At 68.2% G+C, this 55,267-nt stretch carries 56 protein-coding genes (2 of these 56 only partly in view); 33 read left to right on the forward strand and 23 right to left on the reverse strand.

Annotated elements, in window-relative coordinates; genetic code table 11:
- The 9 genes from TSH64_RS21440 to TSH64_RS21480 all read right to left on the reverse strand — a co-directional run.
- Window positions 1–1,332 carry the 5' portion of an adenylate/guanylate cyclase domain-containing protein gene (locus TSH64_RS21440; protein WP_109448072.1) on the reverse strand. 588 nt of this gene lie to the left of the window's left edge, so the window shows 1,332 of its 1,920 coding nt (coding positions 1–1,332); its start codon is at window positions 1,330–1,332; its stop codon lies beyond the left edge, outside the window.
- A gap of 7 nt (window positions 1,333–1,339) precedes the next feature.
- Window positions 1,340–2,461, reverse strand: coding sequence for a DUF4384 domain-containing protein (locus tag TSH64_RS21445; RefSeq protein WP_109448074.1), 1,122 nt, complete (start codon window positions 2,459–2,461; stop codon window positions 1,340–1,342).
- 27 nt (window positions 2,462–2,488) lie between these two features.
- Window positions 2,489–2,866 (reverse strand): hypothetical protein, encoded by a 378-nt coding sequence (locus tag TSH64_RS21450; protein WP_109448076.1) that lies wholly within the window; start codon window positions 2,864–2,866, stop codon window positions 2,489–2,491.
- 26 nt (window positions 2,867–2,892) lie between these two features.
- The gene (locus TSH64_RS21455) at window positions 2,893–3,699 is read right to left on the reverse strand and encodes an OmpA family protein (RefSeq protein ID WP_158285403.1); all 807 of its coding nucleotides are present in this window, start codon (window positions 3,697–3,699) and stop codon (window positions 2,893–2,895) included.
- A 116-nt stretch (window positions 3,700–3,815) separates the two neighbouring features.
- Window positions 3,816–5,387, reverse strand: coding sequence for a DUF4384 domain-containing protein (locus TSH64_RS21460; protein WP_109448080.1), 1,572 nt, complete (start codon window positions 5,385–5,387; stop codon window positions 3,816–3,818).
- 67 nt (window positions 5,388–5,454) lie between these two features.
- Window positions 5,455–6,048: a DUF4399 domain-containing protein gene (locus tag TSH64_RS21465; protein WP_109448082.1), complete on the reverse strand. Its 594-nt coding sequence runs from the start codon at window positions 6,046–6,048 to the stop codon at window positions 5,455–5,457.
- A 38-nt stretch (window positions 6,049–6,086) separates the two neighbouring features.
- Complete coding sequence (locus tag TSH64_RS21470) at window positions 6,087–6,521, reverse strand: DUF4399 domain-containing protein (RefSeq protein WP_109448084.1); 435 nt, start codon at window positions 6,519–6,521, stop codon at window positions 6,087–6,089.
- A gap of 215 nt (window positions 6,522–6,736) precedes the next feature.
- Entirely contained in the window at window positions 6,737–7,072 is a 336-nt protein-coding gene (locus tag TSH64_RS21475) for a hypothetical protein (RefSeq protein WP_109448086.1), read from the reverse strand.
- 127 nt (window positions 7,073–7,199) lie between these two features.
- Complete coding sequence (locus TSH64_RS21480) at window positions 7,200–7,598, reverse strand: RidA family protein (protein WP_109448088.1); 399 nt, start codon at window positions 7,596–7,598, stop codon at window positions 7,200–7,202.
- Window positions 7,599–7,751: 153 nt separating this feature from the next.
- Here TSH64_RS21480 and TSH64_RS21485 point away from each other — a divergent pair, with 153 nt between their 5' ends.
- Window positions 7,752–8,348: a TetR/AcrR family transcriptional regulator gene (locus tag TSH64_RS21485; protein WP_199237626.1), complete on the forward strand. Its 597-nt coding sequence runs from the start codon at window positions 7,752–7,754 to the stop codon at window positions 8,346–8,348.
- Between the two features lie 68 nt (window positions 8,349–8,416).
- On the opposite strand, the gene TSH64_RS21490 is transcribed toward TSH64_RS21485, so the two are convergent.
- The gene (locus tag TSH64_RS21490) at window positions 8,417–8,794 is read right to left on the reverse strand and encodes a cytochrome c family protein (protein WP_109448092.1); all 378 of its coding nucleotides are present in this window, start codon (window positions 8,792–8,794) and stop codon (window positions 8,417–8,419) included.
- 311 nt (window positions 8,795–9,105) lie between these two features.
- Here TSH64_RS21490 and TSH64_RS21495 point away from each other — a divergent pair, with 311 nt between their 5' ends.
- Both TSH64_RS21495 and TSH64_RS21500 read left to right on the forward strand, forming a co-directional pair.
- Window positions 9,106–9,957: a LysR family transcriptional regulator gene (locus TSH64_RS21495; protein ID WP_158285404.1), complete on the forward strand. Its 852-nt coding sequence runs from the start codon at window positions 9,106–9,108 to the stop codon at window positions 9,955–9,957.
- 98 nt (window positions 9,958–10,055) lie between these two features.
- Window positions 10,056–10,277: a hypothetical protein gene (locus TSH64_RS21500; protein ID WP_146208056.1), complete on the forward strand. Its 222-nt coding sequence runs from the start codon at window positions 10,056–10,058 to the stop codon at window positions 10,275–10,277.
- A 16-nt stretch (window positions 10,278–10,293) separates the two neighbouring features.
- Here TSH64_RS21500 and TSH64_RS21505 read toward each other — a convergent pair whose 3' ends face one another.
- Genes TSH64_RS21505 through TSH64_RS21515 form a run of 3 tightly spaced genes read right to left on the reverse strand, consistent with a single transcriptional unit; the run spans window position 10,294 to window position 12,501 of the window.
- Window positions 10,294–10,602, reverse strand: coding sequence for a DUF3325 family protein (locus TSH64_RS21505; RefSeq protein WP_109448098.1), 309 nt, complete (start codon window positions 10,600–10,602; stop codon window positions 10,294–10,296).
- On the reverse strand, window positions 10,595–12,166 hold the full coding sequence (locus TSH64_RS21510; RefSeq protein ID WP_109448100.1) for a PepSY-associated TM helix domain-containing protein: 1,572 nt from the start codon (window positions 12,164–12,166) through the stop codon (window positions 10,595–10,597). Before TSH64_RS21510 ends, TSH64_RS21505 begins: the two co-directional genes overlap by 8 nt.
- Window positions 12,163–12,501, reverse strand: coding sequence for an iron uptake protein (locus tag TSH64_RS21515; RefSeq protein WP_109448102.1), 339 nt, complete (start codon window positions 12,499–12,501; stop codon window positions 12,163–12,165). Before TSH64_RS21515 ends, TSH64_RS21510 begins: the two co-directional genes overlap by 4 nt.
- A gap of 265 nt (window positions 12,502–12,766) precedes the next feature.
- On the opposite strand from TSH64_RS21515, the gene TSH64_RS21520 reads away from it, so the two are divergent.
- The 10 genes from TSH64_RS21520 (at window position 12,767) to TSH64_RS21565 (ending at window position 25,787) form a co-directional block, all read left to right on the forward strand.
- The gene (locus tag TSH64_RS21520) at window positions 12,767–13,363 is read left to right on the forward strand and encodes a gamma carbonic anhydrase family protein (protein WP_109448104.1); all 597 of its coding nucleotides are present in this window, start codon (window positions 12,767–12,769) and stop codon (window positions 13,361–13,363) included.
- Window positions 13,364–13,563: 200 nt separating this feature from the next.
- Complete coding sequence (locus TSH64_RS21525; protein ID WP_109448106.1) at window positions 13,564–13,773, forward strand: hypothetical protein; 210 nt, start codon at window positions 13,564–13,566, stop codon at window positions 13,771–13,773.
- Between the two features lie 271 nt (window positions 13,774–14,044).
- Complete coding sequence (locus tag TSH64_RS21530; protein ID WP_109448108.1) at window positions 14,045–14,134, forward strand: K(+)-transporting ATPase subunit F; 90 nt, start codon at window positions 14,045–14,047, stop codon at window positions 14,132–14,134.
- Window positions 14,135–14,147: 13 nt separating this feature from the next.
- Window positions 14,148–15,857 (forward strand): potassium-transporting ATPase subunit KdpA, encoded by a 1,710-nt coding sequence (gene kdpA / locus TSH64_RS21535; RefSeq protein WP_109448110.1) that lies wholly within the window; start codon window positions 14,148–14,150, stop codon window positions 15,855–15,857.
- Window positions 15,858–15,871: 14 nt separating this feature from the next.
- A complete protein-coding gene (kdpB, locus tag TSH64_RS21540; protein ID WP_109448112.1) occupies window positions 15,872–17,980 on the forward strand; it encodes a potassium-transporting ATPase subunit KdpB in 2,109 nt (702 codons plus the stop codon).
- Window positions 17,981–17,990: 10 nt separating this feature from the next.
- The gene (locus TSH64_RS21545; RefSeq protein WP_109448114.1) at window positions 17,991–18,611 is read left to right on the forward strand and encodes a K(+)-transporting ATPase subunit C; all 621 of its coding nucleotides are present in this window, start codon (window positions 17,991–17,993) and stop codon (window positions 18,609–18,611) included.
- 115 nt (window positions 18,612–18,726) lie between these two features.
- Entirely contained in the window at window positions 18,727–21,492 is a 2,766-nt protein-coding gene (locus TSH64_RS21550) for a sensor histidine kinase KdpD (RefSeq protein WP_109448116.1), read from the forward strand.
- The gene (locus TSH64_RS21555; protein ID WP_109448118.1) at window positions 21,489–22,187 is read left to right on the forward strand and encodes a response regulator; all 699 of its coding nucleotides are present in this window, start codon (window positions 21,489–21,491) and stop codon (window positions 22,185–22,187) included. The genes TSH64_RS21550 and TSH64_RS21555 overlap by 4 nt, the downstream gene beginning before the upstream one ends.
- Window positions 22,188–22,705: 518 nt before the next feature.
- Window positions 22,706–24,466: an ABC transporter permease subunit gene (locus tag TSH64_RS21560; protein WP_109448120.1), complete on the forward strand. Its 1,761-nt coding sequence runs from the start codon at window positions 22,706–22,708 to the stop codon at window positions 24,464–24,466.
- 13 nt (window positions 24,467–24,479) lie between these two features.
- A complete protein-coding gene (locus tag TSH64_RS21565) occupies window positions 24,480–25,787 on the forward strand; it encodes a nitrate/sulfonate/bicarbonate ABC transporter ATP-binding protein (protein ID WP_109448122.1) in 1,308 nt (435 codons plus the stop codon).
- A 133-nt stretch (window positions 25,788–25,920) separates the two neighbouring features.
- Here TSH64_RS21565 and TSH64_RS21570 read toward each other — a convergent pair whose 3' ends face one another.
- A complete protein-coding gene (locus TSH64_RS21570; RefSeq protein ID WP_109448124.1) occupies window positions 25,921–26,286 on the reverse strand; it encodes a hypothetical protein in 366 nt (121 codons plus the stop codon).
- 280 nt (window positions 26,287–26,566) lie between these two features.
- On the opposite strand from TSH64_RS21570, the gene TSH64_RS21575 reads away from it, so the two are divergent.
- The 10 genes from TSH64_RS21575 to rbsK all read left to right on the forward strand — a co-directional run bounded on the left by TSH64_RS21575 (window position 26,567) and on the right by rbsK (window position 35,951).
- Window positions 26,567–27,052 carry a DUF2946 family protein gene (locus TSH64_RS21575; RefSeq protein ID WP_109448126.1) on the forward strand — a complete coding sequence of 162 codons (486 nt, stop codon included), beginning with the start codon at window positions 26,567–26,569 and terminating at the stop codon, window positions 27,050–27,052.
- Between the two features lie 62 nt (window positions 27,053–27,114).
- The gene (locus TSH64_RS21580; RefSeq protein WP_109448128.1) at window positions 27,115–27,648 is read left to right on the forward strand and encodes a YcnI family protein; all 534 of its coding nucleotides are present in this window, start codon (window positions 27,115–27,117) and stop codon (window positions 27,646–27,648) included.
- Between the two features lie 124 nt (window positions 27,649–27,772).
- Window positions 27,773–29,458, forward strand: coding sequence for a copper resistance protein CopC (locus TSH64_RS21585; RefSeq protein ID WP_109448130.1), 1,686 nt, complete (start codon window positions 27,773–27,775; stop codon window positions 29,456–29,458).
- A 113-nt stretch (window positions 29,459–29,571) separates the two neighbouring features.
- Window positions 29,572–29,871, forward strand: a complete 300-nt coding sequence (locus TSH64_RS21590) for a hypothetical protein (protein WP_109448132.1) — start codon at window positions 29,572–29,574, stop codon at window positions 29,869–29,871.
- Window positions 29,872–30,072: 201 nt separating this feature from the next.
- The gene (gene rbsD, locus TSH64_RS21595; RefSeq protein WP_109448134.1) at window positions 30,073–30,492 is read left to right on the forward strand and encodes a D-ribose pyranase; all 420 of its coding nucleotides are present in this window, start codon (window positions 30,073–30,075) and stop codon (window positions 30,490–30,492) included.
- Window positions 30,493–30,506: 14 nt separating this feature from the next.
- Window positions 30,507–32,003 carry a sugar ABC transporter ATP-binding protein gene (locus tag TSH64_RS21600; protein WP_109448136.1) on the forward strand — a complete coding sequence of 499 codons (1,497 nt, stop codon included), beginning with the start codon at window positions 30,507–30,509 and terminating at the stop codon, window positions 32,001–32,003.
- A 21-nt stretch (window positions 32,004–32,024) separates the two neighbouring features.
- Complete coding sequence (gene rbsC / locus TSH64_RS21605) at window positions 32,025–32,966, forward strand: ribose ABC transporter permease (protein ID WP_109448138.1); 942 nt, start codon at window positions 32,025–32,027, stop codon at window positions 32,964–32,966.
- Between the two features lie 85 nt (window positions 32,967–33,051).
- A complete protein-coding gene (gene rbsB, locus TSH64_RS21610) occupies window positions 33,052–33,933 on the forward strand; it encodes a ribose ABC transporter substrate-binding protein RbsB (RefSeq protein WP_098736467.1) in 882 nt (293 codons plus the stop codon).
- A gap of 78 nt (window positions 33,934–34,011) precedes the next feature.
- Window positions 34,012–35,028, forward strand: coding sequence for a LacI family DNA-binding transcriptional regulator (locus tag TSH64_RS21615; RefSeq protein ID WP_109448140.1), 1,017 nt, complete (start codon window positions 34,012–34,014; stop codon window positions 35,026–35,028).
- Window positions 35,025–35,951: a ribokinase gene (rbsK, locus tag TSH64_RS21620; protein WP_109448142.1), complete on the forward strand. Its 927-nt coding sequence runs from the start codon at window positions 35,025–35,027 to the stop codon at window positions 35,949–35,951. Before TSH64_RS21615 ends, rbsK begins: the two co-directional genes overlap by 4 nt.
- Before the next feature lie 19 nt (window positions 35,952–35,970).
- Here rbsK and TSH64_RS21625 read toward each other — a convergent pair whose 3' ends face one another.
- Together TSH64_RS21625 and TSH64_RS21630 are read right to left on the reverse strand one after the other, a co-directional pair.
- Entirely contained in the window at window positions 35,971–37,710 is a 1,740-nt protein-coding gene (locus TSH64_RS21625; RefSeq protein ID WP_109448144.1) for a SulP family inorganic anion transporter, read from the reverse strand.
- Between the two features lie 92 nt (window positions 37,711–37,802).
- Complete coding sequence (locus TSH64_RS21630; protein ID WP_109448146.1) at window positions 37,803–38,063, reverse strand: helix-turn-helix domain-containing protein; 261 nt, start codon at window positions 38,061–38,063, stop codon at window positions 37,803–37,805.
- Window positions 38,064–38,294: 231 nt separating this feature from the next.
- On the opposite strand from TSH64_RS21630, the gene TSH64_RS21635 reads away from it, so the two are divergent.
- The 9 genes from TSH64_RS21635 to TSH64_RS21675 all read left to right on the forward strand — a co-directional run bounded on the left by TSH64_RS21635 (window position 38,295) and on the right by TSH64_RS21675 (window position 46,779).
- Complete coding sequence (locus TSH64_RS21635) at window positions 38,295–39,464, forward strand: M20 aminoacylase family protein (RefSeq protein WP_109452909.1); 1,170 nt, start codon at window positions 38,295–38,297, stop codon at window positions 39,462–39,464.
- 187 nt (window positions 39,465–39,651) lie between these two features.
- On the forward strand, window positions 39,652–40,995 hold the full coding sequence (locus tag TSH64_RS21640; protein WP_247873078.1) for an FAD-binding oxidoreductase: 1,344 nt from the start codon (window positions 39,652–39,654) through the stop codon (window positions 40,993–40,995).
- A 17-nt stretch (window positions 40,996–41,012) separates the two neighbouring features.
- Window positions 41,013–41,510 carry an L-2-amino-thiazoline-4-carboxylic acid hydrolase gene (locus tag TSH64_RS21645; protein WP_109448148.1) on the forward strand — a complete coding sequence of 166 codons (498 nt, stop codon included), beginning with the start codon at window positions 41,013–41,015 and terminating at the stop codon, window positions 41,508–41,510.
- Window positions 41,511–41,563: 53 nt separating this feature from the next.
- A complete protein-coding gene (locus TSH64_RS21650; RefSeq protein ID WP_109448150.1) occupies window positions 41,564–42,673 on the forward strand; it encodes an ABC transporter substrate-binding protein in 1,110 nt (369 codons plus the stop codon).
- A gap of 165 nt (window positions 42,674–42,838) precedes the next feature.
- Complete coding sequence (locus tag TSH64_RS21655; RefSeq protein WP_109448152.1) at window positions 42,839–43,753, forward strand: branched-chain amino acid ABC transporter permease; 915 nt, start codon at window positions 42,839–42,841, stop codon at window positions 43,751–43,753.
- Between the two features lie 7 nt (window positions 43,754–43,760).
- Complete coding sequence (locus TSH64_RS21660) at window positions 43,761–44,780, forward strand: branched-chain amino acid ABC transporter permease (RefSeq protein WP_247873079.1); 1,020 nt, start codon at window positions 43,761–43,763, stop codon at window positions 44,778–44,780.
- Complete coding sequence (locus TSH64_RS21665) at window positions 44,777–45,547, forward strand: ABC transporter ATP-binding protein (RefSeq protein WP_109448154.1); 771 nt, start codon at window positions 44,777–44,779, stop codon at window positions 45,545–45,547. Before TSH64_RS21660 ends, TSH64_RS21665 begins: the two co-directional genes overlap by 4 nt.
- Window positions 45,544–46,254, forward strand: coding sequence for an ABC transporter ATP-binding protein (locus TSH64_RS21670; RefSeq protein WP_109448156.1), 711 nt, complete (start codon window positions 45,544–45,546; stop codon window positions 46,252–46,254). Before TSH64_RS21665 ends, TSH64_RS21670 begins: the two co-directional genes overlap by 4 nt.
- Before the next feature lie 48 nt (window positions 46,255–46,302).
- A complete protein-coding gene (locus TSH64_RS21675) occupies window positions 46,303–46,779 on the forward strand; it encodes an L-2-amino-thiazoline-4-carboxylic acid hydrolase (protein ID WP_109050967.1) in 477 nt (158 codons plus the stop codon).
- On the opposite strand, the gene TSH64_RS21680 is transcribed toward TSH64_RS21675, so the two are convergent.
- Entirely contained in the window at window positions 46,766–49,513 is a 2,748-nt protein-coding gene (locus TSH64_RS21680; protein WP_109448158.1) for an HAD-IC family P-type ATPase, read from the reverse strand. The genes TSH64_RS21675 and TSH64_RS21680 overlap by 14 nt on opposite strands.
- A gap of 158 nt (window positions 49,514–49,671) precedes the next feature.
- Window positions 49,672–50,436, reverse strand: a complete 765-nt coding sequence (locus TSH64_RS21685; protein ID WP_109448160.1) for an SDR family oxidoreductase — start codon at window positions 50,434–50,436, stop codon at window positions 49,672–49,674.
- 103 nt (window positions 50,437–50,539) lie between these two features.
- On the opposite strand from TSH64_RS21685, the gene TSH64_RS21690 reads away from it, so the two are divergent.
- On the forward strand, window positions 50,540–51,478 hold the full coding sequence (locus TSH64_RS21690) for a LysR family transcriptional regulator (protein WP_109448162.1): 939 nt from the start codon (window positions 50,540–50,542) through the stop codon (window positions 51,476–51,478).
- Between the two features lie 12 nt (window positions 51,479–51,490).
- On the opposite strand, the gene TSH64_RS21695 is transcribed toward TSH64_RS21690, so the two are convergent.
- The 5 genes in view from TSH64_RS21695 to TSH64_RS21715 are tightly spaced (at most 17 nt apart) and all read right to left on the reverse strand, a layout consistent with a single transcriptional unit that may run on beyond the window.
- The gene (locus TSH64_RS21695) at window positions 51,491–52,204 is read right to left on the reverse strand and encodes a histidine phosphatase family protein (protein ID WP_109448164.1); all 714 of its coding nucleotides are present in this window, start codon (window positions 52,202–52,204) and stop codon (window positions 51,491–51,493) included.
- Window positions 52,201–52,584 (reverse strand): DUF6285 domain-containing protein, encoded by a 384-nt coding sequence (locus TSH64_RS21700; protein ID WP_109448166.1) that lies wholly within the window; start codon window positions 52,582–52,584, stop codon window positions 52,201–52,203. The genes TSH64_RS21695 and TSH64_RS21700 overlap by 4 nt, the downstream gene beginning before the upstream one ends.
- A gap of 13 nt (window positions 52,585–52,597) precedes the next feature.
- Window positions 52,598–53,638: a phosphotransferase family protein gene (locus tag TSH64_RS21705; RefSeq protein ID WP_109448168.1), complete on the reverse strand. Its 1,041-nt coding sequence runs from the start codon at window positions 53,636–53,638 to the stop codon at window positions 52,598–52,600.
- Window positions 53,635–54,831 carry an acyl-CoA dehydrogenase family protein gene (locus TSH64_RS21710; RefSeq protein ID WP_109448170.1) on the reverse strand — a complete coding sequence of 399 codons (1,197 nt, stop codon included), beginning with the start codon at window positions 54,829–54,831 and terminating at the stop codon, window positions 53,635–53,637. Before TSH64_RS21710 ends, TSH64_RS21705 begins: the two co-directional genes overlap by 4 nt.
- A gap of 17 nt (window positions 54,832–54,848) precedes the next feature.
- Window positions 54,849–55,267, reverse strand: the 3' portion of a protein-coding gene (locus tag TSH64_RS21715) for a glucose 1-dehydrogenase (protein ID WP_109448171.1). It continues 349 nt past the right edge of the window; 419 of the gene's 768 nt are visible here — the last part of the coding sequence; the start codon falls outside the window, past its right edge; the stop codon is at window positions 54,849–54,851.

Below are 55,267 nucleotides of genomic sequence, written 5' to 3' on the forward strand. Positions count from 1 at the left end.
CTCGCAAATGGTGGTGAATCCCTCGATATCGGAGAACAGCACGGTGGCAGTCAATTGCTGCGGGCGCGGGCGGTTGCCGGTCATGAAGGTCGCGCGTTCGCGCCAGATCTCCTCCGCCACCGGTTGGGAGACATGGTTGGCGAACAGCTGCATCATCACGCGCCGGTCCGCCCGTTCGCGCAGCGACATCTGCACGGTCATGGCGGCGAGACCGGCTCCCCAGGCCAACGACGGCGCCACCAGCGGCACCAGCGGACCACCCGCCGCGAACAGCACATTGGCACCGGTCCAGGCGGCCGCCGGCACAAGCAGCCCGGCCGCCGCCACCAGCCACAAGGGCAATCCGGCCAGCGCCACCGCCACCCCGGCCGCCGCCATCAGCAGCGCCAGCGCCGCTTCTCCCGCGAATGGCAGGCGCGGGTTCTGCCGCCCGTCGAGAAGCTGGGCCAGCACATGCGCCTCGATCTCCACCCCCGGCGTCGATGCACCGGCCGACGACAGCGGCGTCCGATGCTGATCGATGCCGGCCAGTGCCGTGCCCACCAGCACCGTCCGCCCGGCCAGCCAGCTTTTCGGCAGAACGGCGACAGTTTCCGCGGGATAGACCGGGAACGGGCTGGTCGAGCCGTCCGGCCGGCCATGCCAGTCGATGCGGAACGGTTCGCCCGGCACAACCGACACACCGCCCAAACGGGCAAGCTGAACCGGCAGGCTCGGCGTGCCGTCGCCGCCGAAGGGGACATGCCAGCGCACCGCGGCATCCAGCCGATCCTTCGCCAGATTGGCATGACCGCGCGGCATCCCGTCGGTGAAGCCGTCGAGGAAACGGCGCTGCCGCTCGGTCAGCGGCGTCTGCTCCAGGGCGGTGATCGCCACCACCGGGACCGGTGCGCCCAGCATGGCGCGGCGCAACTGCTCGTCCAGGACCGGAAGGCTGGGTTGGTCGAACAGCACGTCGATGCCGATGGCGCGGACCCCGGCCGCCGCCAGCACGCCGACGATGTCGGCCAGCATGCCGCGATCCACCGGCGACCGGCAGGCAAGACCGGCGAAGCTGTCCTCGCCGAACAGCACCAGCGCGATGGCGGGATGTTGTGGCTGCGCCGGAGCGGCAGCGGCGATCAGCCGGTCGGCCAGGCTTTCATCCGCGGTGCGCAGCGGCGGCACCAGCCGCGTGGCGGCAAGCGCCAACGCCGCACCCGCCAGCATGACGGCCACCGGCAGCCACCGGCGCGACCAGCCGCGACGGTCCGGCGGCCGGTCGCGCACCGCCGGTTTCGCAACGGCGGGAGCCTCCGGCCCTTCCCTGGGATTCGCCGGCGGGCCGTCCATCCGCTCCTCACCGAACCTTCAGGATCAGTTGGGCGGAGGCCACCTCCGTCTCGCGCAGGCGGGACACCGCGCGGTCGAGCTGGCCGGCGGCATCCTCGGCCAAGGGGCGGAAGGCGGCATCGCGGCCGGGAAACTCGCCGTCGAGATTGCGGCTGGTGGCGATGCAGCGCACCTCCAGATCGGCAGGTGCGTCCCCGGCGCGCAGCGGCATGCGGTCGCCGGACAGGCTGATCGGAACATTGCCCATCACCCGGGCGCTCATTGTGGCACCGGACGGAAAGATCGGGATCAGCTGGCCGCGCGCGTTGCGCAGATAGCAATAAAGATGGGCATCACGGTCGGTCTGCACCCGCAGGCGGATGTCCTCGCCCGGCCGGTAGGCGGCATTGCCGGCCGGATCTGCGGAGAGAAAGACGTCGAGCGGCACCATCGCGTCGCGCAGGGACGCCATCGCCGCCCCGATCTGCCCGGCGCAGCCGGCCGATGCCAGGCCGACCGCCAGCGCCGCCCCGCCCGCGGCCTCCACCATGCGGACATGCAGGGTGCCGACCGGTGTCCCATCCGCCCGCAGCATGCCGATGTCCATCCCGTCCGCGAGCGGCAGGCTCCGCGGCCAGGGGGCCGGGCTGCCGTTCATCCATTCGACCGCCGCGCGTTCCCCACCGGCCTGCAACGTCAGCCGGTCCAGTCCCGGTTCCGCCGGGCGACGCAGCACGGGGGAACTGCCGGCCTTGACGCATTGCGTGCCGAATGCCGACGGGTCGATGGCCAGCGCCTTCTCCAGCGCCGCATCCAGCGGATTTCCCAGCGCACGCGCGGCGCCGAGGTCGCTCTGCATGAACCGGTCGTCGCCGGGACCGGCACGGGCCGACACGGCACCGTCCGCCGCTTGGCCGGGAACCCCGTCATAGGGACCGCGCAGGCGCAGCAGGCGGCCGTTGGCGAACAACAGCGTCGCATTCGCCCCGTCGGGAAGCCTGACCGCCTGCCCGTCGGTAACGAGCTGGCCCTGGACATAGCCGGGCGCACTGGACGCCACGACCACAGCCTCCGCCGCGGCCTCCTGCCCGAAGCCCAGGGCGAGGACGGTGGCGGCGCCCAGCAAAGAAGAAAAGCGTCTCTTCGGCATGATCGTCACCTCCTGGATTTGAAGGGATCAGTCGCGGTTCCGGCCCTTGCCGCTGGCGGCTCCGTCATCGGGAGCCAGCAGGCAGGCGGTGCGGGACTGCGTCACCACCGACACCGCTCCGTCCGTCCCGCCGTTGCGGCGGAAGCGCAGCCCGTTCATCTGGCTGGCGATGCTGAGCGAGACGACGGCAAGATCCTCTTCGTCGATGATCTTATGCCCGTCCTGCCAGCATTGGACCCGGACCCGCTTGCCGGCGGGGGCAACGTCCACGCCGCCCGCAACACCGCCGCTGGTGGCACCCGACGTGTCGGCCCCCTTCTTGCGGACAACCGTGGCATCAGCGGCACCGGCGAGCCATAGGGCGGCAAGACCGAGGCAGGCCGCGAGGAGCAGAGCGTGTTTCATGGCATCCTCCTCCGTTCGGGCCGCACTCAATGGGTCGGCTTGAATTCGACGCGCCGGTTGCGGCCGTCATAGGGGTTGGCGGCGATCGGCGCCGTCGGGCCCTTGCCGTCCACCGTGATCCTCTTGGGGTCGATCCGATGGACGCGGACCAGATACTCGCCGACCGACACCGCGCGGCGCTGCGACAGCAGCATGTTGTGGGAAAGGCTGCCGCTGGCGTCGGTGTGGCCCTCCACCGTCAGTCCCAGGGTCGGATCCTCCTTCATCAGCGCCCCGACGGCGTCGATGTAGGAGGCGGACTCGGCCGGGATGTCGGCGGAATTGAGCGCGAAATTGATGCGGAAGCCGAAGGCCTGCGGTGCGGCGTCCTGCTGCTGGGCGACAGGAGCGGCGGGCGGCTCGGCGGTGGCCGTCTGGGCGGCCGGGGCCTCGGTGCGCACCTCCTGCCGGCGCTGCTTGTGGGCGGGGCGGCTGGGTGCGGCCTGCGCAGCGGGTTGGGGTGCCGGTTGGGCCACGGGCTGCATTTCGGACTGGGGCGCCGGCTGCGCTGCGGGCGGGATCGGCGCCGTGCCATAGTTGATTTCGTCGATGGGCCGGGGCCGCTTGGCGGCAGCACCGGCCGCACCGCCGATGATCTCGATGCTGCGGGTGCGGATTTTGGGTTCCGGCGCCACCACCTCGCGCAGTTCCTCCACGCTGGGCGGCCGGTCGAACATCATCACCTTCGATGAGCCCGACCCTTCCACCGTCTGGGCGGATACGGAACCGGCCCAGGCGGCGGCCAGCATCGGCAGGGTGGCAAGCAGCGTATGAGACAGAATGGACTTGGTCATATCGGGCTCCATGGGCAGGAGAAGGAACGGCGTTGCCCCGGTTCTACCGCCACCACCCTGCCCCGCGCTGTGAGCCGGCCAACAGTCGGCTCCCGATTGCGGCGGTTCGCCCGAGGTTACTCCCCCTGTGCCAGCGTGCCGGGCAGCACCTTCACCGTCAGCCGCTTGGCGCGGGCATCGCTGCCCTTGGCGGTCGCGAAGGCATTGATCACGTCATCCAGGGCGGCGCCGGGTATGGGCTGCAGATCCTCGCTCTTGAACGCCTCGGGGATCCGCACGCCGATCTCGTCGTGCGACAGGACGCAGGCGACCGTCTCCTCGGCATTGGGCCGGTCCATGCGCAAATTGAAGGGCTTCTGCACACCGGGCGGAATTTCCACCTGCCGGCTGGCCTCGACGAAGGCGTCGGGCTGGAAGCGGTTGGGGAAGATGCGGGACACCGTGCCGGCGGCATCGCGGTAGTAGCAATAGACGAAGCCGTCCGCCGTCGGCTGCATCCGCACCACCAAGGCTTCGCCGGCGCGGTAGCGCGGTGCCGGCCCGCGGTCCGACGACAGCAGCAGGTCGAGCCGGGACGGCGACGGCTGGGCGCGGGGCAACCCTTCGCCCCCGGCATTGCTGACGCTCTGCAGCCTAGCCGGCGGCGCCCCGCCGCCCTGGCTGCCTTGGCCGGGCGGCTTGGCGAGCAGGCGCTGGTAGAGGTCGAAATCGATGCGGCCGGTGGCGATCAGGTCGCTGTCCGCCTGGAAACGGCCGACCGCCTCGGCTGTCCGCTGGTCGAGCTGCCCGTTGACCGGCCCGTCGTAATAGCCCTGTGCCGACAGCGCGCGCTGGGTGAAGGTCACGCGCTCCGACGGGGCCATGCCGTCGAACCATCCGCGCGCCTCCGCCATGAAGGCGGGGTTGGTCTGATCGATGCCCAGGCATTGCCAATAAGGCACGCGGGTCAGCTTGCCGAGCACCTCGATGGTGCTGAGTTCGACCAGCGTGCGCACCCCCTGGTGCAGCCCTTCCGACCGGTTGAGCGAGATGTTGAAAGACAGGCCGGCCTTGCCGATCACCCCGCCGGTGTCGGCCCCACGCCCCGAAGATACCACCGCCAGCGTGTTGGACGCCGACATGCCGGGGATGATCTGGCGCGTCACCAGTTCCCCGACATTGAGGTCGACCGAGACCATCGACACCACCTGATCGGCGGACACGCCGATGTCCAGCTTGGGCAGCGACAAACCGGCCCCCGCCGCCTCGCTGACCACATTGTCGTCCAACTGGGTGATGGCGCCGCGGATGTAGTAGGACGGCGCACGGAAGTTCGGCTGCACCCCGATCATCCAGTACAGCGCGTTGACATCGTCCAGCGCCGGCTCGAAATCCACGAAACGAAAGGCGTTGGAGGTCTCCGACATCCGCGAGACGGCGGTGATCAGCATCTCCTTCGTGCCGCCGGCGACCCGGCCGGTGGCGTCGGGCAGGCCGTTGGCGGTGATGTAGATATCACGCTTGCCATGGGTCCACAGCAGCGTGTCCATGCAGCGCAGCGCCTCGCTGAAGCTGCTGATGGTGCGGACGGCCGGGGTCTTCGGCTGCTGCACCACGCGAGCCATCTCGCCGGAGGTGAAACAGCCGCCCAGCGCCAGCGTCAGGCCGACGGATACCACGGCGGAACCAAGGAACCGGACCATGCTCATCGGCGCTGTCTCCTGTGGGTTTGTGGTCCGGCTTGCTGCCTGCGCCGTCAGGCCGGCTGAGGACCGGTCACCGCGCCGACAGTTGCGGGCTGCGGTCGGCGCGGACCGTGATGGTGATCTTCTTCGACATGATCGGCGGGTCGTGCGGCACATGGTCGGCATCGGCCAGGACCAGTTGCAGCGTGTGGCGGCCGGGCGGCAGTTCCAGGATCGTTTCGGTCTGGCCCTTGCCGAAATGCAGGTGCTGCTTGTCGCTGGGGATCGGCTCGTTGAAAGTCTTGAGGTCGGTGTCGATCAGCAGATGATGGTGCCCGGTGCCGTCCTTGCGCACGCCGGCCGGCGCGACGCCGAAGTTGCGCAGCCCGAACCACACCTTGAAGCGCGTCCCCACCACCTGCCCGTTGTTGGGCCAGCCGATGTAGAGCCATGCGTCCTTTCGGCCGGGCGTCCGCTGCCCGGCCGCAGCGTCGCTCTGCCCGGCCTTCTGGCTGTCCTTCTGATCGGCCTTCTGTTGGGCGGACGCATCCGCCGCAGCCGCGGGCGTCGCCGCGACCGTCAGCGGCGCGAGCGACAGCACTGCCCAAAGCGCCGCGCAGGATACGGCGCCCAGTACCGGTTGCAGGCGGCGAACGGTCGTAAGCGCGCACGAATTCGTTGTCATGCTGCCCTCCCTGGCAGGGACGAAGCCAACGGCTCCGGTCAGCGGACGGTGATGGTCACCTTTTCCGACATCACCGGCGGGTTGTGCGGAATATGGTCGGCATCGCCCAGGACCATCTGCAGCGTGTGGGTTCCGGGCGGAAGCTCCAGACGCGCTTCGGTCTGGCCGGCGCCGAAATGCAGGTGCTGCTTGTCATTGGGGATCGGCTCGTCCGGGTTCGTCAGATCGGTGTCGATCAGCAGGTGATGGTGCCCGGTGTCGGCGTGGCTGATGCCCGCCGGTGCGATCCCCATGTTCTGGAGCCCCATGCGCACCCAGAATTTTCCGCCAGTGATGACCGTCCCGTTGGGAGGCCACAGGATGTAGGCACGCGCGTCGTCAGGCGCTTTCGCCCGGTCGGCCATTCCCTGCCCAGCCAGAAACAGCGGCAGAAGCAGCAGGGCGCCGACTGCGATAACGGCAGTCCGCAGCATGATTTCCCCCTGTTTTCTTCATTGCCCTTTGTCCAATGACATCGATCTTAGTCTTCGACCGCGAAGCAGGGTTCCCCCGAATTCTTGGGTAATCCCATCCCGTTGAAAAACAACCCGCTCCTGCGCCACACCCTTCCGAATTGGCGGACAATCGCCGTCCCCATCCCCACCATTGCGGGGGAGGACGGCGCAGGGAAGACAGACAGGCGACCTTTTCAGCGCTTGATCCCAAACAGTTGCTCGTTCATCACCGCCCGGTCCGCAGTTGCGACACCGCCGGCCCGCCGCGGCAACTGCAATCCGCCGCCCATCGCTCCGTTGGCCAGGGCCGGGCCATTCGTCCGGCCGTTCCCCATCCAGGGCGGAAAAGCACCGCTGGGACCGGCCGCATTGGGCGGCACGTTGCCGATCCGGTTCCCCAGCAGGGAAACGGCCGCAGCCGAAAGCGGCACGCCACCGGACTGCACCTCGAACGCCGCGGCCGGCCGGACAATGGTCGTCATCGTGACGAGAACGGGCAGGCAAAAGGCAACGGCGGCAAGGCTGCGCATCGGGGTTTTCCTCCGCGGAACAGGACCAGGGCAACAGGGCCAGGGACGGCATGGACCCATCCTGCCGCAGGTCATCCGCCCGCCGCTGTGAGCGGGACCACAGCGGCAGGCGGAAAGCCGAAAAGCATCATCCCTGCTCGGGAATACGGGCGATGACCTTGATTTCAAAATCGAATCCCGCCAGCCAGTTCACCCCGACCGCGGTCCAGTTGGGATAGGGCGCATCGCCGATCACCGTCTCGCGCACCGTCATGATGGCATCGAACTGGTTGGCCGGATCGGTGTGGAAGGTGGTGACGTCGACGACATCGTCGAAGGTGCAGCCGGCTGCCTTCAACACGTTTGCGAGATTGTCGAAGGCCAACCGCACCTGCCGCTCGAAGTCGGGTTCCGGCGATCCGTCCGCGCGGCTGCCGACCTGCCCCGATACGAACAGGAGATCGCCAGAACGTATCGCCGCCGAATAGCGGTGCTTTTCATAGAGCGCGTGCCGGTTGGCCGGAGTGATCGCGTCGCGTTTGGCCATGGTGGTGGTCCTCCTTGACTGCCGGAATGGCCGGCATCGGGCTTCACAGCGCGGCTGCAAGTTGATATACGCCGCGTATGCGAACCACAACACACATACGTTGCGTATGTCAATTCACATACGCAACGTATGCAGAAGTTTCTGGAGAAGGCAATGGCCGCCAAAAAGCGATCCGAGATGATGGAGGAAACCCGCGCCAAGCTGATCGCGTCCGCGCGCAAGGCTTTCGCCGAACAGGGATTCGCCGCCGCATCGATGGATGAGCTGACGGCGGAGGCCGGGCTGACGCGCGGCGCCCTCTATCACAATTTCGGCGACAAGCGCGGGCTTCTCCAGGCCGTGGTCGACCAGCTCGACACGGAGATGGCACAGCGCGCGCATGCCATCGCTGCCAGGGCCGGTAGCGACTGGGACGGATTGCTGGCGGAAGGTGTGGCCTATATCGAGATGGCGCTGGAGCCCGAGGTCCAACGCATCGTCCTGCTCGACGGACCGGCATTCCTGGGCGATCCCTCGCAATGGCCGAGCCAGAACGGTTGCCTTCAAATGACGCGGCAAACGGTGGAACGGCTGATCGCGCAGGGAATCGTCAGGCCCATCGACCCCGAAGCGGCCGCCCGGCTTTTGAATGGGGCGGCATTGAACGCCGCGCTCTGGGTGGCGGCCAGCCCCGATCCTCAGGAGGTCCTCGCCAAGGCGGTCGATGCGTTCCGCGCCCTGGCGGAAGGGCTGCTGGCACGCCCATCCTGAAATAGCCACAGCCCCGCATCGGCGGAGCTGTGGCAACAGACAGGACGATGCTTCCGCCAGTTCAGAGGTTACTTGGACTCACTCTTCAGATAGGCGATCAGGTCCGCGCGCTTGGCATCGTCCTTGACGCCGGCGAAGGCCATCTTGTTGCCGGGAAGCGCCGCCTTTGGATCCTTCAGATAGGTGTCGAGCTTCTGCTCGTCCCAGTCATAGCCGGCATCCTTCACCGCCGCGGAATAGCTGAATCCATCGACGCTGCCCGCCTTGCGGCCGACGATGCCATGCAGGTTCGGGCCGACGCGGTTGGGGCCGCCGGCCTCGATGGTGTGGCAGGCCTTGCAGGTGTTGAACACCGTCTTGCCCGCCGCGGCATCGCCGTCCGCGGCCTGCGCGGCGGCGGTTCCACCGGAAATCAGAATGACGGAGGCCAACAGAATTTTGCGCATGACGGACACAGCGGAACTCCCATTTCTCAACGTTGTCTCCGGCCAACCGAGAAAATTGGTCGGGCTTCCTTCCGGCGAGCAAGCGGAAGCTAAAGGCGGCCATTGAGGCCAGGAAGCGAATTTACCCGATGGTTGTCATCGGTTTTTCCGATACGATCCTGCCGCATTAGGGGAACCGCCGGTCGCGGCTGCATCCAGTGGATGTGACGAATCGTCTCACACCGGTCGGTCGCGATCAAGCCGCCGATGGCGTAGGTCTTGCTCCCCGTCCGTGGAGGCGGGGTTTCGAGCGAGGTATCATGGATACGGAAATGGCCCGGACATTTCTGGAGGTCACGGCGGCGGGCAGCTTCATGGCGGCAGCCGACCGGCTCCATGTGACCCAGTCGACCGTCAGCACGCGCATCCAGCAGTTGGAGCAGCAGCTTGGCTGCCGGCTGTTCGTGCGCAACAAGACCGGCGCCACGCTGACCAGCGCCGGCCTGCGTTTCCAGAGACATGCCGCGGCCATCCTCCGCCTGTGGGAGCAGGCCCGGCAGGAGGCCACCCTGCCCGCCGGCCACAAGGCGCTGCTGCGCATCGGCAGCGAAGCCGGCCTGTGGAACCGCCTGCTCTACCGCTGGATTCCCTGGATGCGGCGCAACGCCAACGACATCGCCCTGCGCTGCGACGTCGGCCTGCCGAACGGACTGCTGCAAGGGCTTCAGGACGGCACGCTGGACGTCGCCGTCCTCTATTCGCCGCGCGCCCTGCCGGGCCTGTCAATCCGCCTGCTGCTGGAGGAGGAACTGGTCCTTTTCCGCATGCCGGCGGTCGAGGATTACCTGGAGGAGCCCTATGTCCACATCGACTGGGGCGACGATTTCCGCCGCAATGTGCGGCTGCATCGCCCGGACGTGCAGGCCGCGCCGGTGTCGATCGGCGTCGGCACGCTCGGGCTCGACTATGTCAAACAGTGCGGCGGCACCGGGCATTTCCCCCGGCAGCTCGTCCAGCCGCTGATCGATGCCGGCAAGGGGGAAATCCTGCCGGAAGCCCGGCCGCTCAGCCTTCCCATCTACGCCGCCTACCCGACCGACGCCGACGACACCATCATCGACCCGGCCCTCACCGGGTTGAAGGCCATCCTGGGCGAACCGGCCGGCGCCCGCAATTCACTTTGATAAAACCGATACAAACCATCGGTTTATTTCGCTTTTTGCGATGGATGGCGCTGCCTAGGATCGGCTTCAACCAAAACCTGAGATAAAGGTCCGATCCGATGTCAATGCAACTGGCGCAGCCGTCCCTGCTCGAAGAGGACGGCGCCGCGGCGGAAACGAAGTTCCGCCGGTTCGAGTCGCCCTACATCGTGTTTCCGTCGCTGATCCTGCTGCTGATCATGCCGTTCGGCATCGTCTTTCACCCGGTCTGGCTCGCCACCGCCGCCGAAGTGGGCGTGGTCGTGATGTTCATCGCCATTTTCCGCATGATGCGGATGTGAGGCCACCCCCCCGCCGTTAAGACGCGCGGCCGCGGGCGGATCGCGTCTTCCAGGTGACGGTCGCCGCAACCGCCAGCGCTGCCGCGCTCAAGGCCAGCACCCAGAGCAGGAGGCCGAAGCCTGTTCCATCATGGCGCACCGCGACCGACAGCGCCGCCGCCAGGCACAGCAACGCCGCCAGCCGCAGCCGGAATACCGTGCGGCGCGGCGGCCCCCGCCTGGACTCGACGAGGTCGCGCCAATGCCGCTCCACCGACAGGGCAAGGGCGGCGAAGGCGAAATAGCAGAGCCCGAAGAGGCCGGGCAGCATCAGGGCATCAGGCATGGTCGGTCACCTCCGCCAGGGTTGAGAGTTCGGGATCGCGCCGCCGGGCCAGCCGACGCGACACCCGCCAAGCGGCGGCGGCGGTCAGAGCCAACACCGCATCGACGCCCAGCACCGCCCAATCGGCGGCGGCCACGGCGCGGATGGGATGTTCCCCCGTCGTGATCCAGTTCAGCACCACGCAGGCTGCGGCCAGCAAGGCGACCGCGGTGCATTGTTCGCTCCAGGGCGGGTCCGTCCGGGTGCTGACGGCAGCATGGACGGCGCTCCCGATCCAGATCACGAAGAAGAGGCCGACCTCCACAAGCTCCCGCGACGGGATGCCGGCCGGCAGCAGCCGGTTGGCCGCCATCATCGCCAGCGTGGCGATCAGCAGGCCGGAGGTGCTGCCACAGGCGATGGCGGCGACGCTGCGCCAGCCGGCGCCGGGCTTCACGCCATGGGCGACCCGCCGCTTCTCCATCCAGTACAGCATGCCGGTGCCGATCAGCACGCAGCCGGACAGCCCGAACAGGAAATACAGCCAGCGCAGCGGCCAATGGTCGAAGGCGGCGAAATGCAGCCCCGACAGGACGCGGTGGGTTGCCACCACCGGCCCCGGCCGCTGGTATTTCAGCACCTGCCCGGTAACGCCGTCGAAGAAGACCGGCTGGACATCGAGGCTGATGCGGTCCCGCAGAGCGCGGTTGATGCGGACGACCGACGCGGCATCGCCGGCATTGTAGACGAACACCACGGCCGGCTCGCCCCCGCCCCACAGCCGGCGGGCCTCCGCCACCATCGGATCGAGCGGCGCCAGCGGGGCAGCGATGCCGCTGCGCGGACGGCTGTAGTTGCCCAGCGCGTCGTCGTAGAAGCGCCGCACATCGCCGCCATACAGCGCCTGGACGCCGGCCGGCAGCACGATGGGCAGGACGATGACGATCCCGGTGATCGTGATCATCAGATGGAAGGGCAGGACCAGCACGCCCGCCAGATTGTGCAGGTCGAGCAGGGAGCGGCGGACCTGCCCCCAGCTGCGGAAGGTGAAGAAATCCTTGAAGATCCGCGCATGGATGATGACACCGGAAATCAGCCCGGCCAGCATCGCCACCGAGGCGAAGCAGACGATCCAATAGCCGATGAAGCCCGCCCGCAGATGCAGGCTGTAATGCAGTGGATAGAAGAAATAGGTGGCTCCCAGCGTCCCGACCGGCGGCAGCAGCTGGCCGTCGCCGGTCGCCATGCCGCCGGCATTGCCGGTCTCGGTCCGAAGCTGAAGCGCCATCACCGGCCGCCGTTCGTCCGGCAACTGCACATACCAGTCGCGCACCGTCCGCCCGGCGGCGAGCTTCTCCACCGCCGGCAGCACCGCATGGTCGAGCGAGACCGGCACGGTCTCCACCGTGCCGACACGGGTGGCGGGCATCATCCAGCGGTCGATCTCGGAGGCGAACACCGCCAGCGATCCCATGAAGAAGATCAGCATCAGCAACCCGCCGAGTGTCACCCCCGCCCAGGTGTGCGGCCACAGCATGGCGGCGCGCAGCGCCGAGCTGATAAGCTTGCGCGTCTTCGCCGTCATGGCCCCACTATCCCGGCGAACTTCCCGGCAAACTGCGAGGCCGCGATCAGCAGCACCCCGCCGCCGCCCAGCACCGCCCAGCCGACCGTGATCCGCGGGACCGCAAAGGCCCACAGCGACGCCGCCGGCAGCACCACCAGCGCCAGCAGGCTGGAGGCGGTAACCGCCTCCGCCGGGGCCATGCCCGCCAGCGCCCCCAACTCCGCCCCGAAGGCGGCGAGGCCCCAAGCGAAACCATAGGCGCCGAACACCGCCGCGGTCACCCGTGCGGCAATGCGCAGGCGCGGCGGCGCAGCCCGTCCCTCAACCCGTCCGGACTGCCCGGCAGTCTTCATCGCGATGCTCCCCCTGCCATTGTGCCTGCCAAAGCGCCGACGCCCCCGACACGGTTCACGCAGCTCCAACCTTGATAATGATACTGATTCTCATTTGCAAGATTCTCCTCGTTCCGCGGGAGAAAGACGGGCAGCCGGCGGTCGGAGGCTGGAACCGCGCAGAGCGCGACGCTGCCGGCCGGACTGGGCTACACTCGGGCCGACATCGACCGGCTGCTTCCCGACCGGAACCAAGACCCTGCAGGGCCAAAAAGGACAAGAACCAATGACCACCGAGAGCGCAACCGAAACGACCTCCGAAACCGGGGCTTTTGAAACCGGAGACGCCCTGCTCGCCCGACACCCCGGCGCCATCATCCGGCCCGTCAAGGGAGTATGGCCGCGCATCGCGGCCGACGCCTACATCGCTCCCGGCGCGGTGGTGGTCGGCGACGTCACCATCGGGGCGGAGGCCAGCGTCTGGTACGGCTGCGTCCTTCGCGGCGACGACCACAGCATCACGGTGGGGCCGCGCACCAACATCCAGGACGGCACCATCATCCATGTCATGCTGAACGAGTATCCGACCATCATCGGTGCCGACGTGGTGATCGGCCATGGCGTGCGGATGCATGGCTGTACGCTGGAGGACGGCTGTCTGGTCGGCATCGGCGCAATCGTGCTGGACGGCGCGGTCGTGGAAAGCGGCGCCATGCTGGCGGCCGGTGCTGTGCTGACCCCGCGCAAGCGCGTCCCCGCTCGCCAGCTTTGGGCCGGAAGCCCGGCCAGGCATCTGCGCGACGTGACCGACGCCGAGGTGGAGTTCATCGCCTTCGACGTGCGCCACTATGCCGGCCTGGCACGGGCTGCGTCGGGACGCTGATGACGGAGCCGGGGCGACCTCCGATCCGAACGGGCATCGCCCCACCTGACCGTTACTGCACAGCCGACAGCCCGGACCGGGGGCGCGTATAGCGGCCGTATATTTCTCAGGCATCACGCGCCCCATCGCATTTATATGCCCCGCAGCCCTCTTCTCAGTGGGATAGCGGCCATTGGCCGCCCGTAAACTGTGAGGCTGTCATGCAAGGAAAATCGCCTCTCGGGCTGCTCGACCGGACCATGCCTGCCCCGGCGCGCATGGAGGACTGCGACCTGCGGGCATCGGACGACACGTCGGATGGAGCTTTCCCCTCCCCGCACGCGGTGCTGGGCGAGGCGGCGATCACCATCGCCGCCTTCCTGCTGATCGCATTCGCGCTGCAAATGCTGGCCTTGTGGATCGGGGCCTGACCGGCTGAGACGATCGCGCGGATGCCCGGACGGCCCGCCGTATATATGAACCCTATATTTTCCGGCCCTGCCGTCCCCCATCGAATCTATACGCGGCTCCGGCGCACCCTCACAGGGTCGGACCTCCCCCGCCACCATGACGGCGTGGGGGACGCAATTCCGGAGACCCAAACGATGCTCGACCTGCTGTTTCTTGCGCTCACCGTCGGCTTTTTCGCCGCGGCGGTCGCCTATGTCCATGCCTGCGACCGGCTGTGAGGGGAGCGGCGCCATGTCCCTCGATTATGCCCTGGCCGGCCTCGTGACCGCCGGACTGCTGGTCTATCTGGTCTATGCCCTGATCCGCCCCGAACGGTTCTGAGGAGATCCATCCCATGACCGTCAACGGCTGGATCCAGATCCTGGTCTTCCTCGCCCTGGTCGTCGCGATGACGCGGCCCCTGGGCGGCTTCATGACGCGCGTCTTCACCGGCGAGCGCACGCTGCTCTCCCCCATCCTCGGCCCCGTCGAGCGCGGCCTCTACCGTCTGGCCGGCGTCGATGAACGCACCGAGCAGCATTGGGTAACCTACGCCGTGTCGATGCTGCTGTTCAGCGCCGCCGGCATGGTTCTGCTCTATGCCCTGCAACGCCTCCAGCCGGTCCTGCCGCTGAATCCGCAAGACATGGCGGCGGTGCCGGCCGACCTCGCCTTCAACACCGCGGCCAGTTTCACCACCAACACCAACTGGCAGAATTACGGCGGCGAGACCACCATGGGCCATCTGGTACAGATGGCCGGGCTGACCTTCCACAACTACGTCTCGGCCGCCACCGGCATCGCGCTGGCGGTGGCTCTGGTTCGAGGCTTCGCCCGCACCTCGGCCCGCACGGTGGGCAATTTCTGGGTCGATCTGACCCGCGCCACCCTCTATGTCCTGCTGCCGCTGTGCGTCGTCTGCGCGCTGTTCCTGGTCTGGCAGGGCGTGCCGCAAACGCTGGCGGGCGCCGTCGATGCCACCACGCTGGAGGGTGCGAAGCAGACCATCTCGCTCGGCCCCGTCGCCTCGCAGGAGGCGATCAAGATGCTGGGGACCAACGGCGGCGGCTTCTTCAACGCAAACTCCGCCCATCCCTTCGAGAATCCCAACGCCCTGACCAATCTGGTCGAGATGCTGTGCATCTTCGCGCTGGGCGCCGGGCTGACCAACCTGTTCGGCCGCATGGTCGGCGACGAGCGCCAGGGCTGGGCCATCCTCGCCGCCATGGGGCTGCTGTTCGCCGCCGGCGTCTGCGTCGCCTATTGGGCCGAGGCCCAGGGCAACCCGGCCTTCGCCGCCTTCGGGATCGACGGCAGCGCCGGCAACATGGAGGGTAAGGAGACCCGCTTCGGCATCGCCGCGACAGCGCTGTTCGCCACCGTCACAACCGCCGCCTCCTGCGGTGCGGTCAACGCCATGCATGACAGCTTTATGCCGCTGGGCGGCATGGTGCCGATGATCAACATGATGCTGGGCGAGATCATCGTCGGCGGCGTCGGCGCCGGCCTCTACGGCATGCTGCTGTTCGCCATCGTGGCGCTGTTCGTCGCCGGCCTGATGGTCGGCCGCACGCCGGAATATCTCGGCAAGAAGCTGGAGGCGAAGGAGGTCAAGATGACCATGCTCGCCATCCTCTGCCTGCCCCTGATGATGCTGGGCTTCACAGCCGTCGCGGTGGTGCTCGACACCGGCACCGCGTCGATGGCAAATGCCGGGCCGCACGGCTTCTCCGAAGCGCTCTACGCCTATGTCTCGGGTGCCGCCAACAACGGCAGCGCGTTCGGCGGGCTGACCGGCAACACGCCCTGGTACAACGTCACGCTGGCCATCGCCATGCTGGTGGGCCGCTTCCTGGTCATCGTGCCGATGATGGCGATCGCCGGCTCCCTGGCGTCCAAGGCCCGCGCCCCCGTTTCGGCCGGCACCTTCCCCACCCATGACGGGCTGTTCGTCGGGCTGCTGGTCGGCGTCATCCTGATCGTCGGCGGCCTCACTTTCTTCCCGGCTCTCGCCCTCGGCCCGGTGGTCGAGCATCTGGCGATGACCGCCGGCACCCTCTTCTGATCGGGAACGCTCCCATGCATGCCAAAAGCAAACGGTCGGGCCGCTCCTCCGCCAGCACCCTGCTGGACCCCGCCATCCTGGTGCCGGCCATCGGCGGCTCCATCGCCAAGCTTTCCCCGCGCCAGATGATCCGCAACCCGGTGATGTTCTGCGTCGAGGTGGTGGCCGCGCTCACCACCCTGCTGGTCCTGCGCGATGCCGTCACCGGTGCCGGAGTGTCCGGCTTCGCCGTCCAGATCGTCGTCTGGCTGTGGTTCACGCTGATCTTCGCCAACTTCGCCGAGGCGGTGGCCGAGGGGCGCGGCAAGGCCCAGGCCGCCAGCCTGCGCAAGACCCGCACCGAGACCAGCGCCAAGAAGCTGGAGAACGGCACCGTCCGCACAGTACCCGCCACTGCGCTCAAGCCCGGCGACCTCGTGTTGGTCGAGGCCGGCGACATCATCCCGTCCGACGGCGAGGTGGTGGAGGGCGTCGCCTCGGTCAACGAGGCTGCCATCACCGGCGAATCCGCCCCCGTCATCCGCGAGAGCGGCGGCGACCGGTCGGCGGTCACCGGCGGGACGCAGGTCCTGTCCGACCAGATCAAGGTCCGCATCACCGCCGCCCCCGGCTCGACCTTCCTCGACCGCATGATCTCGCTGGTGGAGGGCGCCCAGCGCCAGAAGACCCCCAACGAGATCGCACTGAACATCCTGCTGGCCGGGCTGACCATCGTCTTCGTCATCGCGGTGGCGACGATCCCCAGCTTCGCCGCCTATGCCGGCGGGTCGGTCGGCGTGCTGGTGCTGGTGGCGCTGTTCGTCACGCTGATCCCGACCACCATCGGCGCGCTCTTGTCGGCCATCGGCATCGCCGGCATGGACCGTCTGGTGCGCTTCAACGTGCTCGCCATGTCCGGCCGCGCGGTGGAGGCGGCAGGCGACGTCGACACGCTGCTGCTCGACAAGACCGGCACCATCACGCTGGGCAACCGTCAGGCCGCCGAGTTCCTGCCGGTCGCCGGCGTCGGCGAGGAGGAGCTGGCCGACGCCGCCCAACTCGCCTCGCTGGCCGACGAGACGCCGGAAGGCCGGTCCATTGTCGTGCTCGCCAAGGAGGACTACGGCATCCGCGCCCGCAGGATGGAGGAGATGCACGCCTATTTCGTCCCCTTCACCGCCCAGACCCGCATCAGCGGCATCGACACCGACGGCACGGTGATCCGCAAGGGGGCGGTGGACGCGGTGCTGGCCCACGTCAACGGGGCGCAGCGCGTCGCCGTGGCCGGCGGCCGCGGCGTCACCGCGCTGCACCCGGCCGCCGGCCCGGCGGAGCGCGAGATCCTCGCCATCGCGGAACGGGTGGCCAAGGCCGGCGGCACGCCGCTGGCGGTGGCGCGCGACGGCCGGCTGCTCGGCATCATCCACCTGAAGGACATCGTCAAGGGCGGCATCCGCGAACGCTTCGCCGCCCTGCGCCAGATGGGCATCCGCACGGTGATGATCACCGGCGACAACCCGATGACCGCCGCCGCCATCGCCGCCGAGGCCGGGGTGGACGACTTCCTTGCCCAGGCGACACCGGAGGCCAAGCTGCAGCTGATCCGCGACGAGCAGGCGAAGGGCAAGCTGGTCGCCATGTGCGGCGACGGCACCAACGACGCGCCGGCGCTGGCCCAGGCCGATGTCGGGGTGGCGATGAACACCGGCACCGTGGCGGCGCGCGAGGCCGGCAACATGGTCGATCTGGACAGCGACCCGACCAAGCTGATCGAGATCGTCGAGATCGGCAAGCAGCTGCTGATGACCCGCGGCGCGCTCACCACCTTTTCCATCGCCAACGACGTGGCGAAGTATTTCGCCATCATCCCGGCGATGTTCCTCGCCTTCTACCCGCAGCTCCAGGCGCTGAACGTGATGGGGCTTCACAGCCCGGAGAGCGCCATCCTGTCGGCGATCATCTTCAACGCGCTGATCATCGTGGCGCTGATCCCGCTGGCCCTGCGCGGCGTGCGCTACCGCGCCGTCGGTGCCGCCTCGCTGCTGCGCCGCAACCTGCTGATCTATGGCCTTGGCGGCCTCGTGGTGCCCTTCGCCGGCATCAAGGCGATCGACCTGATCGTCACCGCCGCCGGCCTTGTGTGAGGAGCCTGTCATGTTGAAGGATCTGCGTCCCGCCCTGGTGATGACCGTCGCACTGACGGCGATCACCGGGCTCGCCTACCCGCTCGCCGTCACCGGTGCCGCACAAGTCCTGTTTCCGCACCAGGCCAACGGCAGCCTGATCGAACGGAACGGGACCATCGTCGGCTCCAGCCTGATCGGACAGGATTTCACCGGCGAAGGCTATTTCCATCCCCGCCCGTCGGCCACCACCGGCGCCGACCCCGCCGATCCGGCCAAGACCGTGCCGGCTCCCTACAACGCGGCGAATTCGATGGGATCCAACCTCGGTCCGACGAGCAAGGCGCTGGTCGACCGCGTGCAGGCCGATGCCGAAAAGCTGAAGACGGAAAACCCCGGCGCCCCGGTCCCGGTGGAGCTGGTGACCACCTCGGGCAGCGGCCTCGACCCCGACCTGTCGCCGGGCGCCGCCGACTTCCAGGTGCCGCGCATCGCCAAGGCCCGCGGCCTTTCGGAAGATGCCGTGCGCAAGCTGGTTGCCGATACCACCGAACCGCGCCCGCTCGGTTTCCTGGGCGAGCCGACCGTCAATGTCCTGGCGCTCAACCTCGCGCTGGATCGGGCGGCCGGCAAAACAGCAGGAGGCAAATAGCCGGCCGTTGCTGTGCAACGGGGCTGTCGGAATCGGCTATCCTCCGCAACGGCCGGCGGAGTAATCCATAGCCGGGCTTGAAGTCGGGGTTGGGGGAGCGTAAAGGGACGATGCCATGACCGACGAACAGGGCGACCGCATTCAGGGCGACCGCGCCGGCCGGCCATCTCCCGACGCGCTGCTGCGCCAGGCGGCGAAGGAGGCGCAGGGACGGCTCAAGATCTTTCTTGGTGCCGCCCCCGGCGTCGGCAAGACCTTCGAGATGCTGCAAACCGCCCAGGCCAAGCGCCGCGATGGCGTCGACATCGTCGTCGGGGTGGTGGAGACCCACGGCCGGCGCGAGACGGAGGCGCTGGTCGCCGGGCTGGAAATCGTTCCGCGCCGCAGGATCGAGCACAAGGGCCATGTCCTGACCGAGATGGATGTGGACGCCATCCTCGCTCGCCGCCCGAAGATCGTGCTGGTCGACGAGCTGGCACACACCAACGCCGACGGCGGCCGCCATCCGAAGCGGTATCTCGATGTCGAGGAACTGCTGGCCGCCGGCATCGACGTCTACACCACCTTGAACATCCAGCATGTCGAGAGCCTGAACGACGTCGTCGCCAAGATCACCCGTGTCCGCGTCCGCGAGACGGTGCCGGACTCGATCCTCGACCGCGCCGACGACATCGAGGTCATCGACATCGCGCCCGACGACCTGATCCAGCGTCTCCAGCAGGGCAAGGTCTATGTCCCGCGCACGGCGGAGCGGGCGATCCGGCATTATTTCTCGCCCGGAAACCTGACGGCGCTCCGCGAACTGGCGTTGCGGCGCACCGCCGACCGCGTCGACGAGCAGCTGCTGACCCACATGCAGGCGCACGCCATCTCCGGCCCCTGGGCCGCCGGCGAGCGGCTGCTGGTCTGCATCAACGAGGATGCCAGCGGCGGCGCCCTGGTGCGCTACGCCCGCCGTCAGGCCGAGCGGCTGCGCGCCCGCTGGGGCGCCATCCATGTCGAAACCAGCCGGGCGCTGCGCCTGAGCGAGGCCGACCGCGACCGCATCGCCGACACGTTGCGTCTGGTGGAGCGGCTGGGCGGCGAGGCGGTCACGGTGCCCGGCAGCGATGTCGCCGACACCGTCGTCGATTATGCGCTGGCCAACAACGTCACGCACATCGTCATCGCCAAATCCAGCCGGCCGCGCTGGTCGGAGCTGCTGCACGGCTCCGTGGCGCACAGCCTGATCCGCCGGGCGGGCGACATCAGCGTGCATGTCATCGCCGCCAGCTCCGGCGCCACGCTTCCAGCCAAGACGATCAGGACGGAAGCAGCCCGGCCGCGCGCCTTCGCATGGTGGCCCTACGTCGCCAGCACGGGCTATGTCGCGGCGGCGCTGGGGGCCGGGCATGTGCTGCATCGGGTGCTGGCCCTCAACAACATGGCGCTGGTCTTCCTGACCGCCGTGCTGGCGAGCGCCGTCACCGGCGGGCTGGCGCCGTCGCTCTATGCCAGCGTGATCAGCGTCCTTGCCTTCAACTATTTCTTCCTGCCGCCGCTCTACACCTTCACCATTTCCGATCCGGAGAACATCGTCGCCTTGCTGGTTTTCGCCGTCGTCTCGGTGATCGCCAGCAACCTGACCGCCCGCGTCCGCGCCCAGGCGGTGACCGCGCGGCTCCGCGCCAAGACGACCGAAGACCTCTACCAGTTCAGCCGCAAGCTGGCCGGCGTGGTGACCATGGACGATTTGCTGTGGGCCACCGCCTATCAGATCGCCGCCATGCTGAAGGTCCATGTCGTCCTGCTGCTGCCCGAGGATCGTCCTGGCGAAGCCTCGGGAAAAGGCAGCGTCGCGGTCAGGGCCGGCTATCCGCCGGAGGACGTCATCGAGGACGCGGATCTTGCGGCAGCTGTCTGGGCTTGGGAAAACAACCGGCCGACCGGCAAGGGTGCCGACACGCTGCCCGGCGCCAAGTGGCTGTTCCTGCCGATGCGCACCGGGCGGGGCGTCGTCGGGGTGGTCGGCATCGACACCGGCGGCGGAAAGGGGCGGACCGGCGGTTACCTGACGCCGGACGAGCGCCGGCTTCTCGACGCGCTGATCGATCAGGCCGCCCTGGCGATCGAGCGGGTGACGCTTGCCGAGGATGTCGACCGCAGCAAGCTGGCGGCCGAGACCGAGCGGCTGCGCTCGGCCCTGCTCACCTCGATCTCGCACGATCTGCGCACGCCGCTGGCCTCCATCCTGGGCTCGGCGACCAGCCTCGTCGGCTATGGACCGATGATGGACGAGGAGGACCGGCGCGACCTCGCGGCGACCATCCAGGAGGAGGCGGAGCGGCTCAATCGCTTCATCGCCAACCTGCTGGACATGACGCGGCTGGAATCCGGGGCCATCCGGCCGCGGACCGGTGCGGTCGATTTGTCCGAGGTGGTCGGCAGCGCGCTGGAGCGGGGGGCCCGCATCCTCGCCGGCCATCTGGTCGAGGTCGATCTTGCCGCCGGCCTGCCGATGGTGGACATCGACGCCGTGCTGATCGAGCAGGCGCTCTTCAACCTGCTCGACAACGCCGGCAAATATGCGCCGGTCGGGTCGACGATCACGGTGCGCGGACGGCAGGACGGCTCCCTCGTCCGCATCGAGGTGCAGGACGAGGGCGGCGGCATTCCGCCCGAGGATGTGGAGCGCATCTTCGACAAGTTCTACCGTGTCCATGCCCAGGACCGGCAGCGCGCCGGCACCGGGCTGGGTCTGGCGATTTGCCGGGGCTTCGTCGAGGCGATGGGCGGGACGGTCACTGCCGGCAACCGCCGCGACCGGAGCGGCGCCGTCTTCACCCTGACCCTCCCCAAGGCCGCCGACCTGTCCGGATATGAAGAGGAAGCCGCAGCATGAAATCGGACTCCATCCCGCTTCGCGTGCTCGTCGTCGACGACGAGCCGCCGATCCGGCGCTTTCTGCGCACCAGCCTGACGGCCCAGGGGTACGACATCGTCGAGGCAGAGGACGGAACGAAAGCGCTGGAGGAGGTGCGGCGGCGCTCCCCCGATCTGCTGGTCCTCGATCTCGGGCTGCCGGGCATCGACGGGCTGGAGGTCATCCGGCGCCTGCGCGGCAGCGGCGTGACCCTGCCGATCATCGTGCTGTCCAGCCGGGTCGACGAGGCCGGAAAGGTCGAGGCGCTCGATCTCGGGGCCGACGATTATGTGACCAAGCCGTTCGGGGTGGAGGAGTTGCTGGCCCGCATCCGCACGGCCATGCGCCACAAGCTGCAACAGCAGGGGGAACGGCCGCTGTTCCGCAGCGGCGACCTGACGGTCGATCTGGTGCGGCGCATCGTCACCGTGCGCGGCGAGGATGTGAAGCTGTCGCCGCGCGAATACGACCTGCTGCGGATTCTGGTGGCGCATGCCGGCAAGGTGTTGACCCACCGCTTCATCCTCAAGGAGGTGTGGGGTGGTGAAACCGACATCCAGTACCTACGGATTTACATCCGCCAGTTGCGGCAGAAGATCGAGCCCGATCCCGAGCGACCCCACCACATCCTGACCGAGACAGGCGTCGGATACCGGCTGCGCGCGCCGGATTGAGGCGGGTGCGCTGGCCGCGCAGATCGCCCTGAGGTTGCCGCCGGCACAGGGCTTCATGACGATTTGATGAAGGCCGATCGCAAGCCGATTCCCGCTCTTGACCTTGGCCGGCCAGGGGAGTAGAGGGGCGGCATCGTCACCGCATGATCGTTCTTGTCCGCCCTGCCCGCCGGGCCGGCGGCCGGATCGAAAAGGCAAGAGATGGACAGCCCCAGTAGTCGATCTACTCACATTCCCCTGACGACGTCGTTCGCGGGCTGACCTCTTGCAGGGGTCCACCCGCGGCCCGTCGTCTTCGGGCCGATCAGAGGTGGACCATGGTGAAGCTCCTCACCATCCCGGTTTCCATGCACCGCCGCCCCGACGGGTGCCGGTGCTTTTCCGTGACGGGCGATCTGCGCCCGCCAAGTCGCTGACCCCACGCCACTCCTCCTGAAAATCCGCATCGGCGCCTCTGCCGCGCCGCTACCGTTTTCCTTGCCGGCCGGTCCCGCGACGGGACCGCAGGATGGATTGTCATGGTCTGGATCAACACGAATGTTTCGGTGAAGGCGGTCGACGCCGCGCCGAACCGGTGGGACGTTGTCGCCCTGCCGCTGGTCATCGGCCTGCTGGCGCTGCTCGCCATCGGCGGCCATCAGATGGCCCTGCCTCTGAACAGCGTCGAGGAGGTGCCGGTCACACTGGACCCCTGGATGCTGCCGGAATACGCCCTGCGCTCGACCCTGCGGATGCTGGCGGCGATGGCGGCCTCGCTGCTGTTCACCTTCACCTATGCCACGCTGGCGGCCAAGAGCCGGCGGGCCGGCATGCTGCTGATCCCGGTGCTGGACGTGCTGCAATCGGTGCCGGTGCTGGGATACATCTCCTTCACCGTCGTCTTCTTCCTGGGGCTTTTCCCGGGCAGCGTGCTGGGAGCCGAATGCGCGGCGATCTTCGCCATCTTCACCAGCCAGGCCTGGAACATGGCCTTCAGCTTCTACCAGTCGCTGCGCGCCGTCCCGCGCGACCTGGACGAGGCGGCGACCGGCTTCGGCTTTTCCGGCTGGCAGCGCTTCTGGACGCTGGAGGCGCCCTATGCCGCCCCTGGCTTGGTGTGGAACATGATGATGTCGATGTCCGGCGGTTGGTTCTTCGTCGTCGCGTCGGAGGCGATCACCGTCGGCGACCACACCATCACCCTGCCCGGCATCGGCTCCTACCTCGCCAAGGCCATCGACGGGCAGCGCCTGGACGCCGTCGGCTGGGCGGTGCTGGCGATGCTGCTGGTGATCCTGGCCTACGACCAGCTGCTGTTCCGCCCGCTGGTCGCCTGGGCCGACAAATTCCGGGTCGAGCTGACCGGGGCGCAGGAGGTTCCGGAGTCCTGGCTGCTCACCCTGTTCCAGCGCACCCGCTTCTTCCGCGCCCTCTTCGCGCCGCTCAACCGCCTGTTCGGCTGGCTGGTCTGGCTGCGCCTGCCGGCGGGTGGAGCGAGCCGCGGTGCGGCAGGCGGCCTTCGGGCGGTCGGCGGGCTGCTCGACCGGGTGCCGGCGCGGGCCGTCGATATCCTCTGGTATCTGCTGCTGGCGGTGGCGGGCCTGTGGGCCGGCTGGTCGATGATCGCCTTCGTCTCCTCCGGCGTCGACTGGGGCGATGTCGGCACCGTGCTGCTGCTCGGCGGCGCCACGCTGCTGCGGGTGATCGTGCTGATCGCGGTGGCGACGCTGGTCTGGGTGCCGCTGGGCGTGCTGATCGGGCTGCGGCCACGGCTGGCGGAGAAGGTCCAGCCGGCCGCCCAGTTCCTCGCCGCCTTCCCGGCCAACCTGCTGTTCCCGGTGGCGGTGGTCGCCATCGTCCGCTTCGACCTGAACCCGGATGTCTGGCTCAGCCCGCTGATGATCCTCGGCACCCAATGGTACATCCTGTTCAACGTCATCGCCGGGGCCACCGCCTTTCCCGGCGACCTGAAGGAGGCAGCGGCCAATTTCCGCATCCGCGGCTGGCAATGGTGGCGCGACGTCATGCTGCCGGGCGTCTTCCCCTACTATGTCACCGGGGCAGTCACCGCGTCCGGCGGGTCGTGGAACGCCAGCATCGTGGCGGAGGCGGTGAACTGGGGCGACACCCGGCTGACCGCCCATGGCTTGGGCAGCTACATCGCCCAGGCCACCGAAGCCGGGGACTACCCGCGCATCGTGCTGGGCATCGCCGTCATGTCGCTGTTCGTCATCCTGTTCAACCGTCTGCTGTGGCGTCCGCTCTATGCGTTCGCCGAGCGCCGCCTGCGCCTCGCCTGAGGAGGACCCCGCCATGCTGAACACCCGCAACACCACCATCTTCGAACTGAGCGGCGTCCGTCAGGCCTATGCCAAGCCGTCGGGGCAGGATTACGTCGTGCTCGACAACGTCGACCTGACCTTGCGCGACGGCGAGATCGTCGGGCTGCTCGGCCGCTCCGGCTCCGGCAAGTCGACGCTGTTGCGCATCGTCGCCGGGCTGGTCAAGCCGACCGGCGGCTCCGTCCGCCATCATGGCGAACCGGTCGCCGGCCCGACCGACGGGGTGGCGATGGTCTTCCAGACCTTCGCGCTGTTTCCCTGGCTGACGGTCTGGGAGAACGTCATGGCCGGCCTGAAGGCCAAGGGCGTGCCGGCCCGCGAGGCGGAGGCGCGGACCGAGGAGGCCATCGACCTGATCGGCCTGTCCGGCTTTGAATCCGCCTATCCCAAGGAGCTGTCCGGCGGCATGCGCCAGCGGGTGGGGTTCGCCCGCGCGCTGGTGGTCCATCCGGAAATCCTGCTGATGGACGAGCCCTTCTCCGCACTGGACGTGCTGACGGCGGAGACGCTGCGCACCGACCTGCTCGACCTGTGGATGGAGCGGCGGCTGCCGATCAAATCGATCCTGATGGTGACCCACAACATCGAGGAGGCGGTGCTGATGTGCGACCGCATCCTGGTCTTCTCCTCCAACCCCGGCCGGGTGGCGGCGGAGATCCGGGTGGACATCCCCCACCCGCGCAACCGCCTGGACCCGCAGTTCCGCGCCATGGTGGACGACATCTATGGCCGGATGACCGCGCGCAAGCCGCTGGTGGCGTCGTCCCCGGCGGCGAAGCAGCCGCCGGCCCATGCGGTGCCGCTGGAGCATGTGTCGACCAACCTGCTGGCCGGCCTGCTGGAGACGCTGGCCTCGCCGGCCTACCATGGCAAGGCCGACCTGCCCCATCTGGCAGCATCCCTCCAGCATGAGATCGACGACCTGTTCCCGATTGCCGAGACGCTGCAGATGCTGGGACTGGCGGAGGTGGCGGAGGGCGACATCCACCTCACCGAACCCGGCCGGTTGTTCGCCGAGTCCGGCCTGGACGACCGCAAGCGGCTGTTCGCGGAGCATCTGATCCGCTACGTGCCGCTGGCGGCCCACATCCACGGCCTGTTGAAGGAACCGGCGACGAAGCACGTGCCGAGCAGCCGCATCCTGGCCGAACTGACTCCCTTCATGAGCGAGGGCTATGCCGAGGAGACGCTGAAGGCCGTCACCAGCTGGGCACGCTATGCCGAGCTGTTCACCTACGACGACGAGACCGAGACCTTCGCGTTCGAGGACGCGGACTGAACGGACGGACGGAGCCGTTCGCAGGAGCCGGCACCGTCACGTCAGCGAAAGCCGGATCGGCACCGACGCTTCCCGTCGGCTGTCCGGTCCGGCAGCGTCCCGGTGCCGTCCGCAGGTCAGGGATGGCAGCCGATCATTTGCGGGCGCATGTCTTCACATCGTCTTCGCTGATCGAGAAGGCATAGGCCTCGGTCCCCGACAGGGCGACATTGCGCAGGACGCAGGTGCGGCCCTTCTTGTCCTTCATTCTGACATCCCAGGTTCCCGGCTTGACGTCGCTGAGCTTCAGCCGCTCATCGGCCTCGACCGTCTTGTCCTTGTCGTTCAGCGTCTGGTTCTTGCCCCACTTGTTCGTGCCGGGTTCGGCGAGCTTCAGCTCGGTGATGGTTTCCGTGGTCAGGTTCCAGAACTTCAGCGTCTGGGCCGTCTGGGCCTGCGCCGTCGAGGCGAACGATCCCGCGCACAGCAGCAGGATGGCGATCAGGCTGTTCCGTTTCATGATTTTTCCTCCCTTGGGTTGCGCAAGGCACGCCCGATCTGAGCACAGGCCAGGGAAAAGCGGAATGCGACAATGGGATAAGCTGATTGTATGAGTCGCGTCTCGCGAGCAGCGCGAGATCATGCCGATACTGCGCAACCCAGGGCACGAACCGCCGACCGACCGGCCGCACACCATCGAGGAGGGTGGTCAAATCGTCCTGCCACCGCCGAATGGCTTGACTGGACAAGGCTGCGCGTGAAGGTTGGTCGCGGCTTTCCGCAACCGCCGGCTCCCCCGTATGGCCCGCCGCCAGACCGCGCGCAACACGCTTGCAACCCTCCGGACCGGCGCTCCCGCCGGCACGGTCGGGCTGCGCCGCGCGCTGGTTGGCTGGCTTGCCGTCCTGGCTCTGCTGATCCAGGTGGCGGTTCCCGATCTGGCGATGGCGGCACGGGCACAGTCGGGATTGCCCGCCGGGTTCCTGACCGCCCCGACGGCGGCCGACCATTGCGGCACCACCCCGTCCGATGTGCAGGACAGCGAAGGGCTGGCTGGCGGAGACCATGGCGGCGGAACCCACGACGGGTCCGGCCATCCCGTCATGGATCATGACAGCCTTTGCGCTTTCTGCCTTGCGCTCGGCACCCATGGCCTGCTCCCCGGTTCTGCGATGGTCCGGCCGCAGGCCGTCCATCGCATGCCGGTCGCCGCACCGGTTGCCGCCGGCATTCGCCCGGACGACCATTTCCTGACCTGTCTCAATCCCCGCGCTCCGCCGGCGTGACGGCCTGTTCCCCCGTCGTCACCGGACTTTCCCCGAACCATCATTCCGTTCAGGAGCGCATCATGACCCGCATCATTTCCCTGGCGCTCGCCGCCGGGACCCTTTGCCTTGCCCTGTCCGCCGGAAGCGCCGCTGCGCATGTCACGCTGGAAACCCGCGAAGCGCCGGCCGGCAGCTATTACAAGGCGGTGCTCAAGGTCGGCCACGGCTGCGACGGCTCGCCGACTACGGCCATCCGCGTCCGCCTGCCCGACGGGGCTGTTCTGGCCAAGCCGATGCCGAAGCCGGGCTGGACCCTGGCGACCAAGGAAGGCCCCTACGCCCAGCCCTATGAGTCGCACGGCCGCAGCATCACCCAGGGCGTCACCGAAATCGCCTGGACCGGCGGCAGCCTGCCCGACGCGTGGTACGACGAGTTCGTCTTTCAGGTCGTGCTGCCCAAGCAGCCCGCAGGCACCATGCTTTACATCCCGGTGGTGCAGGAGTGCGAGAAAGGCGCCCACCGCTGGATCGAGATCCCCGAAGCCGGCAAACCGGCGGACGATTATCGCGAGCCGGCACCGGGTCTCAAGCTGACCGAACCCAAGCAGCACTGACGGCGCCCCGGCATCGGCCGGAAGATCGGGCTGCATGCCGGCTGCCGCGACGGCTGAACGGCATGCAGACCCTTGGCCGCCTCTCTTCCGCGGCCCTCGCCCTTCCCGATAGCGAGGCATCCCCATGCGTCCCAGCCCGCGTCGCAGGCTTACGGGTCTGTCCGCCCTCTTCCTCGCCATGCTGTTCCTCGCCGCCCTGCCGCGCACCGGCTGGGCCCATGCCGTCCTGATGGAGTCCGTGCCGGCCGACGGCGCCAGCCTTGAGGCCGCACCGACAGCCCTGTCGCTGGAGTTCAATGAACCCGTCACTCCCGTCCGCATCCAGCTGCTTGACGGACAGGGGCGGGACATGGCCGATCCGCAGGGTGCGTTGGCGGAAAACAACCGCGTCCGCCTCGCCCTGCCGCCGGAACTGCCGAAAGGCCTGTACGTCGCCAGCTATCGTGTCACCTCCGCGGATGGGCATCCCGTCGCCGGCTCTTTCACGTTCGGGATCGGTGTGACGCCGACGACCGGCACGCCTCCGGTGGACGATCCATCCCAAGCTGCTTCGTTCGCCGGAGTGCTGCTGCGGGCGATGCACTATGCCGCCCTGCTGGCCGGGACCGGGGGCGGCCTGTTCCTCGTGCTGGTGACCGGGCGCTGGGCACCGCTCAATGACCGCCTGAAACCCGCTCTCTGCCTACTGCTGCTGATGGCCGGCCTGTCGGTGGCGCTGCTGGTGGGGGTGACCGGAGCGACGCTGGCCGGCCAGCCGCTTGCCGCCCTGGCGACAGGGGCCCCCTGGACCACCGGGGCAGGGAGCAGCGTCGGCCTCAGCGCCGGCATCGCTCTGCTGGCCCTGCTCTGCTCGGCTTGCGGCTTGGCCGTCGAGGCCCGCTCTGCAATGGGACCGGTGCTGCTGGCGGCGGGCGCATTGCTGGGGGCCGCCTCGCTGGCCGCCACCGGCCACGCCGCCACGGCTTCCCCCCGCTGGCTAAGCGCGCCGCTCGTCGGCCTGCACGGGCTGATGGCGGCCTTCTGGGTCGGCGCCTTCTGGCCGTTGTCCATGGTACTGCGCCTGGAATCCCCGGCCGAGGCCGCGAGGCTGACCCGCCGCTTCTCGCGGATCGCCATCGGTGCCGTGGCCCTTCTGGCCGGAGCCGGCATGGTCCTGTCCGCGATCCAACTCCAGTCGGTGCAGGCCGTGCTGAGCAGCGGCTATGGTTGGGTGTGGCTGGGCAAGATGCTGGCGGTCCTGCTGCTGCTCGGGCTGGCGGCATGGAACCGGCAGTTCCTGACCCCCGCCCTGGACAGGAATGGCGAGCACGCCGTTAAGGCCCTGCGGCGGAGCATCGGCCTGGAGATGGCGGCGGCAGGCACCGCCCTGCTGCTGACGGCGGCCTTCGCCCTGACGCCGCCGCCGCGCGCACTCCATGCAAGCGAGGAGAAGCCACCGTCAGGCTTTTCCGCCGTCGCGGTGAAGGGCGGCCTCATCGCCCTCATCGACGTCGGCCCGGCCAGTCCCGGGCGCAACGGCGTCCGGCTCCACCTTCAGAACGAGGACGGCAGACCGGTCGCCGCCCGTGAGGTGACGATGAATTGGGAGCTTCCTTCGGCGGGCGTGGCTCCGCTGCGGCATGCGTTGACGGGCCTCGGCCCCGGCTTCTTCGGAACCGACGACACCACGCTGCCGCTTGCCGGGCAATGGTCGCTGCGTCTTGAGGTGCTGATCGACGATTTCGACAAGCGGGTATTCCAGACGGAGGTTCCGATCAAGGACACCCCGGCCAGCACGGAGGGGATTCCCACGAGCCCGAAGCTTCGCTAGAATCGAGCCCGGTCCCGCCATCCACGGTCTTCGATCCCATGGTCAACAGCGCTGACACCTCCAGCCCGTCCATCGATCTCCACTGTGAACATTGCGGTCGGCCACATGGGCAGATGCTCCGTTGCCTGCCCGACGGCCGTTGGCTGTCGTCCGACAACGGGTGGATCGACGCCAACGGTGACCAGGCGTCCTGGCCGGATGTCGTCGATTACGCCCGTCTGCGTCACTCGCGTGCCGTTGTCGGTCTCTACCGTCAGTCGGCAGCGGCGAGGATGGCCGCTGAGGACAGTCAGCGGCTCTGCCGACGCTGCCACCTCGTGACCGGTCGCGAGGAACATCGGCGGGTGGCGCGGCTGCGGGCCCTCACCCGCTTCGCCCTGGGCGACCTGTTCGACGGCACCTACGCTGTCTGAGCGGCGGCCGGACAAGCGCAGGCAGGCCCGGCGCATAAGTCACTGAAGACCGACGTTTCTTCTTGCCCCAGACCGGCGGCGCAGCATCGCGCCGTCGGCGAAAGCGCGCGGAATTGGTGCGGCGCAGCAACGCAAACGTTTGCGCAAACGTTTCGATGGCGCTAGCGTCCGCCTGTCCCGCCCAGTTGGAGCCGCTTTGCGATGAAACGGATTGGCCTTCTCAATGCCCCGCTCAGCCACGCGGTTGCCTCGCTTGGCCATACGCAGGCGTTGACCATCGCCGATGCCGGACTGCCGGTTCCGGCCGGGCCGGAACGGATCGACCTCGCGGTGACGCCGGGCCTGCCGTCCTTCCTCGAAATCCTCGATGCGGTGGCGGAGGAAATGATGGTGGAGCGCGTGGTGATCGCAGGCGAGATGACCATCGCCAACCCGTCTCTGCGCGCCCAGCTGTCCGTCCGGCTGGACCGCATGGCCGCGGCGCAGGGCCGGCAGATCGCGGTGGAGGAAGTCCCGCATGAGGAGTTCAAACGGCTGACCGTGTCCTCCGCCGCCGTCGTGCGCACGGGCGAATGCAGCCCCTACGCCAACATCCTTCTCTATTCCGGCGTAACCTTCTGACCGCAGGGGGCGTGATGGATTCCCGATCCGGATTCCTGCTCGACCTCCAGGGGGTCGGCAAAGGCTTCAACGGCGTGACGGTGCTGGACGGGGTGGATTTCCGCCTGCGCGCCGGCGAGGTCATGGCCCTGATCGGTGAGAATGGCGCCGGCAAATCGACGCTGATGCGGATCGTCACCGGCATCGTCCAACCGGATAGCTCCAGTGCGATGATGTTCCGCGGCCAGCCGGTGCGCTTCACCGCCCCGCGGCAAGCCATCGACGCCGGCATCGCGATGATCCATCAGGAACTGAACCTGCTGCCGCACCTGTCGGTGGCCGACAACATCTGGCTGGGGCGCGAGCCGCGCAACCGGCTGGGCCTGATCGACCGCGGTCGCATGCGGCGCGAAGCCAAGGCCCTGCTGGAGCGGCTGCGCCAGACCATCGACCCGGACTGTCCGGTCGGAAGCCTCAGCGTCGGCCAGCAGCAGATGGTCGAGATCGCCCGCGCCCTGTCGCTCAACGCCGAACTGATCGTCATGGACGAGCCGACCGACGCGCTGACCGACATCGAGACCGCCGTCCTGTTCGAGGTGATCCGCGGCCTGAAGGCCGACGGCAAGGGCATCGTCTACATCTCGCACCGGCTGGGCGAGATTTTCGCGCTGTGCGACAGCGTCACGGTCCTGCGCGATGGCCACATGGTCCATCGCGGGGCGGTCGCCGATCTCGACGAGGCGGCGCTGATCCGCCATATGGTCGGCCGCTCGATCACCGACCAGTATCCCTATCTGTCCTGCGCTGCCGGGTCTGAGCGGCTGACGGTGGAGGGATTGAGCGCCGACGGCGTGAACGACGTCAGCTTCAGCGCCGCAGGCGGCGAAATCCTGGGATTTGCCGGGCTGATGGGCGCCGGACGGACTGAACTGGGCAAGGCGATCTTCGGCGCCAGCCGACTGCGCGCCGGCAGCGTCCGGGTCGATGGAGGCGAGGTCCGGCTGCGCCATCCCCGCGACGGGGTCGCCGCCGGCATCGCCTATGTGCCCGAAGACCGCAAGGCCGAGGGTCTGATCCAGGGCCATTCGATCCGCACCAACATGTCGCTGGCGGCGCTCAAGCAGCTTTGCGGCCCCGGCGGTGTCGTCCGGCAGGCCGACGAGCGGAGCGCCGTCGACCGCTTCATGGCCGCCTTCGCCGTCAAGGCGCACGGCATCGGGGCGGAGGTGCGGACCCTGTCCGGCGGCAACCAGCAGAAGATCTCGCTGGCCAAGGCGCTGATGCTGTCGCCCAAGGTCGTGATCCTGGACGAGCCGACGCGCGGCGTCGATGTCGGCGCGCGGCGCGAGATCTACGGCCTGATCAACGATCTGAAGGCCAAGGGCCTGTGCATCCTGCTGATGTCCTCGGACATGCCGGAGTTGCTGGGCCTGTCGGACCGCATCCTCGTGATGGCGGGGGGCCGGATCACCGGCCGCTTCGGCCGGGACGAGGCGACCCAGGAAAAGATCATGGCCTGCGCGATCGGCTGACGGGCAGGAAGAGAGACGACGATGACCACGCTGAAACGCTTCCTGTCCCGCAACAAGCCGCTGGTCGGCCTGATCGTGCTGATGGCCGCCGTCGCGGTCATGAGCCCCAGCTTCATGACCGTCGACAATCTGCTGAACATCCTGCGGCAGACCTCGATCAACGCGGTGATCGCGGTGGGCATGACCTACGTCATCCTGTCCGGCGGCATCGACCTGTCGGTCGGATCGGTGCTGGCCTTCTGCGGCGCCGTCTGCGCCTGGCTGGTGGCGGGGGACCTGTCGATCTGGCTGGCGATCCCGCTCAGCCTGCTGCTGGGTGCCGGTCTGGGCGCCGTCAACGGAATCGTCATCGGCACCGGCGGCGTGCAGCCCTTCGTCGCGACGCTGGTCGCCATGACGATGCTGCGCGGCGCCACGCTGGTCTTCACCGACGGGCGGCCGATCACCACCGGGACCGGTGCGGCGGCCGATGCGTTCTGGAGCGTCGGCGGCGGCTATCTGCTCGGCATTCCGGTGCCGGTGGTCATGGCGGCGGCGGTCTTCGCCGTCTGCGGCCTTATCCTGACCCGCACCCGCTTCGGCCGCTACACCTATGCGGTCGGCGGCAACGAGGTGGTGGCACGGCTGTCCGGCATCCGCGTCAATCTGGAAAAGACGACGATCTACGCCCTGTCGGGCCTGCTGGCGGCGCTGGCCGGCGTCATCCTGACCGCCCGGCTGGAAAGCGCGCAGCCGACCGCCGGTGCCGGTTACGAGCTGGATGCCATCGCCGCCGTCGTTGTCGGCGGCACCAGCCTGTCCGGCGGCAAGGGCACCCTGTTCGGCACGCTGGTCGGCGCCCTCATCATCGGCGTGCTGAACAACGCGCTGAACCTGATGGACGTCTCCTCCTATTACCAGATGATCGCCAAGGGCGCGGTCATCCTGCTCGCGGTGCTCGCCGACAGCCGCAAGTCGTCGTAAGGCGACCGCTTAACCGGATCGGCCCTCCTGTACCTGTTGCTTGCCCCAACCAGACGAACAAGAACGATGAGGAAGGAATCCAACCATGCGTAAGCTTCTGACCGCGGCCACCGTCGCCGCCACCGCCCTGCTCGCCTCGGCCAACGCGCAGGCGGCCGACACCATCGCCCTGGTCGTCTCGACCCTCAACAACCCGTTCTTCGTCACGCTGAAGAACGGGGCGGAAACCAAGGCCAAGGCGCTGGGCTATAATCTGCTGGTCCTCGATTCCCAGAACGACCCGGCCAAGGAACTGGCCAATGTCGAGGACGTGGTGAACAAGAAGGTCAAGCTTCTGCTGGTGAATCCGACCGACTCCGACGCCGTCCGCTCGGCGGTCCGTTCGGCCAACCGCGCCAAGATTCCGGTGGTGACGCTCGACCGCTCGGCCAACGGCGGCGAGGTCGCGTCGCACATCGCGTCGGACAACGTTGCCGGCGGCCGGATGGCCGGCCAGCTGGTGGTCGACATGCTGAAGGGTCAGGGCGCCGTCGTCGAGCTGCAGGGCCTGCCGGGCGCGTCGGCCGCCCGCGACCGCGGCAAGGGCTTCCACGAGGCGGTGGACAAGGCCAGCGGCCTGAAGGTGGTGGCGAGCCAGCCGGCCGACTTCGACCGCACCAAGGCCCTGAACGTCATGGAGAACATCCTCCAGGCCCAGCAGAAGATCGACGTGGTGTTCGCCCACAACGACGAGATGGCGCTGGGTGCCGCCAAGGCGATCCAGGCGTCCGGCCGCAAGATCCCGGTGGTCGGCTTCGACGGCACCGACGAGGGCGTCGCGGCGGTCAATGCCGGCACCCTGACGGCGACGGTCGCCCAGCAGGCCGGCCTGATCGGCGAGAAGGGTGTCGAGACCGCCGACAAGGTGCTGAAGGGCGAGAAGGTCCCGGCCTTCACGCCGGTTGAGTTGAAGATGGTGACGAAGTAAAGCACGGGCCCACCCCTGCCGGCGCGGCCAAGGGGGCTTGCGCCGGCGGGGGCGGAACGTGTTGAGGAGAGTGGCGGCATGGTGACGATCAGGGATGTGGCCCGCGAGGCCGGCGTGTCGATGAGCACCGTCTCCCACGTCATCAACGCCACCCGCTTCGTGGCGCCGGAAACAGAACAGCTGGTGCGCGCCGCCATCGACCGGCTGGGCTACACGCCGAACGGCATCGCGCGGGCGCTGAAAGGCAACCGCACCCACACGCTCGGGATGATCGTCACCGCCAGCTCCAACCCCTTCTTCGCCCATGTGATCCACGGGCTGGAGACGGTCAGTTCCGACCGCGGATACAGCCTGATCCTGTGCAACACCGACGATGAGCCGGACAAGCAGCTCCGCGCCTTCGAGGCCCTGCACAACCGGCGGATCGACGGGCTTGCGGTGCTGACCAGCAATGCCGATCCCGGCTTTCTCGACAATGTGCAGGCGCGCGCACCCGACCTGCCGCTGCTGCTGCTCGACACCGATCCGCATCCGGGCGCCTGCACGGTGACCGACGATTCGGTGATGGGCGGACGGCTGGCGGCACGGCTGCTGGCGGACCGAGGGTTCCGCCGCATCGCCTGCATCACCGGCCCGGGGCGCCATCCGCGCTCCCGCGCCCGGCTGGCCGGCCTCGTCGAGGAGTTGGGCAAAGCCGGCCTGACTTTGGAGCCCGGGCTGCTGCGCGAGGCCGACCTGACCATCGCCGGCGGTTACACGGCGGCGGCATCGCTTCTCGACGGGGGGGAGCCGCCGGAGGCGGTCTTCGCCTTCAACGACCTGATGGCGGCCGGCGTGCTGCGCGCCGCGGCGGAGCGTGGGCTGGCCGTGCCGGACCGCCTATCGGTGTTGGGCTACGACGACATCGAACTGGCTGCCTACCTCACCCCGCCCTTGTCCACCATCCGCCAATCCGCGGGCCTGCTGGGCGCCCGCGCGGCGGAACTGCTGATCGACCATCTCGAAGATGGCCGGCCCCTGCCCGACCTGTTGTCCCTGCCGCCCGACCTCGTGCTCCGCGCCTCGGTCGGCTGGCCCTGTGCGAGGCTTTCATGACTTCCAATCGCCCTATCGTCGTCTTCGGCAGCGTCAACATCGACGTCTGCGCCTATTCCGACCGGCTTCCCCGTCCGGGCGAGACCGTGCATGGCAGCAGCTATGCCATGGGGCTGGGCGGCAAGGGCGCCAACCAAGCTGCCGCCGCCGCCCGCCTGGGCGGATCGGTCGAGATGGTCGGGCGGACCGGCGGCGATGCCTTCGGCGAGATGGCGCGCAGCCGGCTGGCCGGCTTCGGCGTGCGGACCGGTCACCTGTCCAACGACCCGGCCCACCCGACGGGAATCGCGGTGATCGGTGTAGAATCCTCCGGCGAGAACTGCATCACCGTGATTGGCGGCGCCAACATGGCGGTGAGCGAGCAGGACGTGGCCCAGGCCGCCCCGCTGTTCGCCGAGGCGTCCGTGCTGCTGCTTCAGCTGGAAATCCCGCTCGCCGCCGGTCTGGCTGCGGCGACCGCGGTGCGGGCCGGCGGCGGCCGCATCATCCTGGACCCGGCTCCGGCCCCGCATGACGGGCTGGCCGCTGATGTCTTCCGCGCCGTCGATGCCATGACCCCGAACGAAACGGAGACCGAATCCCTGGTCGGGCTGCGGCCGACCACCCCGGACGAGGCCGCGGCGGCGGCAGAGCGGCTGGCCGAGCGCGGCCTGTCCATCGCCATCGTCAAGATGGGTGCCAAGGGCGTCTATTTCCGCGGCCTGGGGCAGCAGGGCTTCCTCCCGCCCTTCCCGGTGACGGCGGTCGACACCGTCGCGGCCGGCGACTGCTTCAACGGCGGGCTCGCCTTCGCGCTGGCTCGCGGCGACGATCTGGCCGGCGCGGTGCGCTTCGCCGCCGCCTGCGGAGCGCTCGCCACCACCCGCGCCGGTGCTGCGGACTCCGCCCCGACGCTGGCGGAGGTGGCGCTGCTGCTGGGGTGACCGGGATCGCCCGGCGCCGCTACACGGCGTCCTGCGGCACGGCTCCATCCCCAGCATTCGACGCCGCCTCGTCCCGCCGCAGCTTGTGCAGGGCTACGTCGATGGTCCGCTCATAGCTGACCAGGGGCGGTTTCAGCCCGTGACTGAACAGAGCCTGCCGCGATGTGTGGCTGGTCCCGGTCAGGATCAGCTTCACACCGCGCCGCGCCGCCTTGTGCGCCAGCCCCTCGATGGTGTTGGCCGCGGTCGAATCGAGAAACGGCACGGCGCTGAAATCGACGATCAGAACCCGGTGGGTGTCGGCGATGCGGTCGAGCACCGACCCGATGGACGCCGCCGCCCCGAAGAAGAACACGCCCGAGATCCGGTAGATCACCACCTCGGGATCGGCGGCGCCCTGATCGTAGGGCTTGCGGGCGACCAGGGCGCCGTCGGCGCTGTCCTCGGCAACGAAGGGCGTCTGGCTCTCGATGGCGGTGATCGTCGACATGCGGTGGATAAAGAGCACCGAGCCGAGCGCGAAGCCGATGACGATGGCTTCGGTCAGGCCGGTGAAGATCGTCAGCAGGAAGGTGGTCAGCAGCACCGCGGCATCGCCGCGCGAGGCGCGCAGGAGGGCGACGATGGCCGGCTTCTCCACCATGTTCCAGGACACGACGGCAAGGACGCCGGCAAGGCTGGCGAGCGGAATGAAGCTGGCGAGCGGTGCCGCGACCAGGATGAAGACCAGCAGGAAAACGGCGTGCAGCATGCCGGCGACCGGCCCATGGGCGCCGGCGCGCACGTTGGTCGCCGTGCGGGCGATGGTGCCGGTGACACAGATGCCGCCGAACAGGCCCGACGCGATGTTGGCGACGCCCTGCCCGACCAGTTCGCAGTTGGACCGGTGGCGGCGTCCGGTCATGCCGTCGGCCACCACGGCCGAAAGCAGCGATTCGATGGAACCGAGCAGCGCGAAGGAGATGGCACTCGGCAAAACCGCCTGAACCTTGTCGAGCGTGATTGCCGGCAGTGCCGGCATCGGCAGGCCCGACGGAATGCCGCCGAACTTGGTGCCGATGGTCGCCACGTCGAGGCCGAGGGCGGCGGTCACCACGGCGCTGCCGGCGACCGCGATCAACATCCCCGGCCAATGGGGCCGCACCGCCTTCAACCCGACGATGATGCCGATGGACGCCAGCGCCAGCGCGACCGACGCCGGATCGGCCGTCGGCAGGCCCGACCACAGCACCGGCAGCTTTTCAAGGAGCGGCCCCGGCTCCGGCCCGCTCAGGGTCAGGCCGAGAAGATCCTTGATCTGGCTGGCGAAGATGATGACGGCGATGCCGGCGGTGAAGCCGACCGTCACCGGGTAGGGCATGAATTTGATGTAGGTGCCCAGTTGCAGAAGGCCGATGGCCGCCAGCATCAGGCCGGACAGCAGGGTGGCGAGGATCAGCCCGTCCATGCCATGCGCCTGCACCGTGGCGGCGACCAGCACGATGAAGGCGCCGGCAGGCCCGCCGATCTGGAACCGGCTGCCGCCTAGGGCGGAAACGACGAAGCCGCCGAAGATCGCGGTGTAGAGCCCTTGTGCCGGGGAGGCACCCGAGGCGATGGCAATCGCCATCGACAGCGGCAGCGCCACGATGGCCACCGTCAGTCCGGCGATGGCGTCGGCGCGGAGGTTTGCGAGCCCGTAACCCTCGCGCAGGATGGTGACGAGCTTTGGCGTGAACAGTTCGGCAAAGCTCGGTTGATGGGAAATCGGTGCTGTCATCTGTCCGGCGGCCTTCTGGAATAAGGCGGCGGGATCGTCGGCATCAGGTCGGCGGTCGCCGTCGCGCGGTCGATGGTGTGGGCGTCAGGGTTTCAGGACCTGGGTGCCGGTGTCTTCAGACGGACACCGCGGCCGCCGGTGACGCTCTGCGCGTTGTCGCCGATCAGCTCGATTCCGGCGAGGTCGAGCGCCTCCACCACCTTGGTCAGGCTCTCCACCACGCCGCGCACGTTTCCGTCGCTGGCTTCCATACGCTGGATGGTCGGAACGGAGAGGCCGGCCAGTTCGGCCAGCGTCTTCTGATCGATTCCAAGCAGCGCCCGGGCGGCGCGCAGCTGCGATGCCGTGATCATCACGCATACCCCGCTGATACATGCAAGTCGCTATCTGAAACATACATCATGATGTTTTAAACGTCACTAGAGATGTTTAGAACAGCGATGCTTCTCCGGTCCCCCGCAACCGGACACCCCGCCCGTGCCATGCGATGACGTGTGTGCCCACCGGCGAAATAGGCCGTTTCGGATCCGGTATAATTTCGGCAGGATTGCCCCAGAGATTTGCTGGAACATAAGGACAAGACGATGGATGGGATGGTGACGGGGCTCGACGGGTTGACCGCGGACATGACGGATTGGCGGCGCGATCTACACGCCCATCCGGAAACCGCCTTCGAGGAGCAGCGGACCAGCGACTTCGTGGCGGAAAAGCTCGCCTCCTTCGGGCTGGAGGTTCACCGCGGCCTCGCCAAGACCGGCCTGGTCGGGATCCTGCGCAATGGCGAGGGGCCGATGGTCGGCTTCCGCGCCGACATGGACGCGCTGCACATTCACGAGGAAACCAACCTTCCGCACAGCTCGCGCAATCCCGGGCGGATGCATGCCTGCGGTCATGACGGGCACACCGCCATGCTGCTGGGTGCGGCCCGCTACCTGACCGAACATACCGACCTGTTCCGGGGTACCATCGTCTTCATCTTCCAGCCGGCGGAAGAGAATGAGGGCGGCGGCCGGGTGATGGTGGAGGAAGGGCTGTTCGACCGCTTCCCCGTCGAGAAGGTCTTCGGCATGCACAATTGGCCGGGGCTCGAGGTCGGCCGCATCGCGCTGCGCCCCGGCCCGCTGATGGCCGCCTACGACATCTTCGAGCTGACCCTGACCGGCAAGGGCACCCATGCCGGCATGCCGCATATGGGGACCGACACGATCATGGTCGGCAGCCAGATCGTCTCCGCCCTCCAGACCATCGCCAGCCGCAGCGTCCATCCCATCGATTCGGCCGTCGTCAGCGTCACGCAGTTCCACGCCGGCGATACGTGGAATGTCCTGCCCGGCACCGCCGTTCTCCGCGGCACCGTCCGGACCTTCCGGCCGGAGGTTCAGGATCTGGTTCAGCGCCGCATGGGCGAGGTGGCGACCGCCATCGCCGCCGGATTCGGAGTCGAGGCCAGCCTGCGCTACGAGCGGCGCTATCCGCCCACCACCAACAGCGCCGCGGAAACGGAACTGGCCCGACGGGCAGCGGCACGCGTGGTCGGAGAAGAGGCGCTCGACCTCGATCCGATGCCCAGCATGGGGGCGGAGGATTTCTCCTTCATGCTGCAAAAGCGTCCCGGCTGCTACGTCTGGGTTGGTGCCGGGCCGTCGGACCAGGGCCGCAACCTGCACAGCCCGCATTATGATTTCAACGATGCGGTGCTGCCCATCGGCGCCAGCTATTGGGTGCGGCTGGCGGAAACCGTCCTGCCGAAATGATACAGATCATGTACATGCGTCCAGATTTCCCGATCCGGGCGCATGACATGAAAAAATTTCTGCGGAAAAATCTTGGGAATTGCGTACGTGTGTCCATTGTCCCATAGTTCGGCGGGAAACGGATGGCCCTAACTCCAAAAGGGGATAAGGGCGTAGCGGATTTCAGCCGAACAGGGACGGGCGCGACGTGACGAACCAAGGGGCACATCAGGCGGCAGGCCAAGCGCAGGACATTCCAGGCCGGGGCGGCATCTGGCAGCGTCCGGACTCGTTGTGGGAAGCCACCGCCCCGCCGCCACCCGCCCTGCCGGCGTTGCAGGACAGCGTGCAGGCCGACGTGCTGGTGATCGGCGGCGGCTTCACCGGGCTTTCCGCCGGTCTGCATGCGGCCGAAGCCGGGCGCCGCGTGGTGGTGCTGGAGGCCTCCGAACTGGGACGGGGTGCCTCCGGCCGCAACAACGGGCAGGTCATTCCGACGCTGACCCGTCCCGACCCCGCCGACCTCATCGACCGCTTCGGTTGGGAAAGCGGGGAGCGCTTGGTCGGGCTGATCCGCGACAGCGCCTCCACCCTGTTCGATCTGGTGCGCCGCCTCGGCATCGACTGCGCTGCGGAACAGACCGGCTGGGTTCAGCCGGTCCATTCGCCGGGCCGCATCAAGATCGCCGAGCGCCGGGCAACGCAATGGGGCAAGTTCGGCGCCGATGTCGAACTGCTCGACCGCGCCGCCGTCTCCGCCATTCTCGGAACGGACGCCTATTTCGGCGGCTGGATGAACCGGACCGGCGGGCACATCAACCCGCTGGCGCTGGTGCGCGGGCTCGCCGCCAAGGTGGTCGCAGCCGGGGCGGCGGTCTACGTCAACTCCCCCGCCTTGTCGGTGCAGCGCCGCGGCGACTCCTGGGTCGCCCGCACCCCGCAGGGCATGGTGACCGCCGATTCCCTGGTGCTGGGCACCAACGGCTATACCGCCTCCATCTTCCCGGAAATCCGGACGGAGGTCGTGCCGGTCCTGTCCTGGCAGATGTCGACCGCCCCCCTGGGCGACAACGTCCGCAAAACCGTCCTGCCGGGCCGGCAGGCGATGTCGGACACCCATGGCGATCTGCGTTTCATGCGCTACACCGCCGACAACCGGCTGGTGACCGGCGGCGCGCTGCTGAACCCGGTGAATGGGGCGGAGCGGTTGAAGCGCATCGTCGGCGCCCGTCTGGCCGGGATGTTCCCGGCGCTGAACGGCGTCGGCTTCGACCATGTGTGGAATGGCCGCATCGCCATGACCCCCGATTACTTCCCCCGTGTCCACCGGCTGGAGCCGAACGGCTTCGCCTGGGCCGGCTGCAACGGGCGCGGCGTGGCGCTGTCGGTCTCGCTGGGGCGGGAATTGGCCCGTGCCGCCATCGGCCAGGACCCGAAGGACCTCGCCCTGCCCTTCACCGCACCGACGCCCCTGCCCTTCAATGCCCTGCTGCAACGCATCGGGCCGTTGAAGATCCTGCAATACCGCTGGAACGACGCCCGCGAAGTCTGATCGAGGAGACTGCCAGCATGTCCGACAGCCCCGACTATCCCACCCTTCTGCGCAATGCCTACGCGATGCGCGCGGCGTCCTATGCCCACATGTTCGATGTGCTGCGCGAGCGTTTCGGCACCGAAACGGCGCTGGAGGTCGGACAGGAATCGACCCGCCGCCTCGGCGAGGCGATGGGCGTGAAGTTTGCGGGCCACGGTCCCGACGACCTGACCGGCCTGTGCCATGCCTTCCTCGACGGCATCCCCAACCGCGACAGCATGTTCGCGCCGGAGATCAAGCGGTGCGACGGCGAGGCGTTGGAAATCCATTTCCACCGCTGCCCCTTGAAGGAAGCCTGGCAGGCGCAGGGCCGCTCCGACACCGACCTGGAACTGCTCTGCAAGATGGCCGGCGCCATCGACGGCGGTCTGTTCGAGTCCGCCGGGTTCGTCTTCAAGGGCCAAACCTGGAAACCGGGCGACGAGGGCTGTTGCCGGCTGAAGGTCCTGCCCGGCGCCAAAGCCGCCGAATAGACGCGCATCGCCGCAAAGCCTGCAAAGACAGACAATAAGAGGGTGACATCGCCATGAAGTTCCGCCTCCTCACGCTGACGACTCTCGCCGCCGCCGGGATCGCCGGTTCGGCCTTCGCCGCCGACACGGTCAAGCTCGGCTATCAGTTGCCGCTGACCGGCGACACCGCGCAGTACGGCCAGGATTTCCGCAAGGCCGCCGAGATCGCGCTGACCGAGTTCAACGCCGCCGGCAAGCCGTTCAAGGTCGAGATCGTCTTCGAGGACAGCCGCTCCGACGCCAAGGAGGGCACCAACATCGCCCGCAAGTTCGTGGACGACAAGGAGATCGTCGGCGTCCTGGGCGACTTCACCTCCGGCGTGTCGATGGCGGCGGCACAGGTCTACAAGGAGGCCGGCATGCCGCAGCTGTCGCAGACGGCCTCGCACCCCGACTACACCAAGGTTTCCAAGTACCAGTTCCGCAACATCGCCACCCAGGCGCAGGAAGGCCCCTACAACGCCAAATGGATGGCGGCCAAGGGATTCAAGAACGTCGCGGTGATCGCGGAGCAGACCGACTGGGGCCAGTCGGTGGTCAGCGGCTTTTCCGACGCGGTCAAGGCCAACGGCGGCACCGTCGCCTTCTCGGAATTCTTCAACCGCGGCCTGAAGGACTACCGGTCGCTGATCAGCAAGCTTGAGCGGGCGAAGCCCGACGCGATCTACACCGGCTTCTTCTACGAGGACGGCGCGCAGTTCCTGAAGCAGCTGCAGCAGCTGGGCATCAAGACGCCGGTCTATTCGACCTCGGCGGCCTACAGCCCGAAGCTGATCGAGCTGGCCGGCGGCGCGGCGGAGGGCGTGCATCTGACCTCCAACTTCCTGCCGACCGACCCGTCGCCGAACGTCCAGCATTTCGTCGACGAGTGGAAGAAGCGCTCCGACGGTGCTGTGCCCGGCCAGTTCCCGGCCCAGGCCTATGACGCGGTCCGCATCATGCTGGCGGCGGTGGAGAAGGCTTCGCCCAACCCGACCCGCGAGAAGGTGCGCGACGCGCTGGCCCAGACCAAGGACTTCCCCGGCGTCACCGGCAAGACCAGCTTCAGCGCCGACCGCGAGGCCGAGAAGGAGCTGGTGAAGGTCGAGGTCAAGGGCGGCGCCTTCGTTCCGGTCGCCGACTAGAGTGTGATCGTTTCAAGCGGAATCGCTTGGAACGTGAATCACACGAAAAACCAAAGACTTAGAGACTGTGTGGTGCTTCAATAAGTACCACACAGTCTCTAACCCCCGGCAAACGATCCCCAGCGCTCCTTTCCCGGCGCCCCTTTTCGCAGCGACAGAGCCCGCATGTTCGATCCCTATTATCTCCAGCAGCTCGCCATCGGCCTGTCGCTGGGCATGACCTACGCGCTGATGGCAATCGGCTTCACGCTGATCTTCGGCGTGCTGAACGTCGTCAACTTCGCCCATGGCGAGATCTACACGCTGGGCGCCTTCGCCGGGCTCGTGCTGATCTCGGCCACGGCGCCGCCCATCGTGGCGGTGATCCTGGGCGCGCTGGCAATCGGGGCGCTTGCGGGCTTCTCGCTGGAGCGGATCGCCTTCAAGCCGTTCCGCCGCTTCACCGACGAGGCGTCGCTGAAATCGCGGGCGATGCGGGAATCGACCCTGCTCTCCTCGCTGGCGGTGTCCATCGTGGTGCGCGAGGCGCTGGAGATCGTCTTCGGATCGCAGATGCGTTCCGTCCCCTTCGACTACCTGATCAACACGCCGGTGCGCGTCGGCCCGGTGATCCTGGTGACCGGCGACTTCATCATCTTCGGCGTCGCCGCCGCAATGCTGATCGGCCTGCAATATCTGCTGACGCGCACCCGCGTCGGGCTGGCGATCCGCGCGGTGTCGAACAACCCGCTCGGCGCCAAATATGTGGGCATCGACACCGACCGCACCATCATCACCACCTTCGTCGTCGGGTCGATGATGGGGGCAGCGGCCGGCATCCTGATGGGGCTCTATTACGGCGCTGTCTTCCCCGCCATGGGCTTCACGCCGGGCATCAAGGCCTTCGTCGCCATGGTGATGGGCGGCCTGTCCTCCATCCCCGGAGCCGTGATCTGCGCGCTGATCCTCGGCATTTCCGAAAGCATGGCGACGACCTTCGTCTCGTCGGGCTGGTCGGACATGGTGGCCTACGGCTTCCTGATCCTGACCCTGATCTTCTTCCCCAACGGTTTGTTCGGAGCGCGCCGTGAACGCGTCTGAGTCTGTCGTGCCAACCGATGGCCTGACCCGGCGCCGGGGGCTGCTGGTCCCGGCGCTGATCCTGTTGCTGGTCTTCGCAGCGCTTCCGGCGCTGCTGGCCGGCTTCGACAAGGGCTATTTCTACCAGATCGCCAATCTGGCGCTCATCTTCGTCCTGCTCTCGGCGTCCATGCATCTGGTGACGGGGGTGGCGGGCCTGCTGCATCTGGGGCATGCCGCCTTCTATGGCGTCGGCGCCTACACCGCGGCCCTGCTGACCTCAAAGCTTGGGCTGGGCTTCACCGTCACGCTGCCGCTGTCCGGTCTGATGGCGGCGTTGGTCGCCTTCCTGGTGGCGCTGCCGACCATGCGGCTGGTCAGCATCTATTTCGCCGTGGCGACGCTCGCCATCGGACAGATGCTGTATCTGGTGATGCTGAACTGGGTGGACTTCACCAAGGGGCCCAACGGCATCATCGTCTCCAAGGGGTTCGAGCTGTTCGGCTTCAGCCTGTCCGGCCGCCTCGCCGCCTACTACACGGTGGCGGCGGTGGTGACGCTGTCGGTCGTCGCCATCGGCCGGCTCAGCCACTCCTATTACGGCAACGCCCTGCGCTCGATCCGCGAGGACGACCAATGCGCCGACGCCATGGGCGTCAGCACCGTGCGGCTGAAGATGGAGGCCTTCACCCTGTCGGCCTTCTTCGCCGGGGTGGCGGGCAGCCTGTGGGCGCACATGACCGGCTACATCTCGCCGGGCGATTTCAAATTCTCCGAATCCATCCTGATCCTGGCGATGGTGGTGGTCGGCGGCCTGGGCAGCCTGCCGGGGGCAATCATCGGCGCGCTGCTGCTGATCCTGCTGCCGGAGGGGCTGCGGGCCTTGGGCGATTTCCGCAACATCATGGTCGGTCTGGTGATGTTCCTCTCCATCCTGCTGCTGCCGAAGGGCCTGCTGGGCGAGGTCTCCGCCCTGCGTCTCGTTCGTCGGCAGTTGGGTGCCGCGTGGCGGAACACAGGAAAAGGCGAAGGGATCGGCTGGCGATGACCCATCTACTTGAAATCCGCAACGTCAGCCGCCGCTTCGGCGGCGTGCAGGCGGTCGGCGACGTCACCGCCCATGTGGACGAGGGCGAACTGGTCGGGCTGATCGGACCGAACGGGGCCGGCAAGACCACGCTTTTCAACCTGATTTCCGGCTTCACCCCGCTGTCCGGCGGCACCGTCGCCTTCGCCGGCAGGACCATCAGCGGGCTGAAACCCAATCACGTGGCGCGGCTGGGCATCAGCCGCACCTTCCAGAATTTGCGCGTCTTCCCCAACATGTCGGTCTTCGACAACGTGTCGGTGGGTGCCGTCGGCGCGCTGCCGCAGGGGGCGTTCGGCGCGCTGTTCGGCGCGCTCCACCGGCGCGGCCGGGACCGCTCCGCCGAGATCAGCCGCCGCACCTGGGAAGCGCTGGAGGCGGTCGGCCTGACCCATGTGGCGGCGGAACTAGCGGCCAACCTGCCCTACGGCCAGCGCAAATATCTGGAGATCGCCCGCGCGCTCGCCATGCGGCCGCGCTTCCTGATCCTGGACGAGCCGGCGGCCGGACTGAACGACACCGAAACGCGCGATCTGGCCGCCTTCATCAAGCGGCTGCACGGGCAGGGCCTGACCATCATGCTGGTCGAACACGACATGACCCTGGTCATGGGCATCTGCCAGCGCATCCTGGTGCTGGCCTCCGGCCGCAAGATCGCCGACGGCACGCCGGACGCCATCCGCACCGATGCCGCCGTCCTCGAAGCCTATCTTGGGGTGGATGAATGACCGCGCCGCTGCTTTCCATCGCGGACCTGCATGTCGCCATGGGGCCGCAGGAGATCCTGCACGGTGTCCGCCTGGATGTGCCGCAGGGCGCCATCGTCGCCGTGCTCGGCTCCAACGGCGTCGGCAAGACCACGCTGATGCGCACGGTGTCCGGCATCTACCGGGCGAAACAGGGGACCATCACCTTCCGCGGCCAGCCGATTGCCAACATGCCGGCCCACCGAATCGTCCAGCTCGGCCTGTCGCAGGCGCCGGAAGGGCGGCAGATCTTCTCCAACATGAATGTCCGCGAGAATCTGGTGCTGGGCGGCGGCGATGTCGGGCTGGGCGAGTTGGACCGCGTGCTGGCGATGTTCCCGATCCTGAGCGAGCGCCTGCGCCAGAATGCCGGATCGCTGTCCGGCGGCGAGCAGCAGATGCTGTGCATCGCCCGCGCCCTGATGCGCCGGCCGAGCCTGCTCCTGCTCGACGAGCCGTCGCTGGGGCTGGCGCCGAAGATCGTCGCCCAGATCTTCGACCTGATCGGCCGCATCCGGGCCGAAGGGGTATCAATCCTGCTGGTCGAACAGAACGCCCGCGCCGCCCTGCGCATCGCCGACCATGCTGCGGTTCTAGAGGACGGACGGATCGTGCTGTCCGGCCCGGCCGACCAGCTGCGGGACGACCCGCGCATCGCCGAGGCCTATCTCGGCGGCCACGCCCATTGAAAGCCCATTAAAAGCCGATTGACGCCACCTGATGGAAGGAAGCCAGTCATGACCCAGACCATGGGCATCCTCGAACGCCGCCGCATCGAGGCGGAAATCCTGAAGCCGGTCTATGAGGAGATGGCCGCCCGGCTGGGCGAAGCCACCGCGCAGGAGATCCTCGGCGCGGCGATCACCAAGGCGGCCCTAGCCGCCGCCAAATCCTTCGCCGCGACCGAGCCGGAGGGCACCAGCCTGAAGAGCTTTGCCGATCTCCAGCCATTGTGGACCAAGGACGACGCGCTGCGGCTGGACGTGAAGCGGCAGGACGACACCCATTTCGACTACAACGTCACCCGCTGCCGTTACGCCGAGATGTACCGGGAGATGGGGCTGGGGTCGATCGGGCACCTGCTGTCCTGCAACCGCGACGCCGCCTTCTGCACCGGATACGACCCGCGCATCAAGATGGAGCGCACGCAGACCATCATGCAGGGGGCCGACCATTGCGACTTCCGCTATCGCTTCGAGGCTAAGGACGAATAGGAGCGGCGGTCAGCCGTTTTTCCAGCTCCATCAGCATGAACAGCGCAGCACCGACGGCGACCATCGCCGCCCAGGCGGTGGCGCCGACCGGAGCCGTGCCGAACAGGGCCTGCAAGGGCGGCGCGTAGGTGAAGGCCAGCTGAAGCAGGGTCATCACCGCGATGGACAGCCAGACCGGCCGGCTGCCGGCCAGCGCGGACGGCAGCCCGGCCCGGCCATGCAGGTCGCGGGCGCTGAGCAGAAAGAAGATCTCGCCCACCACCAGGGCGTTGACGGCGATGGTCCGCGCCTCCTCGATGCCGTCGCCCTGCAAGCGGTGGAAGTGAAAGAAGCCGAAGCTGGAGGCCACAAGCAGGGCCAGCACCACCAGCATCCGCCGCACCAGCCGGCCGGTCAGGATCGGCTCGTCGCGCGGGCGCGGCGGGCGGGCCATCACGCCCGGTTCCGGCGCCTCGAAGGCCAGCGCCAGTCCCAGCGTCACCGCGGTCACCAGGTTGACCCACAGGATCTGCACCGGCGTGATCGGCAGGATGCTGCCCGACAGCACCGCCAGGAGGATCACCACCGCCTGCGCTCCGTTGGTCGGCAGCATGAACAGGATGGTCTTGCGCAGGTTGTCGTAGACGGTGCGCCCCTCCTCCACCGCATGGACGATGGAGGCGAAATTGTCGTCGGCCAGCACCATCGCCGCCACCTCCTTCGCAGCCTCGGTGCCGTTGCGGCCCATGGCGACGCCGATGTCGGCGCGCTTCAGCGCCGGGGCGTCGTTGACGCCGTCGCCGGTCATGGCGACCGTGTCGCCCGCCGCCTGGAGTGCTGCGATCAGGCGCAGCTTGTGTTCCGGGGTGGTGCGGGCGAAGACGCTGTTGGCCTCAGCCGCCGCGGCGAAGCCGGCCTCGTCCAGCCGGTCCAGCTCCGGCCCGCCGATGACGCCGTCCGGCAGGCCGAAGCGTCGGCCGATGGCGGCGGCGGTCGCGGCATGGTCGCCGGTGATCATCTTCACCGTGATGCCGGCCTGCCGGCAGGCCGCAACCGCGACCAGCGCCTCTTCCCTCGGCGGATCGATCAGCCCGCAGAGTCCGAGCAGCTCCAGCCCCTCCTCTCCCAAATCCTCGGCGATCAGTTCCGACAGCTCCACCGATGTGCGGCGCATCGCCAGAGCCAGGACACGCTGGCCTTGCCCGGCCAGTTCGGCGGTCGCGGCGGTCCAGCGCGGCCGGTCCAATGGCGCCGTGCCGGCGCCGCGCCGCTCCCGCTCGCACAGCGCCAGCACCCGCTCCGGCGCCCCCTTCACCACCAGGATGCCATGGCCGGCATGGTCGTGATGCAGGGTCGCCATGTACTGGCGTTCGGATTCGAAGGGCAAGGCGTCGCGGCGCGGGAAGCGCGTCGCCTCGCCGGCCGGGTCCAGCCCCGCCTTCATCGCCAGCGCCAGCAGCGCGCCGTCGGTCGGATCGCCGGCCAACTGCCACGCGCCGCCGGGGTCGCGGTAAAGGGCAGCGTCGTTGCAAAGCAAGGCGGCACGCGCCAGATCCAGCAGCAGCGGCTCGCCGGCCGGATCGACCAGCCGCCAGTCTCCATCCAGGCTGCGGCCGATCTCCCCCTCCGGCGCATAGCCGCTGCCGCCGGCGCGGTAGCTGGCGTCGGCAGTGACGATGCTGGTCACCAGCAGTTCGTTGCGGGTCAGCGTGCCGGTCTTGTCGGTGCAGATGGTGCGGACGCTCCCCAGCATCTCGACCGCCGGCAAATGGCGGATGATGGCATTGCGCCGGGCCATGCGGGTCACGCCCACCGCCATGGTGATGGTCATCACCGCCGGCAGACCTTCCGGGATTGCCGCCACCGCCAGCCCGACCGCGGTCAGCACCATGTCCTGCCACGGCTCGCCATACACCAGCATGCCGAACAGGACGGTGACCAGCGCCAGCAGCAGGATGCCGCCGGTCAGCCAGCGGCCGAACCGCGCCATCGACACCAGCAGCGGCGTCGCCACCGTCGTGACCGAGGCCAGAAGATGGCCGATGCGCCCGACCTCCGTCGCGTCGCCGGTCGCCACCACGATGCCGGTGCCCTGCCCCTGCACCACCATCGTGCCGGCATAGGCCATGCCGCCGCGGTCGCCCAGGGCCGCATCGGCGGCGACCGCGGCGGCAGATTTGGATGAAGGCACGGATTCGCCAGTCAGCGCCGCCTCCTGCACCAGCAGGCCCTTGGCACGGTCGAGCCGCAGGTCGGCAGGCACCCGGTCGCCGGACACCAGGAACACGCGGTCCCCCGGCACCAGCGTTTCCGCCGCCAGCGTCACAGCATGGCCATCGCGCAGCACCACCGCCTGGGGCGACAGCAGGGTGCGGATGGCTTCCAGCGCCTGTTCGGCCTTGTCCTCCTGGATGTAGCCGATCAGCGCATTGACCAGCACGACGCCGAATATCACCCCGGCATCCGTCCAGTGCCGCAGCAGCAGCGCCACCGTTCCCGATGCCAGCAACACATAGATCAGCAGGTTGTGGAACTGCGCGACGAACCGCATCCAGGCCGGCCGCCGCGTCGGCGGGGTCAGGCGGTTGGGGCCGAAACGCGCCAGCCGTGCCGCCGCCTCTGCGCTGTCGAGCCCGTCTGCCGGACTGTCGAGCCGTGTCGCGACCTCGGCGAGGTCCAGCGCGTGCCAGAGAACTTCGAGCGGTTTGCCCTGCGGTGCGGAGACGCCTGGGTCTGTGTCTGCCAGCGGTGGCATGCGAACTGCCTCCCTAGGGAGATCCTGATCCCAAGGATGACACCTTACCCATGCCAGGAGAAGGGATTCGACCGGCTGGCCCGCTCCGCAGCCGGCGCACGGTGGCCGGCAACGGAGCGGACGCGACAAGTTCTCAGAGCACGATCACATCTGGGCGATCACACCTGCGCCATGCCGCCGTCGGCGAACAGTTCGATGCCGTTGACGAAGCTGCTGTCGTCGGAGGCCAGGAAGACGGCGACCTTGGCGATCTCGTCCGGGTCGCCGACACGGCCAAGCGGCACCTGGGCGGCCAGATAATCGACCAGCCCCTGCTGCTGCACCGCGTCCGGACCGGCCAGTTCGACCAGACCCGGCGTGCGGACCGGGCCGGGGCTGAGCGTGTTGATGCGGATGCCGCGATCTTTCAGGTCCAGGATCCAGCTGCGGGCGAAATTGCGCACCGCCGCCTTGCTGGCGCTGTAGACGCTGAAGGCCGCCGTGCCCATGCTGCCGGCGGTCGAGCCGGCGAGGATCACCGACGAGCCCTTGCCGAGCAGCGGCAGCGCCTTCTGCACGGTGAACAGCACGCCCTTCACATTGCGGTTGAAGGTGTCCTCATACTGCTCCTCGGTGATGTCGCCCAGCGGCAGCATCCCGCCGCCGCCGGCATTGGCATAGAGCACGTCGAGCCGGCCGGCCTCGCTCTGGATTTGGGCATAGAGCCGGTCGAGATCGGCGAGGTTGGAGGAGTCCGCCTGCACCCCGGTCGCCTTGCCGCCGGCCGCAACGATCGCAGCGACCGCGGCCTCCAGTTCCGTCTGGCGGCGGCCGGTGAGGTAGACGGTGGCGCCTTCGGCGGCGAAGCGCTTGGCCGCCGCAAGGCCGATGCCGCTGTTGGCGCCGGTGACGAGGGCGATCTTGCCGTCAAGCTTGCGTGACATCTGAAGTCTCCTTGGAATTGGGTCGTTCGCTGGAGACAAAGCTATCGACGGCACGATCTTACCGAAATAGAAATGACTGAAAACCATTGTTGCAGGATTGGCGATGTCGAAGCTGCCGGATTTCGAAGGGCTGGCGATGTTCGCCAAGGTGGTGGAGGAGCGCTCCTTCGCCGGTGCGGCCCGCGCCATGGGGGTTTCGGTCGCCACCGTGTCGCGCGCGGTCAGCCGGCTGGAGGAGCGGCTGGGCGCGCGGTTGTTCAACCGCACCTCCCGCCGGCTGGCCCTGACCGATTTCGGCCATTCCCTGGCGGAGCGGGCGACGCGCCTCTATGACGAGGCGGAAGCGGCGGAGAACGCAGTACGCGAAATGTCCAGCCGTCCGCGCGGCCTGATCCGCTTCGCGGTGCCGATGTCCTTCGGGCTGCGCTGGGTGGCGCCGCTGCTGCCGGACTTCTTCCGCCTCTATCCGGAGATTTCCATCGACCTGCACCTGAGCGACGCGGTCGTCGATCTGGTCGGGGACGGCTTCGATGCGGCCCTGCGCGTCGCGGTGCTGCCGGACAGCTCGCTGGTGGCACGGCGGCTGTGCGGGGTGTCGCAGTTGGTGCTCGCCGCCCCCAGCTACCTCGCCCGCCATGGCGAACCACGGCATCCCCGGGAGCTGGATGGCCGCCATTGCCTGGGCTATGCCTATCGCCGGCGGCAGGACATCTGGCACTTCACTAACAGCGCCGGCGAGGAGGAGAGCATCACCCCGTCCGGCCTGCTGCGTGTCACCAACTCCGACGCGCTGGTGCCGATGCTGCTGGAAGGACTGGCCATCGCCGAACTGCCGGAATTCATGGCGGCGGAGCATTTGGTCGACGGAAAATTGACCGCCATCCTGACCGACTGGTCGCTGCCGAAGGGGGGCCTCTACTTCGTCACGCCGTCGGCCCGCGCACGGCCGGCCAAGGTCGGCGTGCTGGCCGATTTCCTGATCGAGCGGCTATCGGACCCGGTCTGGCGGCGTCAGATCGACGGTATGAAACCAGATAAATAAGGGTTTGGGCCATCAATCCAGAGCCAGCAACGGACCGAAGGCCTCCTCCAGGCTGCTGCGGTGCAGGCCGATCTTCGCGGGATTGCCGGGCGTCAGGTTGACCGCGCGGATCAGGCGTCGGACCACCCGGTCGGCCGTCACATCGATGTCGATGATGTTGATGCAGCCGTAATCCTGTTCGAAGGCCGACAGGGAGGACAGGCCGGCGCCGCAGGCCCAGGACAGCAGCATGCGGTTCACCCCGTCATGGGCGACCAGCGCCAGATGGGTCCAGTCCGGTTGCCGCACCAGTGCCTCGACGGCGGACACCACCCGGTCGCGCACGGCGGCGAAGCCGTCGCCGCCGGCGAAGCGCCCATCCTCCGCCGCCGCGTCGAAGCCATAGACATAGGCAGCCTCGCGTCGCTCCTTCGGCACCTCCGACAGCCGGCCGGCGCGGATCTCCAGAAAGTCGGAGTCGTCCTCCACCGGCAGCCCATGCGGAGCGGCCACCAGTTCCGCCGTCTGCCGCGTGCGGGCGAGGCCGGAACACAGCACGCGGTCCAGCGGCACAGCGGCCAGCAGGGCACCCGCCGTCCGCGCCTCCTCCCGCCCACGGTCGGTCAGCGCAGCAAGCTTCGGATTCAACGGTTTGCCGTCGGCATCGTAATAGGCGACGTGACCATGGCGCAGCAGGTAGAGGCGGCGGCGGGCGACCGTTCCTTCCAGGGGCGGAAACAGACTCATCGGCCGGGTTCCCGCTGTTCCACGGACAGCCGCTTGGGATTGCTCACCGCCAGCCTTGCCAGCGTGATGTCCTTCAGGACGGCCCGCAAGGCCGACTGCCGGTCCGGTGCGTCGAAGCGCCCGGAATCGATGGCGGCGCAGAGCCGCGGCAGCAGGACCGGCAGGTCGCCGGTTTCGCCCAGCAGGTCGCCGACGGCGGCGGCCAGGGCAGGCTCGGCACCGGTGCCGGCGGCCAATTCCCGCTCGGCCGTCCCCAGCGCGTTGGCGATCATCAGTGCGGTGAAGCGCTGGTCGGCCGGCACCACCGGCAGGATCGCCTCGCGGAAGCTGCGCAGTGCGATGGCGACCAGATCGCGGGCGCCGGGATCGTCATTGATCATGCCCCATCTCCGATCATGGCGCGGCCTCGACGGCATCGAGGTGGCGCAGCAAATCCATTTCGATCTCCGGCAGCATCCGGCCGGTCAGCGCCAGTTCCAGCGACGGCTCGGTGCCGGAGATGTGGCGGTCGGCCTGCTGGATGGCGATGACCGCCCAGCGCATGCAGGCTGCGGCCTCCCAATAGGCGACGGCGGCCGGGTCCACCCGTCGTCCGGCGGTTTCCTCATAGCCGGCATAGAGGTCGGCGCGGTCGGCGATGCCGCCGGCCTCGCGGTCGTTGCGGCCGAACCGCCAGCAGGCGGCGCAGAACCAGCCCAGATCCTCCATCGGATCCGACCAACCGGCAAACTCCCAATCGATGATCGCCGTCAGTCGGTCACCATCGACCATGTAATTGCCGGTCCGGTAGTCGCGATGGCACAGCACGAGGTCGCCGGGCGGCGGTGCATTCCGCTCCAGCCAGCGCAGGCCATAGGCCAGCACCGGATCGCTGGCGGCGTAGCGCCCGGCCCAGCGGCGGAAATCTCCCACCGCCTGCAAGGCCGCCGTCGGTTCCGGCCGCGCCAGGAATTCCAGCCCTGCCACACCGGGCCGCACCCGGTGGATCAGGCCGAGCTGCCGGCCCAGTTCACGGGCCAGCTCGCGCCGCGGCTCCTCGCTCTTGACGATGCGGAAGCCGGCGGCGACACCCGTCGCCCGCCGCATGATGTAGAAGGGCGCCCCCAGCATGGCGGGATCGGCGCCAATGAACAGCGGCTCCGGCACCGTGGCGCCAGCGGCGAAGACGGCGCGCAGGACGGCGGCCTCCTCCGCCTTGCCCAGGCTGGCCGACACGCCGGACGCCGATCCGGTGCGCAGCACACAAGGGTGACTGCCGGACAGTGGCCCGCCGTCGATCTCCAGCGTCACCGCGAGGTTGAGCGAGATGGCGCCGCCGCTGAGCCGTCCCTCGTCGATCACGGTGACCGACCGCGCCCCGGCCTGTCCGGTCAGCCAGCTTTCGAGAGCGGCCTTCCGATCCGGATCGAGAGCGGCCTTCCCGCCGCCGCTCACCGCCAGCCCCAGAAATCGTCGCCCTCGGCGAGGTAGCTGCGGCTCAGCACCATCTTATGGACCTCCGACGCGCCATCGACCAGCTTGGCCTGCCGGGCGTAGCGGTAGATCCATTCCAGCACCGTGTCCTTGGAATAGCCGCGCGCACCGCAGAGCTGGATCGCCGTGTCGGCCGCCTTGAACAGCGTGTCGGCAACCTGGACCTTGGCCATCGATACCTCCTTGCGGGCGAAGCTGCCGCTGTCCAGCGCATGCGCCGCCTTCATGGTCAGCAGCCGGCCGATCTCGATCTGCATCGCCGTTTCGCCCAGCATCCACTGCACGCCTTCATGCTCGGCCAGCGGAATCCCGAAGCTTTCACGCTCCTTCACATAGGCGCCGGCGATCTCCAGGCAGCGCTTGGCGAGGCCGGTCCAGCGCATGCAGTGGGTCAGCCGCGCCGGGCCGAGCCGGATCTGCGTCACCTTCAGCCCGTCGCCGACCTTCATCACCACATTCTCGTCCGGGATTTCCAGCCCGTCGAAGATCAGCTCGCAATGGCCGCCATGCTCCTCCGGCCCCATGATCGGGATGCGGCGCTCGATGCGCCAGCCGGGCTGGTCCTTGTCGAACAGGAAGGCGGTCAGCCCCTTGCGCGGATCGTCCGAGGTGCGCGCCATCAAGATGAAGTGCTGCGCCGCGTCGGCCCCGGTGATGAACCATTTGCGCCCCGTCACCACCCAGCGGTCGCCCTTGCGCTCCGCTCTGGTCTTCATCATCGACGGGTCGGAGCCGCCGCCCGGATGCGGTTCGGTCATGGCGAAGGCGCTGCGCACCCGCCCCTCGACGAGGGGGGCGAGCCAGCGCTCCTTCTGCGCCGGGGTGCCGACCATGCTCAGCAGCCGCATGTTGCCGTCGTCGGGGGCGGCGGCGTTGAAGCAGACCGGACCGAAGATGGAGCGGTTCATCTCCTCGTAGCAGGCGGCGACGCCGACCATCGGCAGGCCATGGCCACCGACCTCCTTCGGCAGTTGCAGGGTCCACAGCCCGGCCGCCTTCACCTTGGCGCGCAGCGCCTCAAGCGGCGCTTCGGCGATGTTCTCGTGCTCGTCCCAATTGGCGCGGTCGGCCTCGACCGGGAGGATGTCCTCCTCGACGAAGGCGCGGACCCGGCGGCGATAGTCTTCCAGCTCCGCGGGAAGGGTGAAGTCCATGGAACCGCTCCGTTCGTTCAGAGAGAAGAGACGAGATGGCCGCCATCGACGGCCAGCACCGATCCGGTCATGTAGGCGCCGGCATCCGACGCCAGCAGAAGCAGCGGCCCGTCGAGATCGGACAGCCGGCCGAGCCGGCGCTGCGGGATGCGCTTGACCAGCGCCTTGCCGGCATCGCTGGCGAAGAAATCGGCGTTCAACTCGGTCTCGACATAGCCGGGGCAGAGCGCATTGACGCGGATGTTGTGGCGTGCCAGCTCCAGCGCCATCGCCTTGGTCAGATGCACAAGCCCCCCCTTGGCGGCGATGTAGGACGAGACCTGCCCCGCCACCCGCATGCCGAGGATGGAGGCGATGTTGACGATGGCCCCGCCCTGCTTATCGTCGCGCATGCGCTGCGCCACCGCGCGCGCCACGCGGGCGCAGCCCGTCAGGT

It is taken from the genome of Azospirillum sp. TSH64, from assembly GCF_003116035.1.
Lineage (GTDB): Bacteria > Pseudomonadota > Alphaproteobacteria > Azospirillales > Azospirillaceae > Azospirillum.

Excerpts from the sequence above, each read along its gene's own strand:
- TSH64_RS21445 (WP_109448074.1), bottom strand. The coding sequence starts at position 2,461 with ATGCCGAAGAGACGCTTTTCTTCTTTGCTGGGCGCCGCCACCGTCCTC.
- TSH64_RS21450 (WP_109448076.1), bottom strand. The coding sequence starts at position 2,866 with ATGAAACACGCTCTGCTCCTCGCGGCCTGCCTCGGTCTTGCCGCCCTA.
- TSH64_RS21455 (WP_158285403.1), bottom strand. The coding sequence starts at position 3,699 with ATGACCAAGTCCATTCTGTCTCATACGCTGCTTGCCACCCTGCCGATG.
- TSH64_RS21460 (WP_109448080.1), bottom strand. The coding sequence starts at position 5,387 with ATGAGCATGGTCCGGTTCCTTGGTTCCGCCGTGGTATCCGTCGGCCTG.
- TSH64_RS21465 (WP_109448082.1), bottom strand. The coding sequence starts at position 6,048 with ATGACAACGAATTCGTGCGCGCTTACGACCGTTCGCCGCCTGCAACCG.
- TSH64_RS21470 (WP_109448084.1), bottom strand. The coding sequence starts at position 6,521 with ATGCTGCGGACTGCCGTTATCGCAGTCGGCGCCCTGCTGCTTCTGCCG.
- TSH64_RS21475 (WP_109448086.1), bottom strand. The coding sequence starts at position 7,072 with ATGCGCAGCCTTGCCGCCGTTGCCTTTTGCCTGCCCGTTCTCGTCACG.
- TSH64_RS21480 (WP_109448088.1), bottom strand. The coding sequence starts at position 7,598 with ATGGCCAAACGCGACGCGATCACTCCGGCCAACCGGCACGCGCTCTAT.
- TSH64_RS21485 (WP_199237626.1), top strand. The coding sequence starts at position 7,752 with ATGGCCGCCAAAAAGCGATCCGAGATGATGGAGGAAACCCGCGCCAAG.
- TSH64_RS21490 (WP_109448092.1), bottom strand. The coding sequence starts at position 8,794 with ATGCGCAAAATTCTGTTGGCCTCCGTCATTCTGATTTCCGGTGGAACC.
- TSH64_RS21495 (WP_158285404.1), top strand. The coding sequence starts at position 9,106 with ATGGCCCGGACATTTCTGGAGGTCACGGCGGCGGGCAGCTTCATGGCG.
- TSH64_RS21500 (WP_146208056.1), top strand. The coding sequence starts at position 10,056 with ATGTCAATGCAACTGGCGCAGCCGTCCCTGCTCGAAGAGGACGGCGCC.
- TSH64_RS21505 (WP_109448098.1), bottom strand. The coding sequence starts at position 10,602 with ATGCCTGATGCCCTGATGCTGCCCGGCCTCTTCGGGCTCTGCTATTTC.
- TSH64_RS21510 (WP_109448100.1), bottom strand. The coding sequence starts at position 12,166 with ATGACGGCGAAGACGCGCAAGCTTATCAGCTCGGCGCTGCGCGCCGCC.
- TSH64_RS21515 (WP_109448102.1), bottom strand. The coding sequence starts at position 12,501 with ATGAAGACTGCCGGGCAGTCCGGACGGGTTGAGGGACGGGCTGCGCCG.
- TSH64_RS21520 (WP_109448104.1), top strand. The coding sequence starts at position 12,767 with ATGACCACCGAGAGCGCAACCGAAACGACCTCCGAAACCGGGGCTTTT.
- TSH64_RS21525 (WP_109448106.1), top strand. The coding sequence starts at position 13,564 with ATGCAAGGAAAATCGCCTCTCGGGCTGCTCGACCGGACCATGCCTGCC.
- TSH64_RS21530 (WP_109448108.1), top strand. The coding sequence starts at position 14,045 with ATGTCCCTCGATTATGCCCTGGCCGGCCTCGTGACCGCCGGACTGCTG.
- kdpA (WP_109448110.1), top strand. The coding sequence starts at position 14,148 with ATGACCGTCAACGGCTGGATCCAGATCCTGGTCTTCCTCGCCCTGGTC.
- kdpB (WP_109448112.1), top strand. The coding sequence starts at position 15,872 with ATGCATGCCAAAAGCAAACGGTCGGGCCGCTCCTCCGCCAGCACCCTG.
- TSH64_RS21545 (WP_109448114.1), top strand. The coding sequence starts at position 17,991 with ATGTTGAAGGATCTGCGTCCCGCCCTGGTGATGACCGTCGCACTGACG.
- TSH64_RS21550 (WP_109448116.1), top strand. The coding sequence starts at position 18,727 with ATGACCGACGAACAGGGCGACCGCATTCAGGGCGACCGCGCCGGCCGG.
- TSH64_RS21555 (WP_109448118.1), top strand. The coding sequence starts at position 21,489 with ATGAAATCGGACTCCATCCCGCTTCGCGTGCTCGTCGTCGACGACGAG.
- TSH64_RS21560 (WP_109448120.1), top strand. The coding sequence starts at position 22,706 with ATGGTCTGGATCAACACGAATGTTTCGGTGAAGGCGGTCGACGCCGCG.
- TSH64_RS21565 (WP_109448122.1), top strand. The coding sequence starts at position 24,480 with ATGCTGAACACCCGCAACACCACCATCTTCGAACTGAGCGGCGTCCGT.
- TSH64_RS21570 (WP_109448124.1), bottom strand. The coding sequence starts at position 26,286 with ATGAAACGGAACAGCCTGATCGCCATCCTGCTGCTGTGCGCGGGATCG.
- TSH64_RS21575 (WP_109448126.1), top strand. The coding sequence starts at position 26,567 with ATGGCCCGCCGCCAGACCGCGCGCAACACGCTTGCAACCCTCCGGACC.
- TSH64_RS21580 (WP_109448128.1), top strand. The coding sequence starts at position 27,115 with ATGACCCGCATCATTTCCCTGGCGCTCGCCGCCGGGACCCTTTGCCTT.
- TSH64_RS21585 (WP_109448130.1), top strand. The coding sequence starts at position 27,773 with ATGCGTCCCAGCCCGCGTCGCAGGCTTACGGGTCTGTCCGCCCTCTTC.
- TSH64_RS21590 (WP_109448132.1), top strand. The coding sequence starts at position 29,572 with ATGCTCCGTTGCCTGCCCGACGGCCGTTGGCTGTCGTCCGACAACGGG.
- rbsD (WP_109448134.1), top strand. The coding sequence starts at position 30,073 with ATGAAACGGATTGGCCTTCTCAATGCCCCGCTCAGCCACGCGGTTGCC.
- TSH64_RS21600 (WP_109448136.1), top strand. The coding sequence starts at position 30,507 with ATGGATTCCCGATCCGGATTCCTGCTCGACCTCCAGGGGGTCGGCAAA.
- rbsC (WP_109448138.1), top strand. The coding sequence starts at position 32,025 with ATGACCACGCTGAAACGCTTCCTGTCCCGCAACAAGCCGCTGGTCGGC.
- rbsB (WP_098736467.1), top strand. The coding sequence starts at position 33,052 with ATGCGTAAGCTTCTGACCGCGGCCACCGTCGCCGCCACCGCCCTGCTC.
- TSH64_RS21615 (WP_109448140.1), top strand. The coding sequence starts at position 34,012 with ATGGTGACGATCAGGGATGTGGCCCGCGAGGCCGGCGTGTCGATGAGC.
- rbsK (WP_109448142.1), top strand. The coding sequence starts at position 35,025 with ATGACTTCCAATCGCCCTATCGTCGTCTTCGGCAGCGTCAACATCGAC.
- TSH64_RS21625 (WP_109448144.1), bottom strand. The coding sequence starts at position 37,710 with ATGACAGCACCGATTTCCCATCAACCGAGCTTTGCCGAACTGTTCACG.
- TSH64_RS21630 (WP_109448146.1), bottom strand. The coding sequence starts at position 38,063 with ATGATCACGGCATCGCAGCTGCGCGCCGCCCGGGCGCTGCTTGGAATC.
- TSH64_RS21635 (WP_109452909.1), top strand. The coding sequence starts at position 38,295 with ATGGATGGGATGGTGACGGGGCTCGACGGGTTGACCGCGGACATGACG.
- TSH64_RS21645 (WP_109448148.1), top strand. The coding sequence starts at position 41,013 with ATGTCCGACAGCCCCGACTATCCCACCCTTCTGCGCAATGCCTACGCG.
- TSH64_RS21650 (WP_109448150.1), top strand. The coding sequence starts at position 41,564 with ATGAAGTTCCGCCTCCTCACGCTGACGACTCTCGCCGCCGCCGGGATC.
- TSH64_RS21655 (WP_109448152.1), top strand. The coding sequence starts at position 42,839 with ATGTTCGATCCCTATTATCTCCAGCAGCTCGCCATCGGCCTGTCGCTG.
- TSH64_RS21665 (WP_109448154.1), top strand. The coding sequence starts at position 44,777 with ATGACCCATCTACTTGAAATCCGCAACGTCAGCCGCCGCTTCGGCGGC.
- TSH64_RS21670 (WP_109448156.1), top strand. The coding sequence starts at position 45,544 with ATGACCGCGCCGCTGCTTTCCATCGCGGACCTGCATGTCGCCATGGGG.
- TSH64_RS21675 (WP_109050967.1), top strand. The coding sequence starts at position 46,303 with ATGACCCAGACCATGGGCATCCTCGAACGCCGCCGCATCGAGGCGGAA.
- TSH64_RS21680 (WP_109448158.1), bottom strand. The coding sequence starts at position 49,513 with ATGCCACCGCTGGCAGACACAGACCCAGGCGTCTCCGCACCGCAGGGC.
- TSH64_RS21685 (WP_109448160.1), bottom strand. The coding sequence starts at position 50,436 with ATGTCACGCAAGCTTGACGGCAAGATCGCCCTCGTCACCGGCGCCAAC.
- TSH64_RS21690 (WP_109448162.1), top strand. The coding sequence starts at position 50,540 with ATGTCGAAGCTGCCGGATTTCGAAGGGCTGGCGATGTTCGCCAAGGTG.
- TSH64_RS21695 (WP_109448164.1), bottom strand. The coding sequence starts at position 52,204 with ATGAGTCTGTTTCCGCCCCTGGAAGGAACGGTCGCCCGCCGCCGCCTC.
- TSH64_RS21700 (WP_109448166.1), bottom strand. The coding sequence starts at position 52,584 with ATGATCAATGACGATCCCGGCGCCCGCGATCTGGTCGCCATCGCACTG.
- TSH64_RS21710 (WP_109448170.1), bottom strand. The coding sequence starts at position 54,831 with ATGGACTTCACCCTTCCCGCGGAGCTGGAAGACTATCGCCGCCGGGTC.